Annotated in this window: 57 protein-coding genes and 1 pseudogene; 22 read left to right on the forward strand and 36 right to left on the reverse strand. The window is 30.5% G+C overall.

Translation table 11 applies throughout. The features are described 5' to 3' along the window. Positions 1 to 639 precede the first annotated feature (639 nt). Positions 640 to 1,083, reverse strand: a complete 444-nt coding sequence (locus RH82_RS11805; protein WP_034060986.1) for a retropepsin-like aspartic protease — start codon at positions 1,081 to 1,083, stop codon at positions 640 to 642. A gap of 221 nt (positions 1,084 to 1,304) precedes the next feature. On the opposite strand from RH82_RS11805, the gene RH82_RS11810 reads away from it, so the two are divergent. From RH82_RS11810 to RH82_RS11840, 7 genes are all read left to right on the forward strand, one after another. Further along, entirely contained in the window at positions 1,305 to 2,072 is a 768-nt protein-coding gene (locus tag RH82_RS11810) for a TatD family hydrolase (RefSeq protein ID WP_034060987.1), read from the forward strand. 31 nt (positions 2,073 to 2,103) lie between these two features. Then, a complete protein-coding gene (locus tag RH82_RS11815; RefSeq protein WP_034060988.1) occupies positions 2,104 to 3,132 on the forward strand; it encodes an asparaginase in 1,029 nt (342 codons plus the stop codon). 180 nt (positions 3,133 to 3,312) lie between these two features. Then, complete coding sequence (locus RH82_RS11820) at positions 3,313 to 4,080, forward strand: MotA/TolQ/ExbB proton channel family protein (protein WP_034060990.1); 768 nt, start codon at positions 3,313 to 3,315, stop codon at positions 4,078 to 4,080. Between the two features lie 30 nt (positions 4,081 to 4,110). Then, complete coding sequence (locus RH82_RS11825) at positions 4,111 to 4,554, forward strand: membrane protein (protein ID WP_034060991.1); 444 nt, start codon at positions 4,111 to 4,113, stop codon at positions 4,552 to 4,554. Positions 4,555 to 4,556: 2 nt separating this feature from the next. Beyond that, positions 4,557 to 5,195 carry an ExbD/TolR family protein gene (locus tag RH82_RS11830; RefSeq protein WP_034060993.1) on the forward strand — a complete coding sequence of 213 codons (639 nt, stop codon included), beginning with the start codon at positions 4,557 to 4,559 and terminating at the stop codon, positions 5,193 to 5,195. Positions 5,196 to 5,213: 18 nt separating this feature from the next. Continuing rightward, a complete protein-coding gene (locus tag RH82_RS11835) occupies positions 5,214 to 5,690 on the forward strand; it encodes an ExbD/TolR family protein (RefSeq protein ID WP_034060995.1) in 477 nt (158 codons plus the stop codon). A 182-nt stretch (positions 5,691 to 5,872) separates the two neighbouring features. After that, positions 5,873 to 6,577 carry a porin family protein gene (locus tag RH82_RS11840; RefSeq protein ID WP_034060996.1) on the forward strand — a complete coding sequence of 235 codons (705 nt, stop codon included), beginning with the start codon at positions 5,873 to 5,875 and terminating at the stop codon, positions 6,575 to 6,577. On the opposite strand, the gene RH82_RS11845 is transcribed toward RH82_RS11840, so the two are convergent. Further along, complete coding sequence (locus tag RH82_RS11845) at positions 6,572 to 7,177, reverse strand: membrane protein (RefSeq protein ID WP_034061196.1); 606 nt, start codon at positions 7,175 to 7,177, stop codon at positions 6,572 to 6,574. The genes RH82_RS11840 and RH82_RS11845 overlap by 6 nt on opposite strands. A gap of 242 nt (positions 7,178 to 7,419) precedes the next feature. Here RH82_RS11845 and RH82_RS11850 point away from each other — a divergent pair, with 242 nt between their 5' ends. Together RH82_RS11850 and RH82_RS11855 are read left to right on the forward strand one after the other, a co-directional pair. Then, the gene (locus tag RH82_RS11850) at positions 7,420 to 9,225 is read left to right on the forward strand and encodes a hypothetical protein (protein ID WP_034060997.1); all 1,806 of its coding nucleotides are present in this window, start codon (positions 7,420 to 7,422) and stop codon (positions 9,223 to 9,225) included. Then, the gene (locus RH82_RS11855; RefSeq protein WP_034060998.1) at positions 9,173 to 9,820 is read left to right on the forward strand and encodes a hypothetical protein; all 648 of its coding nucleotides are present in this window, start codon (positions 9,173 to 9,175) and stop codon (positions 9,818 to 9,820) included. Before RH82_RS11850 ends, RH82_RS11855 begins: the two co-directional genes overlap by 53 nt. Before the next feature lie 99 nt (positions 9,821 to 9,919). Here the strand turns inward: RH82_RS11855 and RH82_RS18210 are convergent. Beyond that, positions 9,920 to 10,006: pseudogene (locus tag RH82_RS18210) on the reverse strand (RNA polymerase factor sigma-54); the annotation flags it as partial. Positions 10,007 to 10,359: 353 nt separating this feature from the next. Here RH82_RS18210 and RH82_RS11860 point away from each other — a divergent pair. The 5 genes from RH82_RS11860 (at position 10,360) to RH82_RS18425 (ending at position 14,185) form a co-directional block, all read left to right on the forward strand. Beyond that, positions 10,360 to 12,246: a hypothetical protein gene (locus tag RH82_RS11860; RefSeq protein WP_034060999.1), complete on the forward strand. Its 1,887-nt coding sequence runs from the start codon at positions 10,360 to 10,362 to the stop codon at positions 12,244 to 12,246. A gap of 70 nt (positions 12,247 to 12,316) precedes the next feature. Next, complete coding sequence (locus RH82_RS11865; RefSeq protein ID WP_156112464.1) at positions 12,317 to 12,814, forward strand: hypothetical protein; 498 nt, start codon at positions 12,317 to 12,319, stop codon at positions 12,812 to 12,814. A gap of 138 nt (positions 12,815 to 12,952) precedes the next feature. Continuing rightward, a complete protein-coding gene (locus tag RH82_RS11870) occupies positions 12,953 to 13,447 on the forward strand; it encodes a hypothetical protein (RefSeq protein ID WP_034061002.1) in 495 nt (164 codons plus the stop codon). A 30-nt stretch (positions 13,448 to 13,477) separates the two neighbouring features. Next, on the forward strand, positions 13,478 to 13,672 hold the full coding sequence (locus RH82_RS11875; protein WP_034061003.1) for a hypothetical protein: 195 nt from the start codon (positions 13,478 to 13,480) through the stop codon (positions 13,670 to 13,672). A gap of 231 nt (positions 13,673 to 13,903) precedes the next feature. Next, positions 13,904 to 14,185 (forward strand): hypothetical protein, encoded by a 282-nt coding sequence (locus RH82_RS18425; RefSeq protein WP_156112465.1) that lies wholly within the window; start codon positions 13,904 to 13,906, stop codon positions 14,183 to 14,185. Positions 14,186 to 14,230: 45 nt separating this feature from the next. Here the strand turns inward: RH82_RS18425 and rpoN are convergent, their stop codons facing one another. The 17 genes from rpoN to rplM form a co-directional block, all read right to left on the reverse strand. Further along, the gene (gene rpoN / locus RH82_RS11885; RefSeq protein ID WP_034061005.1) at positions 14,231 to 15,688 is read right to left on the reverse strand and encodes an RNA polymerase factor sigma-54; all 1,458 of its coding nucleotides are present in this window, start codon (positions 15,686 to 15,688) and stop codon (positions 14,231 to 14,233) included. Between the two features lie 93 nt (positions 15,689 to 15,781). Further along, positions 15,782 to 17,212: an asparagine--tRNA ligase gene (gene asnS / locus RH82_RS11890; protein WP_034061006.1), complete on the reverse strand. Its 1,431-nt coding sequence runs from the start codon at positions 17,210 to 17,212 to the stop codon at positions 15,782 to 15,784. A 46-nt stretch (positions 17,213 to 17,258) separates the two neighbouring features. Then, entirely contained in the window at positions 17,259 to 19,670 is a 2,412-nt protein-coding gene (locus RH82_RS11895; RefSeq protein WP_034061007.1) for an efflux RND transporter permease subunit, read from the reverse strand. 77 nt (positions 19,671 to 19,747) lie between these two features. Beyond that, a complete protein-coding gene (locus RH82_RS11900) occupies positions 19,748 to 21,016 on the reverse strand; it encodes a DUF5686 family protein (protein ID WP_052158326.1) in 1,269 nt (422 codons plus the stop codon). Positions 21,017 to 21,024: 8 nt separating this feature from the next. After that, the gene (locus RH82_RS11905; protein WP_156112466.1) at positions 21,025 to 21,330 is read right to left on the reverse strand and encodes a hypothetical protein; all 306 of its coding nucleotides are present in this window, start codon (positions 21,328 to 21,330) and stop codon (positions 21,025 to 21,027) included. A 68-nt stretch (positions 21,331 to 21,398) separates the two neighbouring features. Beyond that, a complete protein-coding gene (frr, locus tag RH82_RS11910; protein WP_034061009.1) occupies positions 21,399 to 21,956 on the reverse strand; it encodes a ribosome recycling factor in 558 nt (185 codons plus the stop codon). 167 nt (positions 21,957 to 22,123) lie between these two features. Next, on the reverse strand, positions 22,124 to 22,831 hold the full coding sequence (pyrH, locus tag RH82_RS11915) for a UMP kinase (protein WP_034061010.1): 708 nt from the start codon (positions 22,829 to 22,831) through the stop codon (positions 22,124 to 22,126). Between the two features lie 179 nt (positions 22,832 to 23,010). Further along, the gene (locus RH82_RS11920) at positions 23,011 to 23,517 is read right to left on the reverse strand and encodes a hypothetical protein (protein ID WP_034061011.1); all 507 of its coding nucleotides are present in this window, start codon (positions 23,515 to 23,517) and stop codon (positions 23,011 to 23,013) included. A 12-nt stretch (positions 23,518 to 23,529) separates the two neighbouring features. Further along, on the reverse strand, positions 23,530 to 25,077 hold the full coding sequence (locus RH82_RS11925) for a hypothetical protein (RefSeq protein WP_034061012.1): 1,548 nt from the start codon (positions 25,075 to 25,077) through the stop codon (positions 23,530 to 23,532). Between the two features lie 678 nt (positions 25,078 to 25,755). Further along, on the reverse strand, positions 25,756 to 25,932 hold the full coding sequence (locus RH82_RS18430) for a hypothetical protein (RefSeq protein ID WP_156112467.1): 177 nt from the start codon (positions 25,930 to 25,932) through the stop codon (positions 25,756 to 25,758). Positions 25,933 to 25,943: 11 nt separating this feature from the next. Then, complete coding sequence (locus RH82_RS11930) at positions 25,944 to 26,345, reverse strand: hypothetical protein (protein ID WP_034061013.1); 402 nt, start codon at positions 26,343 to 26,345, stop codon at positions 25,944 to 25,946. Positions 26,346 to 26,583: 238 nt separating this feature from the next. Continuing rightward, on the reverse strand, positions 26,584 to 27,033 hold the full coding sequence (locus tag RH82_RS11935) for a hypothetical protein (RefSeq protein WP_034061014.1): 450 nt from the start codon (positions 27,031 to 27,033) through the stop codon (positions 26,584 to 26,586). After that, the gene (locus tag RH82_RS11940) at positions 27,026 to 28,441 is read right to left on the reverse strand and encodes a hypothetical protein (RefSeq protein ID WP_034061015.1); all 1,416 of its coding nucleotides are present in this window, start codon (positions 28,439 to 28,441) and stop codon (positions 27,026 to 27,028) included. Before RH82_RS11940 ends, RH82_RS11935 begins: the two co-directional genes overlap by 8 nt. A gap of 766 nt (positions 28,442 to 29,207) precedes the next feature. Then, positions 29,208 to 30,167, reverse strand: a complete 960-nt coding sequence (gene tsf, locus RH82_RS11945) for a translation elongation factor Ts (protein WP_034061016.1) — start codon at positions 30,165 to 30,167, stop codon at positions 29,208 to 29,210. A gap of 83 nt (positions 30,168 to 30,250) precedes the next feature. Further along, positions 30,251 to 31,084, reverse strand: a complete 834-nt coding sequence (rpsB, locus tag RH82_RS11950) for a 30S ribosomal protein S2 (RefSeq protein ID WP_034061017.1) — start codon at positions 31,082 to 31,084, stop codon at positions 30,251 to 30,253. A 174-nt stretch (positions 31,085 to 31,258) separates the two neighbouring features. Next, the gene (gene rpsI, locus RH82_RS11955; RefSeq protein ID WP_034061018.1) at positions 31,259 to 31,645 is read right to left on the reverse strand and encodes a 30S ribosomal protein S9; all 387 of its coding nucleotides are present in this window, start codon (positions 31,643 to 31,645) and stop codon (positions 31,259 to 31,261) included. Continuing rightward, positions 31,645 to 32,100 carry a 50S ribosomal protein L13 gene (gene rplM / locus RH82_RS11960; RefSeq protein ID WP_034061019.1) on the reverse strand — a complete coding sequence of 152 codons (456 nt, stop codon included), beginning with the start codon at positions 32,098 to 32,100 and terminating at the stop codon, positions 31,645 to 31,647. The genes rpsI and rplM overlap by 1 nt, the downstream gene beginning before the upstream one ends. A gap of 344 nt (positions 32,101 to 32,444) precedes the next feature. Between rplM and RH82_RS11965 the strand changes: the two genes are divergently transcribed. Further along, positions 32,445 to 34,394, forward strand: a complete 1,950-nt coding sequence (locus RH82_RS11965; protein WP_034061020.1) for a YgiQ family radical SAM protein — start codon at positions 32,445 to 32,447, stop codon at positions 34,392 to 34,394. On the opposite strand, the gene RH82_RS11970 is transcribed toward RH82_RS11965, so the two are convergent. Continuing rightward, on the reverse strand, positions 34,395 to 35,345 hold the full coding sequence (locus RH82_RS11970; protein ID WP_034061021.1) for a hypothetical protein: 951 nt from the start codon (positions 35,343 to 35,345) through the stop codon (positions 34,395 to 34,397). It lies immediately after the preceding gene. 136 nt (positions 35,346 to 35,481) lie between these two features. Here RH82_RS11970 and RH82_RS11975 point away from each other — a divergent pair, with 136 nt between their 5' ends. The 4 genes from RH82_RS11975 to RH82_RS11985 are packed head-to-tail and all read left to right on the forward strand — an operon-like array spanning position 35,482 to position 38,808. Further along, positions 35,482 to 37,230: a carbamoyltransferase family protein gene (locus RH82_RS11975; protein ID WP_034061023.1), complete on the forward strand. Its 1,749-nt coding sequence runs from the start codon at positions 35,482 to 35,484 to the stop codon at positions 37,228 to 37,230. Then, positions 37,217 to 37,627 carry an SxtJ family membrane protein gene (locus tag RH82_RS11980; protein WP_034061025.1) on the forward strand — a complete coding sequence of 137 codons (411 nt, stop codon included), beginning with the start codon at positions 37,217 to 37,219 and terminating at the stop codon, positions 37,625 to 37,627. The genes RH82_RS11975 and RH82_RS11980 overlap by 14 nt, the downstream gene beginning before the upstream one ends. 2 nt (positions 37,628 to 37,629) lie before the next feature. Then, entirely contained in the window at positions 37,630 to 37,788 is a 159-nt protein-coding gene (locus RH82_RS18620) for a DUF5989 family protein (RefSeq protein ID WP_164483833.1), read from the forward strand. A 12-nt stretch (positions 37,789 to 37,800) separates the two neighbouring features. Beyond that, positions 37,801 to 38,808, forward strand: a complete 1,008-nt coding sequence (locus tag RH82_RS11985) for an SGNH/GDSL hydrolase family protein (protein ID WP_156112468.1) — start codon at positions 37,801 to 37,803, stop codon at positions 38,806 to 38,808. Here the strand turns inward: RH82_RS11985 and RH82_RS11990 are convergent. From RH82_RS11990 to RH82_RS12020, 7 genes are all read right to left on the reverse strand, one after another. After that, positions 38,805 to 39,914, reverse strand: a complete 1,110-nt coding sequence (locus RH82_RS11990) for an SGNH/GDSL hydrolase family protein (protein WP_034061027.1) — start codon at positions 39,912 to 39,914, stop codon at positions 38,805 to 38,807. The two genes, RH82_RS11985 and RH82_RS11990, sit on opposite strands and share 4 nt — an antisense overlap. A 75-nt stretch (positions 39,915 to 39,989) precedes the next feature. Further along, positions 39,990 to 41,144, reverse strand: coding sequence for an SGNH/GDSL hydrolase family protein (locus tag RH82_RS11995; protein WP_034061029.1), 1,155 nt, complete (start codon positions 41,142 to 41,144; stop codon positions 39,990 to 39,992). Between the two features lie 12 nt (positions 41,145 to 41,156). Further along, positions 41,157 to 42,119, reverse strand: a complete 963-nt coding sequence (locus RH82_RS12000; RefSeq protein ID WP_034061031.1) for an acyltransferase family protein — start codon at positions 42,117 to 42,119, stop codon at positions 41,157 to 41,159. A gap of 5 nt (positions 42,120 to 42,124) precedes the next feature. Further along, positions 42,125 to 42,781, reverse strand: coding sequence for a methyltransferase (locus RH82_RS12005; protein WP_034061033.1), 657 nt, complete (start codon positions 42,779 to 42,781; stop codon positions 42,125 to 42,127). A gap of 11 nt (positions 42,782 to 42,792) precedes the next feature. Next, positions 42,793 to 44,313: a B12-binding domain-containing radical SAM protein gene (locus RH82_RS12010; RefSeq protein WP_034061035.1), complete on the reverse strand. Its 1,521-nt coding sequence runs from the start codon at positions 44,311 to 44,313 to the stop codon at positions 42,793 to 42,795. After that, the gene (locus tag RH82_RS12015) at positions 44,313 to 45,284 is read right to left on the reverse strand and encodes an SGNH/GDSL hydrolase family protein (RefSeq protein WP_034061036.1); all 972 of its coding nucleotides are present in this window, start codon (positions 45,282 to 45,284) and stop codon (positions 44,313 to 44,315) included. Before RH82_RS12015 ends, RH82_RS12010 begins: the two co-directional genes overlap by 1 nt. Positions 45,285 to 45,351: 67 nt before the next feature. Further along, a complete protein-coding gene (locus RH82_RS12020; RefSeq protein WP_034061037.1) occupies positions 45,352 to 46,371 on the reverse strand; it encodes a radical SAM protein in 1,020 nt (339 codons plus the stop codon). Positions 46,372 to 46,610: 239 nt separating this feature from the next. Here RH82_RS12020 and RH82_RS12025 point away from each other — a divergent pair, with 239 nt between their 5' ends. Beyond that, positions 46,611 to 47,693, forward strand: coding sequence for an SGNH/GDSL hydrolase family protein (locus RH82_RS12025; RefSeq protein ID WP_162182456.1), 1,083 nt, complete (start codon positions 46,611 to 46,613; stop codon positions 47,691 to 47,693). A gap of 2 nt (positions 47,694 to 47,695) precedes the next feature. Further along, complete coding sequence (locus RH82_RS12030; protein WP_034061040.1) at positions 47,696 to 49,306, forward strand: glycosyltransferase family 39 protein; 1,611 nt, start codon at positions 47,696 to 47,698, stop codon at positions 49,304 to 49,306. Here the strand turns inward: RH82_RS12030 and RH82_RS12035 are convergent. Further along, the gene (locus tag RH82_RS12035; RefSeq protein ID WP_156112470.1) at positions 49,303 to 50,358 is read right to left on the reverse strand and encodes an SGNH/GDSL hydrolase family protein; all 1,056 of its coding nucleotides are present in this window, start codon (positions 50,356 to 50,358) and stop codon (positions 49,303 to 49,305) included. The genes RH82_RS12030 and RH82_RS12035 overlap by 4 nt on opposite strands. A 32-nt stretch (positions 50,359 to 50,390) precedes the next feature. Here RH82_RS12035 and RH82_RS12040 point away from each other — a divergent pair, with 32 nt between their 5' ends. After that, positions 50,391 to 51,224: a 2OG-Fe(II) oxygenase gene (locus RH82_RS12040; protein WP_034061044.1), complete on the forward strand. Its 834-nt coding sequence runs from the start codon at positions 50,391 to 50,393 to the stop codon at positions 51,222 to 51,224. A 15-nt stretch (positions 51,225 to 51,239) separates the two neighbouring features. On the opposite strand, the gene RH82_RS12045 is transcribed toward RH82_RS12040, so the two are convergent. The 7 genes from RH82_RS12045 to RH82_RS12075 form a co-directional block, all read right to left on the reverse strand. Then, positions 51,240 to 51,734: a hypothetical protein gene (locus tag RH82_RS12045; protein WP_034061046.1), complete on the reverse strand. Its 495-nt coding sequence runs from the start codon at positions 51,732 to 51,734 to the stop codon at positions 51,240 to 51,242. Between the two features lie 338 nt (positions 51,735 to 52,072). Beyond that, positions 52,073 to 52,378, reverse strand: coding sequence for a hypothetical protein (locus tag RH82_RS12050; protein ID WP_034061048.1), 306 nt, complete (start codon positions 52,376 to 52,378; stop codon positions 52,073 to 52,075). After that, a complete protein-coding gene (locus RH82_RS12055) occupies positions 52,371 to 53,420 on the reverse strand; it encodes a glycosyltransferase (protein WP_034061050.1) in 1,050 nt (349 codons plus the stop codon). The genes RH82_RS12050 and RH82_RS12055 overlap by 8 nt, the downstream gene beginning before the upstream one ends. A gap of 33 nt (positions 53,421 to 53,453) precedes the next feature. Next, positions 53,454 to 54,296, reverse strand: a complete 843-nt coding sequence (locus RH82_RS17880; RefSeq protein WP_052158327.1) for an FkbM family methyltransferase — start codon at positions 54,294 to 54,296, stop codon at positions 53,454 to 53,456. 1 nt (position 54,297) lies between these two features. After that, positions 54,298 to 55,224 (reverse strand): GNAT family N-acetyltransferase, encoded by a 927-nt coding sequence (locus RH82_RS12065; protein ID WP_034061052.1) that lies wholly within the window; start codon positions 55,222 to 55,224, stop codon positions 54,298 to 54,300. A gap of 5 nt (positions 55,225 to 55,229) precedes the next feature. After that, entirely contained in the window at positions 55,230 to 56,219 is a 990-nt protein-coding gene (locus tag RH82_RS12070; protein WP_034061054.1) for a polysaccharide deacetylase family protein, read from the reverse strand. Between the two features lie 5 nt (positions 56,220 to 56,224). After that, positions 56,225 to 57,661 carry an ArnT family glycosyltransferase gene (locus tag RH82_RS12075; protein ID WP_034061056.1) on the reverse strand — a complete coding sequence of 479 codons (1,437 nt, stop codon included), beginning with the start codon at positions 57,659 to 57,661 and terminating at the stop codon, positions 56,225 to 56,227. Between the last annotated feature and the right edge of the window lie 10 nt (positions 57,662 to 57,671).

Raw genomic sequence — 57,671 nt, forward strand, 5'->3', positions numbered from 1 at the left:
TTTTGTTTTTGTGTAAATGTTACTGTTTTCTAATTTAAGATAATAGTAATTAGGTTAATTGATATAACTATTATTGATATAATAATTATTCCGATAATAAATTTTTTGTTTATCACATTATAGAGTTGATTCATTACTAAGTTTTTTTGTTTTAAATCAAAACCTCTTCACCTTGGGTAAATGAAGAGGTTTCTTATTAAAATGATTCTCCTTAAGAATTAATTAATTGCTTTATAAAGATAGTTTGTATAAATGATAAAAAAAACAGGTAGTTCTACCTGTTTTTTAAGTTTGCTCGTTTTTATCCAAAACACTTAAAGTATCAGTGTTTTATTAGGGTTAACTGTATTTAAGCTTCTTTTTTACAGAATATTATAATATTTCACTCAGGTTTAAAACGCTAATTTGTGCATGTTTGTGAATTTTCTATATCAATTTAAAGTACAATAATGAAAATGAGAAGAGTGCTATTAAGTAAATTAAAAAAGGAAATAAGATAGAAGTTATTAATTATGTTAAAGCTTTGAAAGTAATATGTCTCCAACCTCTTGAAGTTGGTGTAAATACGTGAAATATTAAGAAAGAAGTATTCGCCGCTTCGTTTTGTTGTAAAATTATTAGCATCTAAAACTAATGGAATTACGACTTTAAATACAGGTATTTCTTGTTGTAATCTATAATGGCTCTCCCTTTTTTTAGAATATCTGCACCAATTATTCCATTTACGGGCTTGGCATTATGTGTGATTAAGGCAGTATTGACGTGTGTTAAATCGAAAAGTACTAAGGTGATATTGGTATTTTTCCACCTGCCAATTTTAATACTATTGTTAGTTGCTGTTTGTGTAAACATATCTGTTGCTCCAGCTCCAGCAGCTTTAATATTTGATGCTTTTGCGTTAAGATTAAATAACTCTATATCCTCGAAACCAATACAGCTACTAGATGCTCCAGTATCTAAAATAAATAGCCCTTTTACACCATTAATGGTCGCTTTTACTTCTAAGTGATTTGTTTTTGTGAGTTTTAATTTTATCTTTTTGTACTCATTTTTAAGTAGAAAGTCCCAAAGTGCATTTTCCATTGTTTTGTTTAAGTTACTAAAGTAAAAGTAGTATAATTACTATTGAAACTCCAAGCATTGTATGCATATAATTGGTTTTGCTTACTTTTTTAAAGTGTTCGTTGTTTTTTTGTGAATTCGAATTGTTTAGGTAGTTATGTCTTTAAAGGTTTTAAAACCTTGTAGTATAAATATATTTGTAAAAGGCATCATTAAACCTATGACTTTTTTATTTTTACAACATGATTATTACAGACACACATACACATTTATATAGCGAGGCTTTCGATGCCGATAGATCAGAAATGATGCAGCGTACTTTAGAGGCCAATATTTCGCGTTTATTTATACCAGCAATAGACTCTACTTACACAGCGTCTATGTTACAATTAGAAAAAGACTATCCAAAAAACGTTTTTTTAATGATGGGTTTACATCCAACACACGTAAAAGATAATTATAAAGAGGAGCTAGCTCATGTGTTAGAAATGCTCGACACTCATACATTTTACGCCGTAGGAGAAATTGGTATCGATTTGTATTGGGATAAAAGCACATTAGCAATACAGCAGGAGGCTTTTAGATACCAAATAAAATTAGCCAAACAACATCAATTGCCAATTGTTATTCATTGTCGTGAAGCGTTCGATGAAATTTTTGAAATTTTAGAAGAAGAAAAAAGCGATGATCTTTTTGGGATTTTTCATTGTTTTACTGGTTCATTAGAACAAGCGCATCGAGCAATTTCTTATAATATGAAATTAGGAATTGGTGGTGTAGCAACTTTTAAAAATGGAAAAATTGATCAGTTTTTAAATCAAATCGATTTAAAACATATTGTTTTAGAAACTGATTCGCCTTATCTGGCGCCAAAGCCTTTTCGTGGAAAGCGAAACGAAAGTAGTTATATATTAAAAGTCTTGGAGAAGCTTTCGGAGATCTATAATACTTCCGAAGAAAAAATTGCCGATATTACAACAGAGAATTCTAAAGCCGTTTTTGGTGTTTAGTAACAACTCTACAGCAAACACTAAGCAATTGATGAAAATAATTCCAAACATACTGCTTATATATACTGGTGGAACCATTGGTATGATAAAAGATCCGGAAACAGGTACTTTACGCGCTTTCGATTTCGATAACTTGTTGGTTCGTATACCAGAGCTTAAACTTTTAGATTGTAATATTGAAACCTTCTCTTTTGAAAACCCAATAGATTCTAGTAATATGGAACCTAAGTATTGGGTGGACATTGCAGAAGCTATTGAGGATAATTATAATGCATTCGATGGTTTTGTAGTGTTGCATGGCAGTGATACAATGAGTTATACAGGATCTGCATTAAGTTTTATGTTGGAGCATTTGGCAAAACCAGTAATATTTACTGGGTCGCAATTACCAATTGGAGATTTGCGTACAGATGCTAAAGAGAATTTAATTACCTCAATTCAAGTGGCTTCTTTGCAGCATTATGGTAAGCCAATAATAAAAGAGGTGTGTTTGTATTTTGAATATAAATTGTACAGAGCCAATAGAACAACAAAAATAAATGCAGAGCATTTTGAAGCTTTTGCTAGTTTAAACTATCCAGATTTAGCAGAATCTGGTGTGCATTTAAAAGTGAATAACGATGCGTTGTTTAAGCCAAATGCTAGAAAAAAACTATTGGTTCATAAAAAACTAGATAAAAATATTGCTTTAATAAAATTGTTTCCAGGGATTTCGGAACAATTGTTGTCGTGTATTTTTAGTACACCTAACCTTAAAGGTGTTATTATAGAAACTTATGGTGCAGGAAATTGCACTACAGAAGATTGGTTTATTTCGATATTAAAAGAAACCATTAAAAAAGGAATACACATTATTAATATTACACAATGCTCTGGTGGAAGTGTCACGATGGGACAATATGAAACTAGTGAAAAACTAAAAAAAATTGGTATAGTTTCTGGAAAAGACATTACAACCGAGGCAGCAGTTAGTAAATTAATGTATTTGTTAGGACAGAATATTACACCTAATTTGTTTAAAACCATATACGAAACTGCTTTAAGAGGAGAAATGACTTAAAATTAACGGTCAAAATTTGAGCCTTAACATTTTTTTCGTTTTATTTGGAAATGGAAATTTTTAATAGAAAGTAGTGCTTACCTAAGAAATTTCAAAAAGCACTGTTAATATTTTATTTTTTACTTCCTTTTTTTTATATCTTTAACACTTTAACTAATTAATAAAATTAAGATCAAAAACATGAAAAGATTATTTTCTATCCTAGCCATAGTATTTTTAATGGCATTTGGCACAGCTAATGCAACTACAAACGCAGCAACAGTTGCGACAGCAGTTGTTACAACTCAAGACGCATCAACAGATGATGCTGAAGAAGACTTAACATTCCACCAAGAGCTTAAAAAGCGTTTTATTGAAGGTGGTCCAGGTTTTATGGGTATTGTTTTATTATGTTTAATTCTTGGATTGGCAATTGCTATCGAGAGAATTATCTTTTTAAACTTGTCTTCTACAAACACTAAAAAATTAACTCAAAACGTTGAAGATGCACTACAATCAGGTGGTCTTGAAGCAGCAAAAGAGGTGTGTAGAAACACAAAAGGTCCAGTGGCATCTATTTTCTATCAAGGTTTAGATAGAGCAGACGATAGCTTAGAATCTGCGGAAAAAGCTGTTGTAGCTTATGGAGGAGTTCAAATGGGACAATTAGAGAAAAACGTATCTTGGATTTCATTATTTATCTCATTAGCACCAATGCTTGGGTTTATGGGAACAGTAATTGGTATGATTCAAGCCTTCGATAAAATTCAGTCTGCAGGTGGAATGGATGCAACCTTAGTAGCAGGTGGTATTAAAGTAGCCTTATTAACAACTGTATTTGGTCTTGTTGTAGCAATTATTCTTCAAGTTTTTTACAACTACATCGTTGCAAAAATTGATGGTATTGTAAATGATATGGAAGATTCTTCTATAACATTAATGGATATGTTATCGAAATACAAAAAATAAGCTATTAACTAATTTTAAAAACATAAGATTATGCATAAGATTTTAAAAATAGTTGTAGCAGTGCTAAGTTTAATTGGTGTTATTGGACTTGTACGTATTATAATGACAGGTGAAGAGGAAGCGAAAGCTATTATTTCTTCAGGTAATGGCGTTTTATTTGAGACAATGTCTTCGATAGCATATATAATATTAGTATTAGCAATCATATTAGTAATATTCTTCGTGTTTAAAAACCTGTTTACAGGTGGCGGAGATATTAAAAATACTCTAATAGGTTTAGGTGCTTTTGTAGCTGTATTACTTATTGGATACTTAGTATCTGGTGGTGATTCTTTAAATTATGAATACGATGGAGTTGTTGCTACAGCAGGTAAATCTCAATTAGTTGGAGGTGGCTTAGTTTCCTTTTACATATTAAGTGTTGTTGCCATTTTAGCAATGGTATTCTCAGGAGTTAAAAAATTAATTAAATAATTATGGCAAAAAGATCAGCACCAGAAGTTAATGCAGGCTCTATGGCTGACATTGCCTTCTTATTACTTATTTTCTTTCTAGTAACAACAGATATCGCAACAGATTCTGGTTTAAGTCGAAAGTTACCGCCTTGGGAGCCGGATATTGATACTCCGCCAGTAATCATTAAAGAAAAGAATATTTTCGCGTTGACACTAAATAGTAAAAACGAGATTTTATTAACTTCTGGAGGAGACTCAGAACTTATCGCACTTACAGATTTAAGAGTACGAGCTGTAGAGTTTTTAGACAATGGAGGAGGACAAGGAGAAGATGCTTGTAGAAGATGTAAAGGCTCTGGAAGCGAACAATCATCAGATAATTTTATAAAAGCAGTTATCTCTTTAGCGAATGATAGATTGACAAATTATAATACTTATATTTCTGTTCAAAATGAAATACTGGGTGCTTATAACGTCATTAGGAATCGTGAGTTTAAAAAAGATTATCCAAATTTAAATATGAATTTTGTTGAAGCTACAGCAATGTATCAAGATAAATCTACTGAAAAAAAGGATAGAGAAAGCTTAAAAGAGAAGTTAGAGGCAATTAAATTAATTGTCCCTCAAAAATTTTCTGAGGCTGAAGCGAAAAGAAGTTAACAAGTTAACATAAACACTATGTCTAAATTTAAAAAGAAAAAAGATGGAGGTTTACCTCCAATTTCAACAGCATCTTTACCAGATATTGTATTTATGCTTCTGTTTTTCTTTATGGTGGCAACAGTAATTAAAGAGGATAATTTAAAAATCCAAAATAATTTACCAAAAGCAAATCAGATTGAAAAATTAGATAAAAATAAACCAATAAGTTATATATACATTGGCAAGCCAAGTGCAAACTATATAGATACTTATGGTACAGAAGATAGAATACAATTAAACGATAAGTTGCAAAGCGTAGAGCAAGTTCAAGCATTTATTGCTGCAGAACGAGCTAATTTAGCTGAAGAGTTAGTACCAACACTTACTATTTCTTTAAAAGTAGATAAAGAAGCTAAAATGGGTGTTTTAACTGATGTTAAGCAAGAATTGCGTAAAACGAATGCACTTAAAATTAATTACACTACTAAGAAAGGTGATGCTCTTACTAATTAGTAATCCTCATTCTTAATTTTATAAAGGGCGTTTTGAAAATTTCAAAACGCCCTTTTCTTTTTAAAGCGCTCTATATATTATTTATCTTGTGATTGTGAAACGCCATGTTAAAAATTTATTCGCATAAGGAAATGATTAATAGCGCACTTATATGTGTTGTAAAAATCAATAAACAGAAACATATGAAATTTATAATACTATTTTTTTGTCTTTGTTTTGCCAATACGTATTCTTATGCTCAAGAAGCGTTAAGTGAAACTATTCAAGAAGTAGATGCTTTGTATAAAGAAGATCAGTTTTATTTTGGTCTAACATATAATCTTATTAGCAAACCACCTAGTGGATTGGTACAGAGTGGCTTTTCTGGCGGCTTTCACTTTGGATATACTAAAGATATGCCTATTAATAAAAGAAGAAATAAGGCTATTGGTATAGGTTTAGGTTTGTCTTTTAATTCATTCAATCAAAATATTCAAATTAGTGAAGATGCTTCAGGTAATACGATATTTCAAATTATAAATGAAAATGAAATAACAGTTACTAAAAATAAGTTTTCTACTTATATGGTTGAAGTGCCATTGGAGTTTAGATGGCGAACGTCTACTGCAGAAGAATTTAAATTTTGGCGTATTTATACAGGCTTTAAGTTGGGATACGTATTTGCTAGTAATTCTATATTTGAAGGCACTCCACAAAATATTAAAATTAAAAACAGTAAGGCTATTAACAACTTACAATATGGCTTAACATTGGGAGCAGGTTATAATACTTGGAATTTTTATTTGTACTATGCACTAAATCCTATTTTTGATGATTCTGCGAAAATTGATGGTAAAATAATAGAGGCTAATGCCATTAAAATTGGTCTTATGTTTTATATTTTATAACCAATAACTTAGCAGTAATAACTGCGGAAGGAACCCAATACAAAAACCAAAAATCAACTCTATAGTTGTATGCGCTTTTAAGTGTAATCTTGAAGTTGCAATGGCACCTGCTATTAAGAAAAATAGGGCTAGAGAACCATTTATATTCTTACTAAAATGAAGCGAAATACCAATAGCAAACATTAGTATTCCTGCTATTGCAATCATATGTATGCTCGCTTTAAACTTGAAAATTGCGAGTACTAAACAAACAATAGTCGAGATTAAAATTCCTAGAAAGAAATAATACAATTCAATTATTTGATTATTAGGCAATACGCGTGCAATAATTAGAATGCATATAACAATATTTAACGCCAACGGAATAATGCGCTCTTTGGTCGTTTTTAAATATATAGATTCTGTTTTACCAATAGTCTTTAATAAAAAATAAAGCAACATGGGCAATGCCATGGTCAGTATGGTTAGCGAAATAACCTTAGCTTTCATAATATCCTGAGATATAAACCTAGGTGATTTTGAGAAATAGAAAATAACACCCAAAAGCGGCATTATTATAGGATGAAAGATGAAGGAAATACTTTTTAGTAGCCAATTCATTAGCCTTACAGTTTTTTTTATCAAAGATATAGTATTTGCAAACATATCTAGAAAACACGTAGTTATACGTGTTTTTTTTAAAGAATATTTAATTTAAGTTTGTGTTGCATAATGGTTGTTATTAGAAATCTAACTAAAGATGCTCTCTACGCTTTCAAAAGCACCGTTTACTCATTATCGTTTTTATAAGTACTAAACATACTATAATTTCGAATGACTAATCAATTAATATAATACGTAAAATGAAAAACTTCTTAAAAAATTATTTAAAATTAGGAATTTTACTTTTCTTAATTTCTTTAGTCTTTACGAATTGCGAAAAGGATGACGATTTTACAACAAAAGAACCAACAGTAAAACAGGCCCAAACAGCAAAGTACACTACAAGTATAGTGCAAAAAACGACTTTTAATATAAACGAAACTTTAAAACTTGCATTAAATAAATTTAAAGCCGTAGACAAGTCTAATGCGTTAAACAATGCATCTAAGTTAGTAATCAACGATTCTTTAAACATTGCTATAGAAGATGGTTCTGCAAAATATTTAGAAAGTTTAGATGGTAGTTACCACTCTTATACTTTTGTCGCTTTCGATTACGGTAAATCACAAGGCATGCAAAATATAGTATTAAGCTTACAACTGAATGGCACTTATAAAGAGTTTTTAATACATTACGATTTAACAGACAGCGAAATAGAATTGTATAGAAATAATGAGTATGTGAACTTACTAGGTAAAGTTACAATTGTGGTATTGGAAGGCAGTAGTTTAACAGGGAATTTGTTTTCTAAATTAACAGTAGATGAAAACTGTTTGGAATGGGATATTAATGAGGGATCAAATTGTACCGATGTTGAAGGTCATTCCTGGGAAGATGGAAATGCATGTCCTCATTATTTAACTACGACTCAGACCGCTACACCTGATGTTAATAATTTTTTAGGTATAAATTGGCCTTGTGTAGAGGCGTCTAATGGTGGAAGTTATATTCCAGGAACCAATTCTAATAATCCATCAAATGGCACACAAAGTGGAGCAGGACAACCTAGTACTAGTGCACAGCAAGATGTTTCTTCTGGTTATGCACCAACACCTAAACAACAAAGAGAGAAAGGGTTTCAAAAACAATTAAGTGATGAGGCAAACGATTGTTTTAATAGTGCAAACTTAACAGATGATCAACGAGAGGAAATTATGAGCTTTCTAGAAGCAGGAATTAGTGTAAGTATAGATGGAGAAATTTTAGTTGGTAATCAAAGTAGTTATAACCAAAGTGATATGGATTTTGCTGAGGAAGCAGCTTTGGCTTTTTGTGGTGGTGATTTAGTATTTGAAGACATTGAAAACCTTATAAACGGAATGGATAAAAATTGCCAAGCATTAGCAGTATTTAGGTCTATTTCCAGAATAAACTCTCCATTTACTAACAAAATTAAAAATTATTTTTTACTCTCTAACACAAATAATCTTAATCTTCAAGATTGGTCAACAGGAGAGACTTCTGATGAAATTCCTACAATGCCTGCTAATGTAGGAGCAAGAGTTTTGCATGCGGATTCTGATGATGGAACTATTATATTACAGTTTAATAATGACCATTTAGATACTGCCACTACATTAGGTTTTATTAATACTTTTTATCACGAACTAGTGCATGCTTATATGTTACGTTTGTACTATTCTGGTGAGTTGTTAAACGAATACCCAACATACACAAGCTTAAATACAGCTATTGCTAACTTTATTAATGATGACACTAATGATACTACTTTTGGAGATTTGTACTACAAAGAAATGCATGATATTTATGTAGATTTTATAGACCAGATAGCAGAAAGTATTGTGGCATATTGTGTTTATAATAATATAAGTGGAGTAAATTTACAGCATGCTGTAAAACTAGTTTGGGGAGGTCTAAATGGTTACGATGTGTTTTTTGATAACCAGAATTTAACAGATGACGAACGTATTGAAGCACAAACACAATTAGGTTATGAAAACTCAAATATTACAGCACATGCAAAAGGGACAAAAACATGTAATTAAACTAATACTATTGTTTTTATTTTTATCTGTAAATTGTTGTAAAGCAAAGATGGATAAAAATGAATATTATTTTTTAGATAAAATGATACAACTTACTAAACAGGCAAACGATAGTGTTTATCATTTAAGTAGAAGAAATGGAACAACAGGCTCATTAACTAATTACTATAAATTTAGATTTAACAATAGATCATTTTACACCACTTTTACTTATGACTCTATTACTGGTCAAGATGGAATAGATACGCTTGAATTAGAACAAAACCGTATTAAATGGAAAGCTAAATATAGGATTTTAGATAATGCGTTTTCAAGAGAAGATTTAGATAAAGTTATTGCTAGAAAAGGAGATGCTACAAAATGGGATAGCACAAATATTATTTTTAATAATAAAAAACTTCCATTAATTAAATGGAATAATGGTTATTATTCTAAAAATTTCATCTCTAAACCTTATTATAATGAAAAAAAAACCCATGCGTTTATAGTGTCTAGTCATAAAATAAAAACAGCTAGAACAGCAAGAATTTATGTATTTAAAAAAGAGAATGAAGAATGGGTTGTAATAGATACAATAGAAAATGTTGGTTGGTAAATTAACAAAGTGTAAGTCATTAACCAAAAGTAACAAATCTTGTTTTTACACACTTTTTAAGGTAGTTACTATTTGTAAAATTCAAAATAGCGCAGTTTATTACAACTCCTTCCTCAATCGTGCCACAGAAATATCCAGTTGCTCACGATATTTAGCAACTGTTCTTCTAGCAATAGGATAGCCTTTAAGCATATGTATAAATGGATTAATTTATGAGTTTACAACTAAAACAACACCCAAAAGCGGCATTATTATAGGATGAAAGATGAAGGAAATACTTTTTAGTAGCCAATTCATTAGCCTTACAGTTTTTTTTATCAAAGATATAGTATTTGCAAACATATCTAGAAAACACTTAGTTATACGTGTTTTTTTTAAAGAATATTTAATTTAAGTTTGTGTTGCATAAAGGTTGTTATTAGAAATCTAACTAAAGATGCTCTCTACGCATTCAAAAGCACCGTTTACTCATTATCGTTTTTATAAGTACTAAACATACTATAATTTCGAATGACTAATCAATTAATATAATACGTAAAATGAAAAAGTTCTTTAAAAATTATTTAAAATTAGGAATTTTACTTTTCTTAATTTCTTTAGTCTTTACGAATTGCGAAAAGGATGACGATTTTACAACAAAAGAACCAACAGTAAAACAAGCCCAAACAGTAAAGTACACTACAAGTATAGTGCAAAAAACGACTTTTAATATAAACGAAAATTTAAAACTTGCATTAAATAAATTTAAAGCCGTAGACAAGTCTAATGTGTTAAACAATGCATCTAAGTTAGTAATCAACGATTCTTTAAACATTGCTATAGAAGATGGTTCTGCAAAATATTTAGAAAGTTTAGATGGAAGTTATCACTCCTATACTTTTGTCGCTTTCGATTACGGTAAATCACAAGGCATGCAAAATATAGTATTAAGCTTACAACTAGATGGCACTTATAAAGAGTTTTTAATATATTACGATTTAACGGACAGCGAAATAGAAAGCTATAGAAATAATGAGTATGTGAACTTACTAGGTAAAGTTACAATTGTGGCGTTAGAAGGCAGTAGTTTATCTGGCAATTCGTTTTCTAAATTAACAGTAGACGATAATTGTTTGGAATGGGATATTACTGAGGGATCAAATTGTACCGATGTTGAAGGTCATTCCTGGGAAGATGGAAATGCATGTCCTCATTATTTAACTACGACTCAGACCGCTACACCTGATGTTAATAATTTTTTAGGTATAAATTGGCCTTGTGTAGAGGCGTCTAATGGTGGAAGTTATATTCCAGGAACCAATTCTAATAATCCATCAAATGGCACACAAAGTGGAGCAGGACAACCTGGTACTAGTGCACAGCAAGATGTTTCTTCTGGTTATGCACCAACACCTAAACAACAAAGAGAGAAAGGGTTTCAAAAACAATTAAGTGATGAGGCAAACGATTGTTTTAATAGTGCAAACTTAACAGATGATCAACGAGAGGAAATTATGAGCTTTCTAGAAGCAGGAATTAGTGTAAGTATAGATGGAGGAATTTTAGTTGGTAATCAAGGTAGCTATAACCAAAGCGATATAGATTTTGCAGAGCAAGCAACTTTGGCTATGTGTGCTGGTGGTGAGGTGGATTTTGATGACAATATTATTTATGATAATAGTCTAAATGATTATCCTTGTCATAAACTAATTATTGAAGAAGCTATAGGGACATGTTCTCCTTTAACACAATTAGTGTTAGATCTTTTTGAATCTAATGATGGTTCGAATCTAATAATTAGAACTGAAGATTTGGGTCCTGCTAATTCTAGCTCAAATGCAAATACAACATCAACTTCAACGTATAATCCAGTTACTAATACATGCGATATAACCATTACATTTAATGAAAATTACTTAGATGCTGCTTCTGATATTTCCCTAGCAAGAACTGCTATTCATGAGAGTTTACATGCGATTTTAATTTATATGTTTGAACAAGATTTGTTGTATTCATATGATGGTAGTCCAATGGGAGATTTTGAAGATTTCGTTAATAATTATATTAATTACCAATTAGGCTTACCGGCAAATATTGGTGTTGCTCATCATCAGTTATTGGTTGATTTTGTTGAGGATATTGCACTTTCACTTTCTACGTATTCATTGCAAAATGGATATGCAAATAATGGGTTTAATTACTACAAAAAAATGTCTTGGGCTGGTTTGACAACTATGGAATCTTTTCTATTAATTTATCCTAAATACTTAGATCCAGCTGATGAAGCTAATAATCAATTAAACTTCAATCCTGAATGGTTAGATATAAAGTTAACAATACAAGCAGAAAAATATAATGAAACTCAAATATTTCCTCACCCAAATGGATTCGATTATGAATTTATACCTAAAGGTACATCTCCAAATGAAACAGAACCTTGCAATTAACTACCTATTAATATTTGTAATATTAGGCTCTTGTTCTTCAGGTAAAAACAGTTTAAAAAATGAGGCTTATATGGTTATAGATAAAGAAATAAATAGAAATATCTATCAAAATGGAAATGAATTTCAAAAAAAGATACATTTAAATTTTATTTTAGATAGAATACTTATCGACTTAATTAAAAATCAAAATGATAAAAATTCGAATGTTTTATCCTTAAAAATGAAGATTGGTACTGATGTTTATGAAAGTATATTCAATACAAAAGAAGTTTATAATTTAATGGAACAACTAAGTTTGAAAACTATTAATAAAAAAAAAGTAGGCTTACCCAAAAACGTTTTTTTAAACATTAATGAAGATACAGGTAATAAAACTGTAGATAAACTTTTAGAGTCAACTAAATTTCGAGTTAATCTGTCTATTCCAGTGTTTACTTCAGATAGTAAGTTTTGTTTAATAGCTTATTCTAATGGTTTTGAAAATAGCATGAGCGGTGGAATAAATATTTATATTAAAGAAAAAAATAATTGGATATATAATACTACTTTTAATGAGTGGATAGAATAAATCGCAAAAAATCTACTTCTATTTTGAAGCAGGGTTTTTTAAACAATATTCAAAATGTTCCTTTAGAATTAACTAAGACCAATTTTGTCGAAAACTCAGCAAGAACACATTGCACACATAACTGCAATTAATATAACTATGAAAAAAATAACATTAATAATATTATTATTTTTTTGTTTTCAAAGAATTTCTGCTCAAACCGACACGCTCTATTTATTAATAGAAAATCCAATTTTCGGTCAATCAAGTGAAGGACAAATTGGAACTGGTTTTGCTATAAAAAGTAAAGACAAAAAGTTTCTTACTAATTATTATAGATTTAAAATTGAGAACTTAAAAGGAATTAAAAAATCTGGAGAACTTGATTATATTTCATTAAAAGATTTAAGAAAAGTAATTGACACTACAAACATAAACTATATTAATGTTTCAAAAATTGGTTTAAATAAACAATGGTGGGAATTACACGATGAATTAAGTTCTAAAAAAACTATTTATTTGGTTGAAAAAATAAATGATAGTTTTAATAGTCAAACAGGTGTTTATAGTTTTAAATATTACATTTTACCAATGCGATACACAGGAACAAGAAAAAATGTAATACCTACAGATTTGTCTTCAGATGGTAAATAGAATTTTTTTTAAATTGATTAATATCAAATCATGAAAAAATTATTAATAATATTCTTTAGCCTAAATATTTTATTTTCTTTTTGTCAAGAATTAAAATCACAAAAAAACTACTTCTATTTTGAAGCATTTTTTTTAAATAATATTCAAAATGTTTCTTTAGAGGTAACTAAGAAAAATTTTGTTGAAGTTTCTGCAAGAACACATTACACTAATAATTGTAAGTAAATTAGAACATCTATGAAATTTATTTATGTATTAACTATTTTTTTAATTACGACAAACTGTTTTTCTCAGAAAGAAGCATATTCAGAAAAAAAAACTTTTCTACAGAATGATAGTATTAACGATATATATATAGATTCGAGAAAATTTTTCGGCTCTAATGGCGAGTATAGAACTCATTTCAGCATAAAAAGTATAGATTCACGTTTTTCTCATGATAATTATAATTTTAGAATGACCGATCCCAAATTAGAAGAACGCAATATATATGAAATTGGCAAACGAATAAATATTGATTCTGTAAACTATATCAATCCGAATAAACATTATGAAGGTAAATCTGTTTTAGAAATTCATAATGAACTAAGCTTAATAAATAATCATAGACGTATTTTTATTATTACATATATTACTCATAGAAAAATGCATATGGCTTGGAATGCTAAATATGTTGGAACGATTAGAGATGTAACTTATACCCAATTAGGTAAAGGTCCTTTTCGAACTGAGCGATAATAAAATATTAAAAAGGCTTCACACTGTGAAGCCTTTTTATTTATATCATAATTCCTTCCTCAATCGTGCCACAGAAATATCCAGTTGCTCACGATATTTAGCAACTGTTCTTCTAGCAATAGGATAGCCTTTTTCTTTTAAAATTTTGGCTAAACCTTCGTCTGTTAAAGGCTTCTTTTTATTTTCTTCTTCTATTACTGTTTCTAATATTTTTTTAATTTCTCTAGTCGAAACTTCCTCACCTTGATCGTTAGTCATCGATTCAGAAAAGAATTCTTTAATTAATTTTGTGCCATAAGGCGTATCTACATACTTACTATTGGCAACACGCGAAACGGTTGAAACATCCATTTCAATTTCGTCTGCAATGTCTTTTAAAATCATAGGTCTTAGATTACGCTCATCACCAGTTAAAAAGTACGCTTTCTGGTAATGCATAATCGAACTCATGGTTACAAATAACGTTTGCTGACGCTGTTGTATGGCTTCAATAAACCATTTTGCTGCATCAAGCTTCTGCTTTATAAACATAACAGCATCCTTTTGTGCTTTAGACTTCTCCTTAGATTCTTTATAGCCTTTAAGCATATTATTATACTCGCGAGACACATGAAGTTCTGGAGCATTTCTACCATTTAAGGTTAATTCTAAGTCACCATCCACAATTTTAATAGCAAAATCTGGTATTACATGTTCTATCATTCTAGTATTTCCAGAATAACTACCGCCAGGTTTTGGGTTTAAGCGTTCAATTTCGTGAACAGCATCTTTAAGTTGCTCTTCACTAATATCAAACTTAGCCATTAATTTTTTGTAATGTTTTTTCGTGAATTTCTCGAAGGCATTATCGATTATATTTAAAGCCAATGCTACATCTGGAGTTTGTTCTTTTCTTTTAAGCTGAATACTTAAACACTCTTGTAAATTACGAGCACCAACACCTGAAGGATCTAATTGATGCACTATTTTAAGCATGTACTCAATTTTATCTTCGGTTGTGTATACGTTTTGTGTAAACGCTAGATCGTCCATTATATCGCTTATTTCTCGACGGATATAGCCGCTTTCGTCGACGCTTCCAATCAAAAATTCTGCAATATCACGTTCTTCATCGCTTAAGCGATAGGTGTTTAATTGGGTTTTTAGATGTTGTGTAAAAGAGGTTCCAGATGCAAATGGTATACTCTTTTCATCGTCGTCTGCACTGTAATTATTTACACTTGTTCGGTAATCTGGAATTTCGTCGTCACTTAAATAATCGTCAATATTAATATCATCAGTTTCAATAGTTTCATTGTCATCAAATTCATCTTGAGTATTATCCATATCTTCATACTCATCTTCTTTCTCTTCTTTTCCAGTATCTAGCGCAGGATTTTCTTCTAGTTCTTGCTTTAAACGTTGCTCAAAAGCTTGCGTAGGCAACTGTATCAATTTCATTAATTGAATTTGTTGCGGAGACAATTTCTGCGATAATTTGAACTGTAAATATTGTTTAAGCATAGTATCTATTATGAATAATTATAAAAATAAAAAAACAATCTACAATATGGATATTCGTAGATTGTTTTAATCAATATTTATAGGTATGTGCTTTTAAAACTCTGCATTTTGAGGTGTTCTAGGATAAGGTATTACATCGCGAATGTTGCCCATTCCAGTAGCAAACATTACTAAACGCTCGAAACCTAAACCAAAACCAGAATGTACAGCTGTTCCATATTTTCGAAGATCTAAGTACCACCATAACTCTTCTTCTGAAATATCTAAAACAGCCATTTTTTGTTTTAAAATGTCTAAACGCTCTTCACGTTGCGATCCTCCTGCCATTTCTCCAATACCTGGAAATAAAACATCCATTGCACGAACGGTTTTCCCGTCTTCGTTTAAACGCATGTAAAAGGCTTTAATATTTGCAGGATAATCGAATAAAATTACAGGACATTTAAAGTGTTTTTCTACTAAGAAACGTTCGTGTTCAGACTGTAAGTCGGCTCCCCATTCATTAATTATATATTTGAATTTTTTCTTTTTATTAGGCTTAGAATTTCTAAGAATATCTATGGCTTCAGTATAGCTTACGCGTTTAAAATTATTGTCGGTTACGAATTTTAATTTTTCAATTAAAGATAACTCGCTACGTTCGGCTTGAGGTTTTGTTTTTTCTTCATCTCGTAAACGTTGATCTAAAAACGCTAAGTCTTCAGCATTATGTTCTAAAACATAAGCGATAACAGATTTCATAAAGTCTTCTGCTAAATCCATGTTTCCTGCTAAATCCATGAAAGCTACTTCTGGTTCAATCATCCAGAATTCTGATAAATGACGCGATGTATTAGAGTTTTCTGCTCTAAATGTTGGTCCAAAAGTATACACTTTACCAAGAGACATCGCATAAGTTTCGGCTTCTAACTGACCAGAAACAGTAAGGTTTGTGTCTTTTCCAAAGAAATTTTTAGTATGGTCAATAGCTCCACCTTCTGTTAATGGCGGTTTTTTTTGATCTAAAGTACTCACGCGAAACATTTCACCTGCACCTTCTGCATCACTTCCTGTTATAATTGGTGTGTGCATATGGTAAAAACCGTTATCGTTAAAATACTTATGAACAGCAAAAGATAATGCAGATCGTAAACGCATTACAGCACTAAAAGTATTCGTTCTTGTTCGTAAATGAGCGTTTTCTCTTAAAAACTCGAAAGAGTGTTTTTTAGGTTGAATTGGATACGTTTCGGGATCACTATCTCCTAAAATCTCTATAGAAGATACTACAATTTCAACGCTTTGACCTTTACCTTGGCTTTCTACTAATTCACCTTTAATATGAACAGCAGCACCAGTTGTAATTCGCTTTAAGGTGTCTTCATCTGTATTTTCAAAATCAACAACACATTGTATATTATTTAATGTAGAACCATCGTTTAAGGCAATAAATCTTTTGGCTCTAAAGGTGCGAACCCAACCTTTAATTTCGACGCTTTCTTGCTTCGTTTCTTTTAATAATTGTGCAATTGTTAATGTTGTCATTTTTGTATTTAATTAGATGGCAAATATATATTTTTAAGTCGTTTATTTATTCTGATTCGTCTGAAATTTCATCTCCATCATTTTCAATTGGGATAATATTTATAGATGGTTTTTTTAGAATTTGTTTGTTAGCAATACTACGCTCTAAAGACAATAGTAGTGAAGGCAGTAATAGTAAGTTTGATAACATTGCAAATAGTAATGTTACAGAAACTAATGCGCCAAGTGCAACTGTACCTCCAAAACTTGAAATTGTAAATACCGAAAAACCAAAGAATAAAACAATAGAAGTATAAAACATACTTACTCCGGTTTCTCTTAAAGCAGCATAAACCGACTTTTTAATCCTCCAGTTATTGGCTTGTAATTCTTGACGGTATTTTGCTAAAAAGTGAATGGTATCATCTACCGAAATTCCAAAAGCAATACTGAAAACCAAGATAGTTGACGGCTTTATTGGTACGCCTAAATATCCCATTAAACCTGCTGTTACAACTAACGGTAATAAATTTGGTATTAGCGAAACAATAATCATTCTAAAGGAACGAAACATGTAAGCCATAAACAGAGAAATAAGAAAGATGGCTAAAGACAATGATAACGCTAAATTATTAACTAGATATTTTGTGCCTTTTTGAAACACCAAAGCTTTTCCTGTAATAGTAACATTGTATTTTTCTTTTGGGAATACCTTGTTTATTTTGTGAACTAGATTCTCTTCTATGCGTTCCATTTTGTCAGTCCCAATATCTTTCATGAACGTAGTTATTCGAGCATATTGACCAGTAGAATCTACAAAGTTATTTAAGAGATTAGTTTCTCCGGAAGTTGAGTTTTTCGCATAAGGCATAATAAAAGCTTCTTCCTGTTTTGTTGGAAGCTGATAGTATTTTGGATTACCATTATAGTAAGCTTGCTTAGAATATTTAACGAGGCTAACCACAGAAATAGGACGTGATAATTCTGGTATTTCAATTATTAAATCTTCAAGTGCGTTCATACGTTTTAAGGTAGCCGATTTCATGACTCCCTTTTTACGTTTGGTATCTATCAAAATCTCCATTGGCATAATACCATTAAACTCTGCTTCGAAAAAGCGAATGTCACTAAAAAATTCAGCATTTTTAGGCATGTCTTCTATTAAGCTTCCTGAGACTTTTATTTTATAAATTCCTATAATACAAACAATTATTAATCCTAAGGAAGTGACGTAAATGGCAATACGTTTTTCTTTTACCATACGTTCTGTCCAATCTACAAAACCACCAATCCAACGTTTGTTTAAATGTTCTAAATGCCGCTCTTTTGGGTAAGGTAAAAACGTGTATAAAATTGGAATAATAAGTAAACAAAGAATAAAGATAGCCAATATACTAAGTGAAGCAACAACACCAAATTCCTTTAAAAGTTTGCTTTCTGTAAAAATAAAAGTTGCGAATCCAGAGGCTGTTGTAACGTTCGTCATTAAAGTGGCATTACCAACTTTGGTAATAACACGTTGAAGCGATTTTACTTTATTACCATGTAATTTTACTTCGTGTTGGTATTTGTTAATTAGGAAAATACAATTTGGAATCCCAATAACAATAATAAGCGGTGGAATTAAGGCTGTTAAAACTGTGATTTCGTATTTTAAAAGACCAAGGATCCCTAAAGTCCACATGACACCAGTACAAACAACAATTAATGAAATAAAAGTAGCACGAAAAGATCTAAAAAATAAAAAGAAAATAAATGATGTAATGGCCAACGCAGCTAGAACAAACAAACCAATTTCGTCTACAATATTTTGTGCATTTAAGGTTCTAATGTATGGCATTCCAGAAATGCGAACGTCTAGATTGTAAGTGTCTTCGAAAACCTTAACTTTTTTCATTAAAGTTTCAATAACAAAATCTTTTCTTGCAGGTGTATTTACTAGCTCTTTTTTAAGGTAAATGGCCGTTCGTACCGTTTTGGTTTCTTTGTTAAATAGAAAGTTATCGTAAAACGGGTATTTGTTGAAAAGCTCTTCTTCAAGTAATTTTATTTCAGATGAAGACTTAACAGAGTCTTTTATAAAAGGTTCTAAATCGAACTTTTGTTCTTTAGTGTTTTTTACCAGTTTTTGTAAATCTTTAATAGAAACAACACTTTCAACTTCGTTTGCAGATCTAAAACTCTCTGATAGCGTGTTCCAAGCGTTTAGCTTTTTAACAGTAAAAAGTGTAGAATCTTTAACGCCTAAAACAATAAGGTTTCCTTCTTCTCCAAAGATGTCTAGAAAATTATTATACTCAATATTTACTTCATGATCATCCGGGAGTAAATTAGCTTCAGTATAAGTAAAACGCATGTATTTCCATTGCGTACTAAATAAAATGGTAATGATTGTTATGCCTAAGAGAATACCAATTTTATTACGTAAAATTAGCCTAGCCACAATATCCCAAAATTTTGATTTTTTTTGTTTCGTCATGTTGCATTAAAAGGAGATTCAAAGGTATGCAAAACCTATAGATTATGTGTCATTTCAAAACAGAAATGGTGAAGTAGCTATAATGTAATATTAAAAGTAAATTTAAGCGCAATATTATCCTCTTCTCTAGGTAAGTGGTAGGCGCCATAACGGTAAGTGAAACTCAAACCGAAACCAAATAAAAGTTTATTGATTTCGAAACCAGATTCTGTATACCCATTTTCTAAAGTGTCAAAGCTTACGTTTTGATGTCTAGAGATATTGTTCATATTACCAATTGCATAACGTGTTATCAGTACTAATTGCGGATTAAAATATTTGGAAATATGAAAAGGTTTTACGTAATGTTTAACCACTAAGGTTGCAAATCTATCCGAGAAAAACTCGTTAAAGTACATCGTTTCAAAACTATTAATTCCGGCAACAGAGAAACGCTGTAAAATGGTTTCTTTAGTAATATTATTTGGGTAGGCATGGTATAAATGGGTTAAAGGTGCATCTCCATGTGCTAAGCCCAAAGAAAAAGTGCCTATAGTATGAGACTCTTTATTGTGTGTGATTTTATGTATGGTTCTAAAATCTAGTTTCGAAAAATTAAAATCGGCATTTAAAACAGTCTTAAAACTCTTACTATATTGTAAGGTAAATTTTGGGTAGCCATCGACAATGGTTTCTGTTTTTCTATCTATTGTTTCATATTCTACAAACGGATTCCATTGGACAGAAACTTTAGCAATTGTGGTTTCAAAAGAACCATAATAAGTATTATCAAGAAAGTAACTATAATCATAAGTTGGACGAATATTACTAATAGCAACTTCGGTTTCTGTAATTAATTTAGGATTTATTTCGTATTCAAGAGAAATAGCAGACGTAATGTGTTTGTGAAATAAACTAATATTAAGTAAACGAGGTTCGAAGAATGAAAATGTTCTGCCATCTGTTAAAAAATTGGAACTCCCGGTTTCCATTAAATCATCTATATACGATATGTTAAGCCAGCTTTTGGTTTTCTTATTTAAAAGAAATCCACCACCAATTTTGTATTTAAAACGATGGTCTCTAAAACCATAAACACCATAAGAATCAATTCTAAAATTCTTTGAAAATTTATCATTTGTTACTCCACCTAATCCAGTTCTAAAGCCTTCGTATTGATTGAATTTTATAAGGTAACGCAAATCGAAATTCCATACTTTAGTAGGGAAGAAACCGTTACCAATTTGCTTTAAAAGGATGCTAGATTTTGTTGAATCTGTAGGTTTTTCTATCTCTTTTTCTGGTATTTGTCCAGTTGCTGTGAGTACAGAAAAAAGAAAAAACGTATATGACCAAAGGTTGCGCATAAATTAGTTTAATAACGATCTAATAGCTGTAGATAGGATGGTTTTATATTATTTCTAGAGGCTATTTCACCTTTTTTATCTCCATAAAATAGAGGTTTACAATCTGGATTTGCTATTAACTCCATGCTAGACATTGACGAAATTTTACCTTGCGCATTATAAAGCATAATGTAAGGAATTATAGTTATTTGCATCTTTTTTACTTGCTTATCACAGCTTAAATACGCACTTGTTGGTGTAAATTCATAACCTTGCGCCAAACTTATTGTAGAAAATAGGCTACACAAAAATGAAATGGATTTAATATAGCGCATAATTATATAAACGATAAAGTTAATAGTCCTCGTTTAAAAAAAAGCTACAATTAAGTCGCTTTTAACGTTTAAACCGTCATGATCTCTTTGTCTTTATTGGCTAAAATCTCTTCTATACGTTTTGAACACGTATCTGTAAGTGTTTGTATATCGGCTTCAGCATTTTTCTGTAAATCTTCCGAGATACCATCAACCTTTTTTATTTCGTTATTGGCATCTTTTCTTGCATTTCTAACACCAACTTTAGCATCTTCAGCTTCAGCTTTTGCTTGCTTTCCTAGATCTCGTCTGCGTTCTTCGGTTAAAGGCGGAACACTAATAATAAGAATCTCTCCATTATTCATTGGGTTGAAACCTAGATTAGCGACTTGAATCGCTTTCTCGATGGGTTGTATCATGTTTTTTTCCCAAGGTTGTACAGTAATTGTTCTACCGTCTGGAGTGTTTACGTTTGCTACTTGAGTTAATGGTGTTTGAGAACCATAATAGTCTACCATAACGCCGCCTAGCATAGAAGGACTAGCTTTACCAGCACGTATGTTAGAAAATTGTTTAATAAGGTGTTGAATCGCATTGTCCATCGACTCTTTGGTGCTATCTATTATAAATTGAATGTCTTCGTTCATTGTTGAAATATTTATTACTAATTAGCTTTATTCAAGAATTAAGCCAAAATTTATTTATGCTGTTCAACTGATTCTAGTCGAAGTGCATATTCTAATTCAATTACTAATGTAAACAATTTTAAAAAATGACACAAGTTTAACTAGATTCTAGTTTGCAAAGGAATAGATTATAAACTTACTTGAGTTCCAATTTTTTCTCCACAAACAACCTTCATTAGGTTTCCTCTTGTATTCATATCGAACACTATAATTGGTAAATCATTTTCTTGACTCAGCGTAAAAGCTGTTGTGTCCATAACTTTTAATCCTTTTTTAAGCACATCAGCAAAAGTAATATGGTCGAATTTAATTGCACTAGCATCTTTTTCTGGATCTGTATTGTAAATACCATCGACACGAGTGCCTTTTAAAATAACATCTGCTTCAATTTCAATTGCTCTTAAAACTGCTGCAGAATCTGTAGTAAAATATGGGTTTCCTGTTCCTCCACCAAATATAACTACACGTCCTTTTCGTAAGTGGCTCATTGCTTTTCTTCTAATAAAAGGTTCAGCAACTTCGTCAATTTTAATAGCAGTTTGTAAACGTGTTTTTACATCTGCATCTTCTAAAGCTTGTTGTAAAGCTAAACCGTTTATAACGGTTGCTAGCATTCCCATATGGTCGCCTTGCACACGATCCATACCATTCATGGCTCCAGCAACACCTCTAAAAATATTTCCACCACCAATAACAATGGCAACCTCAATACCTTTTTCTGTTACTGCTTTTATGTCTTGTGCATATTCTGCTAGACGTTCTGGATCAATACCATATTGACGATTTCCCATTAAGGCTTCACCAGATAGTTTTAGGAGGATTCTTTTGTATTTCATGTGTGTGTTGTTTACGCTGACGCGGAAATAAGAGTTATGCAAAATTACATAAAATTTTTATTTTTAAAATTATAATGATTGCTGAAATCAAAAAAATTTAAATTGATAGTTTTAGCTCAAGTGGAAGCATAAAAAAACCACTAGCTCTAAAAATAGAGTAGTGGTTTTGTATAATTTTTTTATTGCTCAGTCCGAAAAGGACCTTTACCTAATTGAGTATAGGTTACATCTCTAATTGTCCCATCATATTTAGCATTCCAAGCCATATGTTTTTTCCTGTCATTTATGTATGTAATAATAAAAATACGTTTCTGATTTTTTATTAAGCTTAACTCATTATGGGTTTCTATAAAGGATTTATCTTTAAAATACTCATTAGGTGTAATATAGTTTATAGAATCTATATTTATTTGCTCTCCAATTTGATATATATTACGCTCTTCTAATTTAGGATCTAATATTATGAAATTGTAATTATCATGTGAAAAACGAGAATCTTTACTTATTATACTAAAATGAGTTCTATACTCACCTTTAGAACCAAAAAAGTTTCTCGAGTCTATAAATATATATACATCTTCAATACTATTATTCTGAATAAAAAGTTTTTTTTCTGAATATATTTCTTGTTGAGAAAAACAGTTTGTTGTTATTAAAAAAATAATATAAGTATAAATATATTTCATAGTTATTCTATTTTAATTGCAATTATTAGTGTAATGTGTTCTTGCAGAAACTTCAACAAAATTTTTCTTTGTTAATTCTAAAGGAACATCCTGAATATTATTTATAAAGTCTTCTGTTTCTTCTAGACCAATCCATGATATATAATCCATTAATTGCTCAATTGTGAAATCTCCATAGAAATTTAAGCTATCACCATTAACATTTGTCAAAAAATCACTATCAGAGTCATTCAGCCAAGTATGAATATTAACCAAATTCTGTGCCATTTTAGTTCTATAACTTAGTGCGTTAAAAAACTCATGATTCCATTGACTACTATTTTCCGGAGGTAAAGCATTATACCTTACTAATAATTGATTAAAAATTACTGTTTCGATAGAAAAAACTTGAGGACTTCCGGTAAATGTAATACTTGTTCCTTGATTATTAATATAATTAATATCAACAATTAAACCTAACCTAACTAATCTTTCAATCAACTCAGCATGAATACTCTCGTGAATTAATGTTAATGCTAGCTCAAGAGTTGAAGCATTTTGAACAAAGTTTGTATCAAAAACAATATTATAAATAGTTTTCTGTGTTAAAGGGTTTAATACAGCTCTTGTTTCAGCATCTTCTCCAGTTGTTATATCTGCAACTCTAAATGTAACATTTGCATTTTTAGCACTATCAAAATGATCATTAATAATGTCATTAAAAACTGTACTTGATAGTCCTTTTAACTTTTCATAAACACAATTCAGTTTTTGATTACTTTTAAAAGTAGGATGTAAAATTACATTATTAGGAGAATCAAAATCACCACCACCACAAATAGCCAAAGCAGCTTCTTCTGCAAAACCCATATTACCTTGACTGTAACTATCTAAACTTCCTGTCGCAATGTTACCATTTGGGTCTATAGTAAGAGTAAATTCTAAGAAATTTAAAATTTCTTCTTGTTGATCTTCTGTTAATTCATTATTAAAACAACTATCGCTACTATTATCTTTTAATAGTTTTTTGAATTTTTTTTGTCTTAATTGTTCTGGTGTTGGTGCATAACCAGAAGACACACCTTGTTGAGAACTCTGTTGTCCTGCTCCACTTTGTTGCCCACTAGATGGGCTAGTATTTGTTCCTGGAATATAACTACCTCCTGTTGAACCATCTATACATCCCCAATCTATACCTATTAAACTATTATTTGATGGTGTTGCCATACCTACTTTTCCCCAACGTTTACATCCATTAGTATTTGTGGGACTATAAGCGCCATCAGAAAAACTATGGGTGCCACTTGCTTCAGGACCACTACAATTTGAACCTGTAACATCCCAAACTAAGCAATTACTATCTACTGTTAATTTAGAAAACAAATCTCCTGTAAAGCTATTAGGCTCTAATTCGCCATAAGTAACTTTACCTTCTAAATTCACATAGTCGTTATTTCTAAATGATTCTATTTCACTATCTGTTAAATCGTAACGTATTAAAAGCTCTCTATAACTTCCATTTGGCTCTAAACTTAATACAACATTTTGTATACCTTGTGGATGGTCGTAATCGAAAGCCAAAAAAGTATAAGAATGGTAACTGCCATCTGCAGATTCTAAATACTTTGCGGAACTATCTTCTATGGCAATATTTATAGAATCGTTAAGTATTAATTTTGATGCTTCGTTTGTTTTATTTATCTCTTTTGTGGTTTTTAGTTTATTTAATGCTTGTTTTAAATTTTCATTATTATTTATAGTATTAATATAAACAATACTTGTGTTATATTTTGCTTGATGTTTTACAGTTGGTTCTTGTTTTTGAAAATCATCGTCTTTTTCACAGGAAATAGTGAAAATAGAAACTCCAAATAAGAGAATGCCTAGCTTAACATAATGCCTTAGCTTGTTTGTTTGTTTGTTTGTTTTTCATTTACTAAAAGTTTTAAAATGTTATTGGTTTAATATTAAACCGTTTTGGTTGCTATTAAAACTAATTTTTAAGGAGATTGTACTTTATATTGAGACAACGTTACTTTTCAATACCCGTACATTTTCTTAAAAGTAAATAAAAAAGTAACTTGATTTATCGTCAATTGTTTAATTAATGTTAAAATCGTCCTTTTTTCAAGATTGTGTTACGGAAAATACCGTAATTGAGACAAATTGATAATAATGTTGGTTCAGTTTTAAGCATAAAAAAACCACTAGCTTTAAAAATAGAGTAGTGGTTTTGTATAATTTTATAAAGTTGTTTGTTTATATTTTATCCATAAAAGCAATATTTGAACCTATATCAATAATAACTTGTCTTAAAACTATTTTTTTATCAAAAAACTCATCTTTATCGATAATAAAAACAATTTTTTTAGAGCTTATTATTTCCCTAATAATATTTAAAAGATATCCAGTTTCATAATGATTATATTTTTTCAAAAAATTACTATCTAATATTCTGTATTTATTTTTTCGTAAAAACGTTTTCTTTTTTTAATAATAAAAGACGACGTTTTCGATTCTATTCTATCAAAATCAAAATATTTTTTATGAACAAAACCAAAAGAAGAATCTTTTAAATTATAGTTATAAAAAATTGTTGTGTCTATAAACTTATAATCGTTATAATTTTTATTTTCAATAGAAATACGTTTATTTTTCTTTTTGGAATCCTTAAAAAGGATGAAAAGTGTGTCGTTGCATTTATATTCCTTAAAAGCATCGTCATTTAAAAGTCTTTTTTTTAACGCTACAGCATTTTCATCTATAGCATTATCTTCAGTCACTTGAATTTGACTTATAGACAGGTTATAACTTAAAAGTGTAATTAATAAAATTAATAAATTATTCATTACAATAGTTTTTTGAAAACTGACGACTTGTTACATTATATCTTGTTGTAAGATAACTTTTGATTTCTTGAAAAAACAATTCGCATTTAATAATAAATGTTTTATATCTAAAAAATCAATATAAACCTACATTGGGAGTAATCTGCCTTAACATAATTTTCTTATCAAAAATTTCGTCTTTATCAATAATAAAAACAATTTTTTTGAAGCCATTATTTCATTAATAACTTTTAAAAAATTAATCCGTTTCATAATGCTCATATTTTCTTAAAAATTTTCTATCTAATATTCTTTTTTTATTTTTTCTTAAAAACCTTTTATTTTTTTTAATAACAATAGATGGAGTGTTTGATTCAACTTTATCGAAATCTAAATATTTTCTATAAACAAAGTGTATAGAATAAGAATCTTTTAAGGATAAGTAATAAAGAATTGTTGTATCTACAAACTTTCTGCCGTTATAATTTTTATTTTCAATAGAAATCCGTTTATTTTTCTTTTTGGAATTCTTAAAAAGGATGAAAAGCGTGTCGTTGCATTTATATTCCTTAAAAGCATCATCATTCAAAAGTCTTTTTTTAAACGCTACTTCATATTCATCGATAGCATTATCTTCAGTCACTTCAATTTGACTAATAGCCAAGTTATAACTTAAAAGTGTAATTAATAAAATTAATAAATTATTCATTACAATAGTCTTTTGAGAACTGTCTTGCAGTTCCTGTTGTTGGGCTTGCATATCTATAAAAAAGATAATTTTTGATGCTATCTGTAGCAATTTCTTGTTGAAACTCAGTTGTATTATGTAAGCCAGAAATACTTATATATTCATAAAACTCATCCCAATTAAAAAGATGACTCTCTGTAAAAGGATTATTAGGATAAATATCATTGTTATAATCTAAGTCGCTAACCTGATTTTGATTTGATAGAGGTATTAAATCATCTTTTACGTCTTCTAATATTTCTGCAATAGTTGGTATCATATAATCAAACATAAACTCATGTTGTTCTTGAAATTGTGAGCAAAAACTGTCGTAATATTCATTTATTAATTCACCAAGTAATTGATTGTTTAGAAAATCAATAGTTGTGCCATCATTACAATTACGTTTTTTTACATATAAATAGGCATGTAAACATTCATGAATCATATTTCTAGCAATTTCAATTGTTGAGCGAGCTAGTGTACTCGAGCTATTTAAATGGTTTTTGTTTATTTTAATAAGATAATTTGAATATGCAACTCCATCTATAATAGTCGATTGATTTAAAGGATCTGAACTTGTGGTTCCTCCAATTCCATCTGCTAATGTAGCATCTAATTCAAATCTCACGTTTAACCTTTCGCTCTCACCAAAAGTATCAATAAATAAATCTTTAAATTTAGGAGATGCTCTTAGTTTTTTATAAATACACATAAATTTTTCGTTTTCAGGCGTTGATATACTATCGCATACTTTTCTAACGTCACTCAAATCTACTTTAAAAGGCGAATTTAAGCTATAAGTAGCGTTAAAACTGTCATCAGACGTAAAGCAATCATCATCATCTAATTCCTCTAAATCTATAGCAGCATTGAATTCATCAACATCGTTGTCACTTCCTCCATTATTAGTCTGTGTCGTAGTTTCTCCGGTGGTTCCAGATGGGCCATTACTTCCAGGGTTACCAGTTCCTGTATTCATATATAGATCTATACAATCCCAATCTGTACTAATACCTATAACTGGTCCTTGTGTTGGTCCTATTCCTAAAGACACTCCGTTACAGCTTTCACCTCCAGTTGTTATATCTTGCCAACTATGTGAGTCACCTGCTGTACATAAATCTCCTTCACCATGAATAAATGATAAACAATCTGGACCGGCGCCACTAGTTGGTGCTATTACTTTAGAGTATACATTTATAGAAAAAGTGTTTTCATCAACATTAGCAATAGTTATTTTTGTATCAAAGTCTAATAAGCCATTAGATCGATAAGATTCTAAATCTTGCTGTGTCAAGTTGTAATTTAGTAAAACAACACGGTAGGTGCCATCATCTTTTAAACTTAAAACTAAGTTTTTCTTAGCAGTGATGTTATTTTCATCCATTGCTTTAAAAGTATAAGAATGGTATGAGCCGTCATCTTTCTCTAAATATTTTGCTTCACTATCTTCTACCAGGACATTTAAACTTTGGTAAACAACAATTTTATTAGAACTACTTATTTTAGATATAGGTACTTTCTTTTTTTTGAATTCTTTAAGAGTATTTGTAACTCTACTATTCTTACTAATTGTATTTATATCTATAGTCTCAATAGAATACTTAGGCTTTTTAGTAGCTGGATTGTTAACTATTGTGTGATTAATATCATCATCCTTTTGGCAAGAGATTATAAAGATGGATACTCCAAATAAGAGAATGCCTAACTTAACATAATGTCTTAGCTTGTTTGTTTGTTTGTTTGTTTGTTTTTCATTTACTGAAAGTTTTAAAATGTTATTGGTTTAATATTAAACCGTTTTGGTTGCTATTAAAACTAATTTTTAAGGAGATTGTACTTTATATTGAGACAACGTTACTTTTCAATACCCGTACATTTTCTTAAATGTAAATAAAAAAGTAACTTGATTTATCGTCAATTGTTTAATTAATGTTAAAATTGCCCTTTTTTCAAGATTGTGTTACGGAAAATACCGTAATAGAGACAAATTGATAATAATGTTGGTTCAGTTTTAAGCATAAAAAAAACCACTAGCTCTAAAATTAGAGTAGTGGTTTTGTATTTTGAATATTAGATGAGATTCTTCGCTACGCTCTGAATGACAACTACATTAGATTTCAACCTTCGCGGAAATGAAAAAAATAAATTATTTATCCTAAAGACACACGTTTAAAAGCAGTGACTTCAACGTTTTTAGACGCTACGTAATCTGCAACCGTTTGTTTTTCGTCTTTAATAAACTTTTGATCCAATAAACATTGTTCTTGATCTAAAGTTGTATTATCGCTAACAAAACGTTCCATTTTTCCAGGAAGAATGCGATCCCAAATTTGTTCTGGCTTACCTTCAGCTTTTAATTCTGCTTTCGCATCTGCTTCTGCTTTAGCCATAACTTCAGGAGTTAATTGTGCCATAGAAATGTATTGAGGTACGTTTTTAAGTGTTTTACCTAAACGGCCTAACTCAATATTATCTTTTTCGATAACTGCAATTCTTGCTTCAGTTTCGTTAGCGACAAAAGAAGCTTCAAAACCTTTATAAGATAAAGAAGTTGCTCCCATAGAAGCCACTTGCATTGCTACATCTTTACCAACTGTTTCATCTGCTTGAGATAAACCAACTAATGCACCAATTTTATTAATGTGAACATAAGTACCAACATAAGCTGCGCTTAATTTCTCGAAAGCGTTGATTTCTAATTTTTCACCAATAACACCAGTTTGCTCAATTAATTTTTCGGCAACTGTCATACCACCAAAATCTGCAGCTAAGAAATCGTCTTTGTTATCAAAGTTGATAGCGATATCTGCAAACTGTCCAGCTAATGCTAAAAACGATTCGTTTTTACCAACGAAATCTGTTTCACATCCTAATACAATGGCAACACCAACAGTATTATCAGCATTTATTCTTGTTACAGCTGCACCTTCAGAAGAATCTCTGTCCGCTCTTTTTGCTGCTACTTTTTGTCCTTTTTTACGTAATACATCGATTGCTGCATCAAAATCACCTTTAGCTTCCACTAAGGCTTTTTTACAATCCATCATACCTGCACCAGTTGCTTTTCTTAACTTGTTTACTTCTGCTGCTGAAATTTTTACTTCACTCATGATAAGTATATTTTAAAAAAGTCGCTTAATTAATTTCTGTTAGGAAAGAATCAAACGACTTTATTTGTAATAGTTTTATTGTTTTATTCTTCTTCGTTAGCTGCTGCTGCTTTTTTTGCTGGAGCTGCTTTAGCTTCAGTTTCTTCAACTTTAACCTCTGTCTTTTCCACTTTCGCTTCTGTCTTTTCCACTTTCGCTTCCGACTTCCCTTCAGCTTTAGCTTCTTTTTCAGCTTTACGCTCGTTTAATCCACCAGTAATAGCTTCAGTAACATGCGTTAATATTTTATCGATCGATTTAGAAGCATCATCATTTGATGGTATAACGTAATCTACTTGACGTGGATCAGAGTTAGTATCTACCATTGCAAATATTGGAATGTTTAATTTCTGTGCTTCTTTAATCGCGATATGCTCACGTTTAATATCTACAACAAACAAAGCTGCTGGAAGACGCGTCATGTCAACAATAGAACCTAAATTCTTTTCTAACTTAGCTCTTAAACGATCAACTTGTAAACGTTCTTTTTTAGATAAAGTTAAAAATGTTCCATCTTTCTTCATTCTATCAATAGTAGCCATCTTTTTGATTGCTTTTCTAATAGTTACGAAGTTAGTTAACATTCCACCAGGCCATCTTTCTGTGATAAAAGGCATATTAATACCTCCCGCTTTTTCAGCGACGATGTCTTTTGCTTGTTTTTTTGTAGCTACAAATAAGATTTTACGACCAGAAGCTGCGATTTTTGCTAACGCATCTCCAGCTTCGTCCATCTTAGCTGCTGTTTTGTATAAATTGATAATATGGATACCGTTACGCTCCATATATACGTAAGGAGCCATGTTTGGATCCCACTTACGTGTAAGGTGACCGAAGTGTACACCTGCTTCAAGTAATTCTTTTACTTCTACTGCCATTTTGTAATAGTTTACGTTCTGTTGAATTAGCAATAATTAAGTGGTCATTTATATAAAATCGCCTTAATTATTTAGATGCTAGACTAAATCCTGTGTCTTTTAATATTTGGGACACTAGGACAACAATAACTGTTTAATTTTTGTTTTGTGTTGAAAATAAATTCAACAAAGATATTAACGTTTAGAGAATTGGAATTTCTTACGCGCTTTCTTCTGTCCGAATTTCTTACGCTCCACCATTCTTGGATCTCTTGTTAATAAACCTTCTGGCTTAAGCACTAGTCTATGTTCAGGATTTAACTCGCACATTGCACGAGAAATTGCTAAACGGATAGCTTCTGCTTGACCAGTAATACCACCTCCAAATACATTTACATTAATATCGAAAGTCTCCACATTGTCAGTTAATACTAACGGTTGGTTTACTTTGTATTGTAATGTTGCTGTATCGAAGTAGTCTTTAATGTCTTTTTTGTTAATCGTGATTTTTCCTTTACCTTCTTTAAGGTAAACACGAGCAACAGCCGTTTTACGACGACCAATTTTGTGTAATACTTCCATTACTTAAATTCGTTTAAGTTAATTGTTTTAGGCTTTTGCGCTTCGTGAGCGTGCTTAGTTCCTGTAACAACAGTTAAATTTCTAAAAAGAGCTGCTCCTAATTTGTTCTTAGGTAACATTCCTTTTACAGATTTCTCTACTAATCTTGACGGATCTTTTCCGAACAATTCAGTAGCAGTTAAACTTCTTTGACCACCTGGGTAACCTGTGTGACGAATGTACGTTTTGTCATTCCACTTGTTTCCAGAAAGGTTGATTTTTTCTGCATTGATAACAATTACGTTATCTCCACAATCAACATGCGGTGTGAAGCTTGGCTTGTGCTTGCCTCTTAAAAGTCTTGCGACTTGAGAGCACATACGCCCTAAAGTTTGACCATCAGCGTCAATTAAAACCCACTGCTTATCGACAGTAGCTTTATTGGCTGAAATGGTTTTGTAGCTTAGTGTATCCACGTTATTAATTAAATTTTTGATCTGCGTTTATGCAAATCGATTAAACATTCCTCTCTCAAAAAGAGTTTGCAAATTTACGATAAACTTCTTTATTACCAAATAGTAACACTCTTTTATTTAATAACTTTGTTGATATGTTTTGTCACTTTGTTAATTAGCAGCTGAATTTCCAAAATTAGCTGTTCACAACATCACTATTTTGTTAACTTCTTCAGAAAAATTCAAAATTTTAATCCATATTTGGCGTGCTATACTTTATTTATATGAAATGAAAGCTCTTAAATTTATTCTAAAGCCTTTCATATTAATAGATAAGACTCATTTTTTGACTATTTTTGCAGCCTATGCAAGAATTACAACTTTCAGATTGGTTACCTACCACTAACAAAGAGGTTAAAATACGTGGTTGGGAAGCGCTAGACGTCATACTATTTAGTGGGGATGCTTATGTGGATCACCCATCGTTTGGACCAGCAGTTATTGGTCGTATTTTAGAAAGTTATGGTTTGCGTGTTGCCATAGTGCCACAACCTAATGTAAAGGATAATCTCCAGGATTTTGTAAAAATGGGTAAACCAAAATTATTTTTTGGTGTTACAGGTGGTTGTATGGATCCAATGCTTAGCAATTATAATGCTAATAAAAAGCGAAGAGATAAAGATGCGTACACTCCTAATGGAGACATTGGTTTTAGACCAGATTATGCAACAACAGTATATTCTAATATTTTAAAAGATAAATGGCCAGATACTCCAATATTAATAGGTGGTATTGAAGCCTCATTGCGTCGTGTTACTCATTATGATTTTTGGAGTGATAAATTGATGCCTTCTATTTTGGAAACGTCTAAGGCAGATATGTTGGTTTACGGTATGGGAGAACAACCATTGCGTGAAGTAGTGCGCTTATTACAAAAAGGTGTTCCTTTTTCTAGTATTACAACTATTAAGCAAACTGCGGTTTTACTAAATGCCGGTGCTAAAATTCCTAAAAACAGTAATTGGGAGGATGTTGAGATCGCTTCTCACGAAGTGTGTTTAAGTGATAAGAAAAAGTACGCCTCTAATTTTAAGGTTATAGAACAAGAGTCTAATAAGTTAGCTGCAAGACGTATTTTTCAAAAAGTTGGAGATAAGACATTGATGATTAACCCGCCTTGTCCTACTATGACGGAATCTGAAATTGATGCTTCTTTCGAGTTGCCTTACACAAGAATGCCACACCCAAAATATAATAAGCGTGGACCAATTCCTGCTTATGAAATGATTAAGTTCTCCATCAATATACATCGTGGTTGTTTTGGTGGTTGTAGTTTTTGTACAATATCTGCACATCAAGGTAAATTTATAGCTTCTAGAAGTCAAGAATCTGTTTTGCGTGAAGTAGATACAGTTGCGAATATGCCAGATTTTAAAGGTTATCTTTCAGATATTGGTGGGCCAAGTGCCAACATGTATAAAATGAAAGGTAAAGTACAGTCTATTTGCGATAAATGTGTAGCACCTAGTTGTATTTCACCAGTAATATGTAGCAATTTAGATACGTCGCACAAGCCGTTAACCGACTTGTATAAAGCGGTAGATAAGCATCCAAAAGTTAAGAAGTCATTTATAGGTTCTGGTATTCGTCATGATATGTTAGTGCCAGAGTTTAATAAAAATGCAGATCCTAAAGAGTTAGACGATTATACCGAGGAAGTGATGACTAAGCACGTTTCCGGACGACTTAAAGTAGCGCCGGAACATACTAGTGATCCTGTTCTAAAACTGATGCGTAAACCATCGTTTACATACTTCCATAAGTTTAAAGAACGTTTTGATAAGATTAATATCGCGAAGAATTTAAAGCTTCAATTAATACCGTACTTTATCTCTAATCATCCTGCTTGCGAAGTCGAAGACATGGCTAACTTAGCTGCCGAAACTAAAGATATGGGTTTCCAATTAGAGCAAGTACAAGGTTTTACGCCAACACCAATGACGGTGGCTACCGTTATTTATTATAGTGGATATCATCCGTATACGCTTAAAAAAGTAAGTACACCTATATCGCAAAAAGAAAAAGACGAACAACACCGTTTTTTCTTTTGGTATAAAGAGGAGAATAAAGCATGGATAAAAAAGACCTTAAATAAGTTAGGGCGTGAAGACTTATTGAAAGTTTTACTTCCGGAAAAAAGCGAAAAATGGCGTAAAAACAAGCCTAAAGGTGATGCTAAGAATACTTATAATGACGCCATTCCTTTTAATAAGAGAAAGGAAAAGGCGACTTTTAGGACTAAAAAGAAGAGGTAGTTATGTTTTTTCGTTTTTTAATACCAATGTTCCTCTTTGGTATTTTTGTAATTCTTTAATATAATCCTTGTTTTTGTATTGATTAATAATGTCTTTATGGATGTCTTTTTTCTTTAATGGCTTCTGGTTTTTGTAATTTTCTCCAATAAAATCAATACATTTTATATTGTTTTCTTTAGTTAGATCTAAATAAAATATATAGCTCAATCTATTGGTGTAAGCTATCGAGTTTCCTGCCCAAAACTGCCAAGTTTTGTTGCTATATTTTAAAAAATTAAATTCAGAAATATCTTTATCTTGAAAAGAACCAGGATTAGTGAAATGGTCTATAAAATTAATAGTGTGCACCGAATATGCATCTTGTTTTAGCCATATTGGGAATTTTGAAAACAATTCTTTTAACTTATTTGGTTGAATGTGTTCGAATACCACTTGGGAATAGAGATAATCAAATTTTATATTTAAGTTGTCAATGCTCTCAATGGAGTATCCTGGAATGTACTTAATATTACAATAATTCAAAATTTGATTTAAAGTATTAAACGATTGGATTTTGTCTATTCTGTGGTTTAGCTCTTCTTCGTTGTAAATACTATTCTCAATTAATTCACTTTTTACTTTATTAATATTATCTCTAGTAAATTGTTTTTTGAATGTTTTACAATTAACATCCTGTGTAATATCTACAGTGATAATTTGTTTAAAGCCTAAAAGATATAAAGTTAATGGAGCTGTTAAAGAATAGCCCGTACCTATTTCTAAAGCGGTAAGATTTTTAGAGTTATAATCAAGTTTTATTTCTTTATACTTTCTTATGCATTCTAAAAACTGATATTTAAAAACATTTTTATGATAGTTTTTATTTCTCGTGGCAGGAATGTGATTAAGCTTGTCTCCTAAAGGAAAGAGAGAGAGCATATTTTGTAGTAGTGCTTTAAATTTCCAATTCATTTTTAATGAAGAACCTTAAGATGTAACAATATTAATATATTGGACTAAATTATATAAATTTAGTTTATTAAGTTAAGACATTAATATTTTTTAAAATCTAATATTTTATATTCGCTAAATATTCTATTTTTTATTTATGTTTATACTCGGTATTTCTTGTTTTTATCATGATTCTGCAGCGGCTTTACTAAAAGATGGTGTTATTATTTCAGCAGCTCAAGAGGAGCGTTTTACAAGAATAAAACACGATAAAGCCTTTCCTGAAAAAGCTGTTGAATTTTGCTTAAAAAAGAATAATATTTCAATAGATGATGTCGAATTAATAGTTTTTTATGAAAAACCTTTTGTTAAGTTCGATCGTATTATTAATACGCTACAGTTTCAAGTTCCAACTACATTTTCATTGTTTCGAAAAACAATTTTGTCGTGGCTAAAGAATAAATTATGGGTTTCTAGCATTATTAAAAGCACATTAAATTATAATGGAGAGGTTATTTATAGTGCACATCACGAATCTCATGCTGCAGGAACCTTTTTTACTTCGCCTTTTAAAGAAAGTGCGATATTAACTATAGATGGTGTTGGTGAAAAAGCATGCACAACTATTGCTATTGGTAAGGCTAATAAAATCTCCATGTTAAAAGAACAGCAATATCCTCATTCTATTGGTTTGCTGTATTCTGCATTCACTCAATATTGTGGCTTTAAAGTAAATTCGGGAGAGTATAAATTAATGGGCTTAGCACCTTATGGAAAGCCTATTTATAAGCATTTAATTTTAGAGCATTTTGTAAGTTATAATGATCAAGGTGTTATTGAGTTAAATATGAAGTATTTTTCGTTTGAAAAAGGGAAATCAACAATAAATAAAGATTTTTGTAGCGTTTTTAATAGAAATGCGAGAGCCGCAGATGCAGAAATGGATGCCTTTTATTTTGATGTTGCCAGTTCTATTCAAGCACTAATAGAAGATATAATTATCTGCCTTGTTAGTTATGCAAAAGAAATCACACAGATGGATAATCTATGTTTATCTGGTGGCGTCGCATTAAATTGTAAAGCTAATGGAGCGCTTTTAGAAAAAAACAGCTTTAAAAATATTTGGGTTCAACCCGCTTCTGGTGACGCAGGTTGTGCTGTTGGTGCAGCTTATGTTGGGTGGAATCATTTTTTAAAGAAAGAAAGAGTTTATTTAAAAGACTCTTTAAAAAGTCAAGTTTATATAGGGTCGTCATATTCTAATACTCAAATTGAACCAATTTTAAAGGCGTATAATTTAAATTATAAAAATTTAAATGAAGATACGCTTTGTGATAGTGTTGCAGAAGCATTACACCAGAAAAAAATTATTGGTTGGTTTCAAGGCGCAATGGAATTTGGACCAAGAGCATTAGGACACCGAAGTATTTTGGCAAGTCCCTTGTTTAGTGACATGAAAAAACATGTTAATTTAAACATTAAATTTAGAGAAGGTTTTAGACCCTTTGCGCCAATTGTTTTAGAAGAAGATAGTAAGACTTGGTTTTCTAATTGTGAGGTTTCTAAATATATGTTATTCACCTATAAAACGGATAAAAAGGAAGCTATTCCTTCTTGTGTTCATGAAGATAATACTGCTAGAGTACAAACGCTAAATAAAGATGAAAATCCACGATTGCATAAATTAATTAGTGCGTTTAAAACAAAAACTAATTGTCCTGTTTTAATAAATACTTCGTTTAATGTAAGAGGAGAGCCTATTGTTGAGTCTCCTATTGATGCTTTAAAGTGTTTTTTTCAAACAGGAATGGATATATTGGTGATGGAAAATTTTATACTTTTAAAAGAAGATAATTTGGAAGTAGCCGAGGTTTTAACTAAAAAAGTGCTTTATGAGTTGGATTAACGAAACGATAGAAAAAACGTTAACAAATGCAAAACAACCGAAAAAGTTGTTTCAGTTTGGAGTACTTATTATTGCTGTTTTGCTAATAGGGTTAGTGCTTTCTTTTTATAAGCATGGTTTTATTTTTGATACAAATCAATTGGTAATTGCTAGTTTACTTGGATTAAGTTTGTGTATTACCTTTTTATTTAGAACTCTATGGACGCCATTCCTATTTATTTGGCTATGTTTTGGTGAAATTTTAGGTTTATTTACTAGTACATTAATATTGGGAATTGTATATTTTTTAATATTTTCTCCCATCGCTTTTATTATTAATTTAACGGGTAAAAAAGAGCGTTATAAATCAGGCTGGTTAAAAGGGTATGTAAATGAAGATTATAAAAATTTAGGATAATTATGAGTAAGTATAAAACATTAAAACAATTAGCACGTTTTTTAATACAACAGAAGAAGTTTTGGCTAGTCCCTATTATTATCGTCCTATTTCTATTAACGTTATTAGTTGTTTTTGCTGAGAATTCCGTTATCGCACCTTTTGTATATACTTTGTTTTAGAATAGAGTGCATATGAAACGACTAAGAAAGATTATCAGGTACTTTATCAATGTAGTGATAGTACTTTTTATTACACTTCTTGGTTTTGAATTGTGCTATAGGTTTAGTGTTATTGATTTTTATGCTTCGGAAAAAAACGGGTTAAATACTTCTGTAGATTTAAAAAACGATAGTATAGATGTACTGGTTTTTGGCGATTCGTTTTCTGCTACAGCACCAGAAATAAATTATCTAGATAAAATTAGAAATCAAAACAAGAAACGTAGCATTATTAATCTTAGTATTCCTGGAACTGGTATTAAACAGGCAAATACTTTCGCGAAAAAACAAATTAAAAAATATAATCCAAAAGTTGTCATCTATCAGGTTTATGTTGGGAACGATTTATTAGATGTTAACCATTTGTTTGATCTTGAAAATGTTTCAATTTTAAGAAATTTATATTGGGAACTTTCCGATCATTTTTTGAGCCTTTCTTACCTTAATCATAAGGCAACTGTTTTTAAACCAAGAATAAACAGCAGAGCTGTAACCATGCCAATGAAGGATTTTTCTAAACAATTTTATAACGATAAGACTAAGCTTTTATTTAATATAGATGCTTCCTATGTTGAAAAAGCTGTTTCTTTAACCGAAAATTTTTCTAAACGTTACACTGCTTGGGTTTCAGAAATGGAAGACTTTTTAAATGTAATTCCAGAGGAAACAAAAGTATATATCGTATGGATTCCAAATTGTGCACAGGTCAACGATTACTATTTGCAAAACATGGAAACATTAGGTGCTAATTTTAATAGTAAAGAAAGCTTTAAGCAAGAAAACTATTCGTTTTATTTTCAAGCAACTCAAGATTTGAGCCTTTTTAAAAACGTAAAGCATTTAAATGTTTTACCGCAATTAAGGATGAAGGATCATATTGATTATAGAACGTACTTCGCAAACGATCCACATATTAATAATAATGGTAATGTTGTTTTAAGTAATTATTTACTTAGTAGCATTCCTGAATTACTAAACTAATTTATAGAATCCTTTTTTATCAATGCGGTTTCTATACTTTCAAAAATTGTTTTTGCAACTAACTTATTTCCTAGTTCTCCAGTATGGCAAAAATCTGTAAAAATGGTTTGTTTAGCATTATCAAATACATCGCTAATATCAATAAAAGTACTGTCATTTTGCATTAAAGAGTCGTTACGGACATTTGCGTAAGACAGATTATATAAATTTTTATAATACTGCTGATCTTTAAAATACCCTTGTTCAGCAGTTGTTAAATTCTTTTTTGAATAAATATTAGGTTGCATAAAATTATAAGCTTTAAAACCATATTCATTTTCTAAACTTTTTGAAATTTTAACATAACCAATATACGTTTGTGCAATGTCCGTTGCCAAAGCACTTGGTCGTTCTTTTAATTGTATATATTCAATATCTGTAAAGAGTTTTCGTTGCATTGTTGTAATGAATCTGTATAAATGACTTGACGTAATCATTAGCTTAATACGCCTTTTATAACTGTGTGCGATTTTAAATTCTTTCTTCCTATTATAAGCGTTTGTAGGTGTTCCAGCCTCATTATTTTGATGCGCAGAAATGATTTCGTTTACGCCATCATAAAAAATCACAATATCAGGAATATTGTTTTTAATTAATTCTCTTTGAAGTTGAATGTTTTCTGTAGCACGTGTATAGCCATGACATCCAAAATTTGTAATAGCTACATTTTTTTCTGGAAAAGTAGTGTTAATTAATTTTGATAATTCTGATGGGATTGTGTAATCGTCACGCGAGCCAGCACTATACATTGTAGAACCTCCAAAGCAAAATATTTTTAATGCAGTTACCGAATCTTTTAAACTTGGATTAGCCGTTTTTCTAATACCATTTAAATCAATGGTATTGTGTTTGCCATTCATAGGTTTAAAACGATAATGTAAATAGGGTTCCCATTCCATGTCCTGTTGGCGAAGTTCTCTAAATATTTCTTTCACAGTTTCCGCATCTAAAGCATCATACGCTCCAGAAGCAATTATACGTTCTGTGTTTTTATCAACACCGCTTTCGTCTCGATAGCTATAAAAAATGCCTAATCCAATTTCTAATAATAGAAAAATAACCAGCATATTTCTGAATAAAGTATAAGCAAATTTGAGTTTGTTTTTCAAGGTCCTAATGATATGTGTTATTAGTTGTTTCTGTTAATTTTGTAGATCCCGTTTTGGATCCAATTCAGGTTTTAAGTATGAAAATATTTTTTTTGCTACCAACAGATTTCCAAGTTCTCCAGTATGGCAAAAATCTATATAAATCGTTTTCTCTTCGGTGTCAAAGATATTGCTTATGTCAACAAATGTAATGTCTTTGCTCATTAGAGAATTTTTTCGAATTGTTTCATACGACAAGTCATATAGGTTTTTAAAATACTGTTGCTCCTTGAAATATTCCTTTTCTACTTTAGTTAAGTTTTTTTTTGAATAAATATGCGGCTGCATAAAATTAAATACTTTAAAACCGTGCGCATGCTCTAAGCTTTTAGAAAGCTTTACATAGCCTATGTAGGTTTCTGCAATGTCTTTGGCTAAGGATTCTTTTAAACGCTTGTCAGGTACGTATGCTGAATGTGAAGAAACTTGTTGTACTATCTTATTTTTAAACCTATTTAAATTACTTGATGTAATCATCATTTTAATCCGTTTTTTGTAGCTATGGGCAACTTTAAATTCATGCCTACGATTAGAAGAATTGGCAGGTATTCCAGCTTCTTTTCCATGATATGCAGAAATGATTTCGTTGACGCCATCATAAAAAATAACAATATCAGGAATGTTGTTTTTAATTAATTCTTTTTGAAGTTGAATGTTTTCTGTAGCACGTGTATAGCCGTGACAACCAAAATTTGTAATCGCTATATTTTGGTTTGGAAATGAAGTGTATATTAATTGGGATAATTCTGAAGGAATTGTATGTGCGTCTCGTGCACCCGAACTATACATTGTAGAACCGCCAAAACAAAATATTTTTAAGGCAGTTGTCGAATCTTTTATACTAGGATTTACTGTTTTTCGAATGCCATTAACATCAATCGTATTGTGTTTACCATTCATTGGTTTTAGGCGGTAATGCAAATAAGATTCCCATTGCATGTCTTGAGAACGCACCTCTCTAAACATTTCTTTTATAGATTCATCATCCAAATTATCATACACATTAGAAGCAATAATTTTTTCAGCATAGAGCTCAATATTATGGTTATCGTAGTAAATATAAAAGATACCTAAACCAATTTCTAATACGAAGAAAAGGATAAGTACATTTCTAAATATGATATAAGTGAATTTGAGTTTACTTTTCACAGATTGAATAGTTTATAATATATATTTTAATTTCTTGTTCATTTGAATAAGTAAATAACTCGCAATTACTGATAGTATAATTGTTGCTATTGTTAAGGGAGTCGCTTCTAATTTGAAAAAACTGGTGATTAAAACAATAATTAATGGATGTATTAAATAGAGTGCTATTGAATACGATGATAGTAATTTGCTATCTAAACTTGAAGTTATCTTATGCGAAAATGATACCAATAATAACATTGGACCAAATACTAAAAAGGAAATGCTCATATTTAATGAAGCTTTCGAATTCACATAATAGTTTATTAAACTTTCTGCTAAAAGAAATACAAAGCTTAAAACTAAAAACATAATTGTTTGTCTTTTCTTAAGTTTTAAATGAAAATTAGAGCGACGAATGACATAGCCAATACTTAAAAATGGCAATGCAAAGAATAAAAAATTACGATGTAATGGCGGGAAATTAATCAACTTGGCAAGCATCGCTTGTTTAGCAAAAACTTCAAAATTACTAAGTGTTTGAATGGTGTAACCAATTAAATAGAGCAATAGTGCGATTATCAACAATTGTTTATTTGATAATTTCTGGAAGGTATACAGCAACAAACCACCTAAAATAAGTGCTGCCAAATACCATAAATGGTTAAATCCAAATAGTAATGTAGGAATTATTTTCACAAAACGCTCTTGTACAGGTGTAATCCAAAAATAGACAAAAATCAACATCCAAATAAGGTATAAGATACCAACGCGTTTGCTCCATGTTTTAATGCGGTCATTCTGAAAAACGGAATATAAAAAGAAACCATTAATACAGAAAAAGAACGGGATTGGAATTCGAAATAAACCATTACAAGTCAAATGATATGCGATTTTATTTAGGTCAAATAAAAATCCGCAATGCACAGCAATAATAGCAACGGCAGCGATAACTTTTAAAATGTCTAACAGTATGTTTCGCGAAGTGGTTTGCAAAGCTTCTATGGTTTTTGAATACTAAAGATATAGTTTTTCTCCTTCAACACACTTTTTTCTAAAACAGACTCAAAGTTAAGTCCGTTTTTGGCAGCGAGTTGTTTTATGTGCTCTATTTCGCAATCTTCAGATAGAATCATCCATGTATTTGGCGCAATATGTTGCGAAAGTTGTGCGAACAATTTTATGAAATACTCAAAATATTCTCCGCAAAACCAAGCGCGTTCTTTATCGTTTTGTGGCGCTTTAGGATAATATGGTGGATTTATAATAATGTAATCAAAAGATTGATCCGTTAAATTAGCAAACAAATCAGAATAGACAACATTCACGTCTATTTCATTCTTTACAGCAGCTATTTTTAAAGCGTCAATTGCAACTTGATTAATATCGGAAGCGGTCACGTTTGCACCTTTAGAAGCTGCAAATAAAGAAATAATTCCAGAGCCACAACCGAGTTCTAAAAATGTTTTATCTGTGAGATCAAGCGGTTGTATATAATCGAGAAGAATCTTAGTGCTTATTGTAAAATGTGGAGGAAAGACTTCTGTGCTTAATTTAACTTCAATACCTTCATAAGTATACTTGCGTTGCTTCAAATGATAGGTGTCAAAGGCCAATTTCGCAATTGGAAATATAACTTTTTTAAGTCTCTTAATCATATTTCTGTAGGTTATTCTGAATAGAAGCCTTCAATTTCTGGTTGACGGTATTTCCAAATCTTATGTAATATTTTTATCTCGTATGGGAATTTATACCAACCATATTTAAAACGATATCCAGAAACTAATTTCAATATCCATTTTTTATAACCTTTAATTCTAAAATCGGAAGCTGTTGGGTAATAGCCATTTAATACGGTTTCAAAATTTTGAATGGTATCAATCATATACGGTTTTAACCAAGGAGTTAATGGATTTCTTCGTAAATCAAATTTTTCCCAACTTGGTTCAATCCATTCCTCTAATTTCTCTGGAAATGAAAAACCTGCATCTACAATTTGTTGATATAACTCTGAACCTTCTGTAGGAACGGGACTGTATAAATAAATAATAATCTCAGAATCTGGATTGATGGCTTTGATTTCGCGAATAAAATTTATATCCCACAAAATCTGTTCGTATACCTTTTTTTCATTCGGTCCAGGTAAGCCAAGTACAAATGATAGTTCAGGAATAATATCGACATCTTTCATGCGCCTCACAAAATCCTTGATCATTTGACCCGATTGCGTTCCACCTTTATTCATTTGCTTCAACACTTCGTCATTTCCAGTTTCTGCGCCCAAAAACATCATGCGACAACCTGCTTTTCGCATATAATGTAGCTCGTCGTCAGAGTATTTATTAATGGTGTCAATTCTGCCTTCTCCCCACCATTCAATATTATCATCTATCACGAGTTTGGAAAATTCCATGACACGTTTTTTGGACGTAAAGAAGTTGTTATCGTGAAACTCTACGGCATCAATATTATAGTTGCGTTTAAAATAGTCTAAATCCTTATAAACCGTTGGTGCAGCTTTTGCTTTCCACTTCGCATTATAAATAGGCACAACTGCGCAAAAAGAACAACTAAATGGGCAGCCCATACTTGAGTGATACGCAAACGTTCTGCGGCCCATAAAAGTTTTTGCTAAATAGTTTTCTAGCGGATAGAATGTGTTAAAATATTCGTATGGATATGGTGGCAACGAATCTTGATTTAGTAAGGCCTCTTTTACCGTTTGGATAATTTTTCCTTCCTCATCTTTAAAAATCAAGTTGCGTACCAATATCAGTTTTTCATCACTTTTCCCTTCTAGTATATCTAATAATTGCGGGAATGTATTGTCTCCAGGACCATTGATTATGTAATCGACATAACCAGAATTCATACATGGTTTATACTGGTTTGAAGCAAAATAGCCACCCCAAATATTGATGGCATCAGGATACAATTCCTTAATCTTTCTTGCGTAAGGAATTGCTTGTTTTAATTGCGGTCCAGGCATTACTGTTAAACAGAAATACTTGTATTCGCCTGTAGCGAAATATCCTGAAATTTTTTCCCAAGGATCTGTTTCCATGTTTCCATCAACAAACACATAGTCATATTTTCCATGAATTGCAGCGCCAACCTGAATAATAGTGTTTGGCAAACGGTGTTTTGAATTTGCGCTTCTTGGATTAAATATGATGATTTTATTTCCCATTAGTTGAATATCTCATTTCGATTAGCTAAAATAAAGTTTGAAAGCTTATTAGCAAAGATTTGATTCGCTTTTCCGTTAGGATGCGGGTCTAATTCGTTTAGAATGCACTGAAATAGGTTTTTATCCTGAAAAAACTCTGAAATGTCTAAAAAGAGTAAGTTGTTTTTCTCGGCTAATAATTTTATTTGTGCGACACGGATTGGATCATAGACCAAATCCATATAAAAGACGAGGCCTTTGCTGTTGTTTTTTGTAAAAACATCTTGAAATGTTTTAAACTGATTGTCAATATATCTTGTATGTTTATCATCATAGGAAACTGGTTTAGCTTCTTTTGAATTTAACTTGATTATTAAGAGTTTCTTTAAATATGAATCCCAAAAAACGTTTTTCTTCGGCTTGATTTTAAAATCGGCCATGGAAAAATCGTTACCAATTTGGTAATGATCATTGGAAGCACAAAACCCAATGACCACCAAATCTGGATTATACTTTAATGCATTCTGTTCTAAAATCGTTTTATAATTCGTTAACGCGTAGCCAGAAACACCAAAGTTTAATGCTTCGTATTGGAATTCGGGATCTAATTGATTTAATTTGTTTTCTATTTGCGGAACGTACATTTCTTCTTCATGCACTCCGGTGCCCATAGTAAACGAATCGCCCAAAACGGCTATTTTATGTGTATTTGAACTTAAAGAATGATGATGGTCACGAAAGCCCTCAGTATTTGTGTGAAAGTCTACCAATTTATATTTTGTGTCTAAATTTGGAAGTAATTCGTACACTAATTCTTCAGAATCTGAGTATTTTAATAATCCAGAATTGTCTAAATTACCAAAGGAATTCGTTCTTGAAAATGAAAAAGCAGCCTCGCCAAAAAAGTAGACTCTGGCAACAATTTCGCCCAGAAAAGCACTGAATAAAAGCCCAATGCTAATCGAAATAATTTTAAACTTTAAATTTTTCATAATTAAAAAGCGCTACAGCATCTGCTGCATGCAGGAAATAATTCGCCTGCACTATTTAAGTCTGTCCTTAATTTTTTAATATCTGTCCATTCCAAACCTGTTTTAGATTATCCTTATAAAGACTCTCTAACTCTAAATTATAGCACCTTCCGTGAGCAGGAATAACACTTCCATCAGATTTAACCATAATACTTCTATGAACAGAATTACATTGTTTACCAATTATTTTTTCTGGCTCTTTATAATAAACATCTAATTCATTTATTGAACTAATATTTGTTGAGAAAAAGATGTTAAACGGATAATCTTTTTCTTTTGTAGAAGCTATTTCATTACAGAGCTTAGTCGTATCAATGTTTTCTAAATGGATTAAATCCATATTAGAATTTGAAGCAGCAGGATATGCAATTCCCCATGGTGTTAGGTCATGTAGTTGAGTGCTTTTTGTGGTAATAAACTGTGTATGCATAAAGCCAACCTCTTTAATACTAACCTTTTTTAATGCGGTTAGAAGTTCTTGTAAATGCCCAATATTCCATTCAGTAATAGCAGTAATAATTGTTATTTTGATTTTAGGATTCTTTTCGTTGATTAATTGAATGCCTTCTATTGCTTTTTGAAATGACTTTTTGTGCCCTCTAATTTCGTTATGAATATCTTGTGGGCCATCTAAAGAAACATGTAAATCGTGAATGTTAAGAGCCGCCAAATCCGATGATTTTTGTTTCAATGTAAGTGCATTTGTGGTAATAGCGACTTTTAGCTCTTTTTGTTTTGCATATTTTACAGATTCAATCAAGTATGGGTATACTAATGGTTCTGCAAAGGCGAAGCCTAATTTAGCTTTTGGGTAATATAAAGTTGTTTGATCTATAAATTTTTTTATCAATACTAAAGGCGTATTTATTGAGTGGGTGCCAACAAGGTTTTGAGCAAAATTACTGTCTAAATTTTTTGTAGCAACATCACACATTTTACAATACAAATTGCATATATTATTTACACCTAAAACAATCCATTCAGGAGTAAACATATAATTTTTTGGCAGCAGTTTTTTATTAATTTTCTTTAATGTTGGGACACTCATATTACTTTTTAAATTGTTTTATAACTGTATAAAGTAAGAAATATATATATGTTATCTCTCAAATTTACATTTTTAAATTGAAAATATAGTAGTAAATTAATAATGTATATCCGGATGTTTTTTAATTTTAGTCTTTAATGAAGAATGTTTATATAGACACTGTATATTTGTTTTCATCATATAAAATTTATAAAAGAATTATTTTGCTAAAAAAGCACGTTTTTAAACCACTAAAAAACTTGATTATCATTTTCGGGATTTCGTTTGTATTACTCGAAATTGTAATGGCAATATACATTCGTGTGGCAGAAATTAGAATAGAACTGCCAACGTACACGTTTCAAAATACGCAGAATTTTTGGTTTGATTTGGACGAAAATTTTGGAACACTTCATTTACCAAATGATGAGTATCGACAAAAAAAGTATTGTTTTGATGTTGTTTATAAAACAAACTCTAAAGGTTTACGCGATGCTGAACGAGAATTAAATACCGAAACTAAAAGGATTGTTGCTTTAGGAGATTCTTTCACAGAAGGCATTGGTGTAAATGTTGAAGATCGTTTAACCAATTTATTAGAAAAAGATAAAAATACTCCACATTTAAATTTTGGTTTGGCTGGGAATTTTGGCCCAACCCAATACTTGATGATGTACAAGACATTAGCCAAAACATATTCACATGAGGCTGTTTTGATTGGAATTTTACCATCAAATGATTTTATAGATGATGATTATGAAACTGCATTAAAATTTGGTGGCGATCGTTATCAACCATTTTTAAAAGGTGCGTATCCAGATTATGACCTTGTGTATTATACAGATAGTATTAGTAAATCTAAGGCCAGACCACGAAAACAAAATTGGAAGTCAAAAATATTAAAAAACTTCACCTATTCTTATAATATGTATCGCTATGTTCGTGCTGTAAGAAGAGTACAAGCAATCCCGAGCGAAAAATTGCTATCTGCCTCTAAAGTGCCAAGTTATTTTAATTATTCTGAAAAACAATTTAATCGCATGCGTTATGCTTTAGAACAAATTAAAAAACTAGCTGGAGATAGACCCGTTATGGTGTATAGTATTCCAATATTTAAAGAAATAAAGGCTTATCGCGAACATGGAAAAAATACTTTAGGAAAAAGATTAAAAGAGGTTTGTGATCGTATTGATGTTGAGTATTTAGATTTATTACCACTAACAGAATCCTTAACACTAGAAGCTTGTGAAGCACAGTTTTTGCCTTGTGATGGACACTGGAGTGAAAAAGGAAATGTATTTGCAAAACAAGAAATTCAATCTTATTTTAGTTATTATAAATAAATATGAAGGGATTTCTTAAAAAATATCAAGACCCATTTGCAGTAATACTTTTATGGCTATTAATTATTATTATAATTAACCCTATCGGTGATTTTCCGCTAAATGATGATTGGTGTTATGGTAAAACTGTTAAAACTTTATATGAAGATGGTTATTTGAAATTGTACAATTGGGGAGAAATGACTTTAGTTGGGCACGTGTATTATGGTTATTTATTTACAAAAATTTTTGGCTTTTCTTTTACAGTTTTAAGATACTCTACATTGTTATTGGCTGTATTATCTTCAATAGGTTTACTTAAAATTTTCAGAGTAATAGAATTGCCAAAAACACTAGGTTTATTTGGTGTTCTACTTTGTGTTTTTAATCCTGTCTTTTTAGAATTATCTTTTACTTACATGACAGATATTCCGTTTTATACATTAAGTGTTTTTGTCTATTATTTTTTTATTAAGCACATAAAAACCAAAGTAAGCAAGTATTTGTTTTTTGCTTTTATGTTCTGCGTATTGGCATACACTATTCGTCAATTGGCTATTGTTTATCCGTTATCATTCATGCTATACTCTATAGCAGTTGGTCCTTTTAAATTGAGACCTATATTAAAGTCAATACTACCATTTCTTTTGTTTTTTATATTTGCTTTACTCTTCGATTTTACATTGAGTTATTTTGAAATTTCCCAAGAACGCTATAATTCTAAATTTTATTTGCTTCTAAACAAATTATTTCATTTTAATAAATCTCAACTTATATACTCAACTTGCTTGACTTTAACAAGTTTAGCCTATTTAGGATTTTTTTTAAGCCCAGTTTTATTTTTTAGATTAAAAACATTACCTAAAAATTACATTAGAATTTTTGTACCCATCTATACTATAACTTCATTCTATATTCTCTACAGTTATAATTATATTTTACCAAGTCTAGATAATATATGGATTGATTTTGGAGTAGGTCCTTTTACTTTGTATTATGAAGACGCTCATTTTACACAAACACCAAAACCTTTAGTTTCTGCATACCTATATTACATATTAACTCTTGTTGGTGTCATAGCAAGTAGTGTAATACTTCACGATATTTATAAAACTATACGTAATTTAAAACAAAAAGTAGAATCAAATAGTATTCAAACATTTACACTTGTATTTGCAATAGTTTACGTGTTCCCATTTTTATTAGTTGGTGTTTATGATAGGTATTTATTGATACTCTACCCATTAACTATAGTATTTGTGCTAAATAATTTTAAGCAGAACATAAATACTAAGAATAAAATTTACGCAGTTCCTTTTTTAGGATTATTAATGTGGTTTTCAGTTTCTGCAACACACGATTATTTATCATGGAATAGAGCGCGATGGGAAGTTTTAAATACGTTGATAGACAAAGGTGTGCCAACTCATAAAATCTATGGAGGTGTAGAATTTATTACTTGGTATCATTACTCCGATGAAAACAAAAGATTTTGGGAAGAGGTAAAGCCAGTTTATGCTTTGGTTGCCAACAAAACAATAAACTACAATATTGTACAAACAATAAAATATAGTAGATGGTTGCCAGGAAAAGGTGAATTATATCTTATTTACAACAAACATTTAGACCATTAGTTAAAGTCTAAATTACTATATAAATAACGCCCAATTATTTCGTGAGCATGAGTATTTATATGATGATCATGATCCCAAAATACTTTTTTGTTAGATTGCTTTAGTGGCTCCAATAAATCCAAATAAAATATATTTTCCTCGATAAGCCATTTTTTTAAATTTGTAGTTAATTCACTATTCGTATTTATTTCATTTTCAGAAAGTTTAAAGGCAGATTTTAAACTGTTTTTGTAATCTGTTCTAACTTCCATTTTAGAGGGCAATAAGGTGATTATTAATTTAATATCGTTGGCTTTGCAAATACTTTTAATAGCTTTAAGATACTTTTTACTTAATAACAATGAAGTGTTTTTATCAGTGTTAAAATAGCTGTAATACAGTGTTTGTTCTGTGCCTTGATTGTTAATTAAGTCCTTTTGTTTCTTATTGTAAAACTTACGTCTTGTTTTATTATAACTATATTTATAGACATTATTTAAGCTAGTTCTATCATCTTCAAATAAAATAGTTTCTCTAAAATCATTTCCAGTAAAAACATTAATTATGTATACATCTGGTTTTAGATATAAATATTTTTTTAAAAAACCATAATAATTTCTAAAGGTATAATATGCTGTGCCACCATTAATACAATTATAATATAAACTAGTATTCTTAGCATTTAGATTGTATTCTAACACATTAACAAACGTACTGTCATTGTCTTTAACAGAACCATCTGTGTGAGAGTCTCCAGTTACTAATATTCTATATTCGTTTTCTATTTTGGTGGTAATATCTTTATCCTCTCTAAATCCTAAATTATTAGTACGGCGCTTTTTGGTTAGTTTTTGGTTTTTTGTGCCCCAATTTTCATAAATTTTAATATTGGGTAAATGCACAAACATTGCAACAGAATCTTTTTTAATATATACTTGATGATTTGGGTTTTTAATTTCAAAAAAACTATTAATTTGGTGTTTTGAATAGAAAAAAAACAAAATCATGGATAAGCTTAATAGGAGTATTAAAACAAATACGTTTATAGCAATTAATCTTACTTTTTTTTTCATTTATTAAGAATTAGACGTAATATAGGTATTGGATGATTATAAATTTTAACAAATTTAATAATAAGGTTGATTCTTTTAAAGAAAGGTATAAAAATGCAGAACCTTTTCCGCATATAATTTTTGATGATTTTCTCGAACTAGATGCAGCTGAACAAGCATTAAAGGTTTTTCCTAAAATTAAGAATAAAGGATGGATTCATTATGTACATGTAAACGAGAAAAAACACGGCTTAAATAAGCTAGAGTTAATACCCGAATTTATTCGGGAGCATGTTATTAAGGAATTAAATTCTCTTGCTTTTATTAACTCTTTAGAGCATTTAACTGGGATTCAAAATTTACTACCAGATACTACTATTGAAGGTGGTGGAATCCACCAGAGCGAAAATGGTGGCTATTTAAATATTCATGCAGATTTTACTACACATCCTCATAAAAAAACGTGGAGACGTCGCGTTAATGTTTTAGTTTATTTAAATAAAAACTGGGAAGCATCTTATGGAGGCGATTTGGAGCTTTGGAAAAAAGACATGTCTAAATGCGAAGTAAAAATTTCACCTCTTTTTAATAGAATAGTAGTTTTTAATACAGATGAAGATTCTTATCATGGTTTCCCAGATCCTATACAATGCCCAGAAGATGTCACTAGAAAATCTATAGCGTTATATTATTTTACAGAAGAAAAAGTGGGCTCTTTTAAACGTAGAGCCACAAATTATCGTGCAAGACCAAATGATGGTTTCAAGTCTGTTCTTATTTGGATAGATAAAAAGATGATTGCTGTTTACACCAGGTTAAAAGGTGTTTTAGGGATTAATGACGATTTTATTAGTGGTGTTTTAAATAGTTTTAGACGCAAGAAATAAACAGTATTATTATTATTAAGAAAACTTAGAATAACATTTAAAACAAATTAGTACAATCCATTGGGTAATACAAACACTTAGTAAAACGCCTAAAACTTGGTAAGGTTGAATTAAAAAGAGAATTAGAATTACATTTATAAAAAAACCAAAAAAACTAATAGAAATAACAATTCGTTCTTTATGGTTTTTTATAAGTTCCATAACATTTATGGTATAGAAATAACATGGTAAAGCTATAAATCCTCCAAGTATATAGTAGTTATAGCTAAATCCAAGTGCTACAAAATATTCCATAATAAACCATATAGCAAGAACACCTATACTTGTTAAAGGTACTGCAACTGTGTATAATTTATATTTCATTTTTTGCACTACCTGTTTTGGCAAACGATAGACATGCTTTGTGAAAGGAATAATAATATACGCCGCTAATACCTGAAGCATTAAAAAAGAAGTAATTAATAATTGGTATTCTGCTAATTGCGATTTTTCTAAATAGAAATCTACCATATAAATGTCAATCTTAGAAACCAACCAACCGCTTAATCCTAGAATAAAAAAAGGAAAACCAGCTTTAAATTCCTGAATCGAAACCTTTGATTTAAACTCCTTTTTCCAGAGTTGTAGACTCCAACTTAAATAAATTAATTTAATTGCAATCGCAAAGGAGTATATTTTTATAAAAAGGACTAAATCAAATGTTTTATAGTAAAAGATACTTCCAAATATAATTAGGAAAGCTAATGTTTCGGCTATTAATTGTGCTCCAAATTTTTGGTCATAAACAACTAGTGTATTTAGAGATGAATAGCAGAAAATAAGTACAGTTAATACTATTGACCATGCAGCTATTGTAAATGGAAAAAAGAAAATAGAACCAATGAAAGCGGTAACAATAGACTTCTGGAAAAAAAATTACTAAAAAATGAATGATAAATATCTGCTGGTTTTTCGCTGTATTTTCTCAATAGGTAATCATAGTTCCCTACGCTAAAAATAAATGTTACGAAAAATACCCATAACATAATATCTATTAAATTAGCCCATTCCGTTTTGCCAAAGGTTTTTACTCCAAAAACAACAATTAAAAAGTTAAATGCAGGGCCCGCAAAGCCGCGTAAAGTGTTTTTTACTATAATTATTAATCTATTCATTGTATAAATGAATATAGGAATTTATGGTTTCTTTTTCCGAACTTAATTCAACACGAGTTTTAATAGTATTAGGCAACTTAAGTAATGCTTCGCAAGCAGCTATAAGTTCAGGCTTACCATTACATACTTTCCAGTTTTGTGATGGTTTTGCAAGGCCAACATTATAAGAGCCAATATGCATTCCAGAATACAAGGCTTCTAGAAATACAAAACCAAACGATTCATATTTGCTTGTATGTAATAAAATTTTTGTTTTGGACATATAATTAAGCACCTCTTTTCGATTTAATTTGCCTAATAATTTTATGTTGTTTTGTAAACCAAGATTTTTAATTTTTGTTTCTAGTGTATTTCGTAATCTACCATCTCCAATAATTTTAATATTGAGGTTCGGTCGTGATTTTGTTAATACTGAAATGATTTCGATAAAGTCTATATAATTTTTAATGGTGTTCAACGATCCGACCCCTAAAATATCAATTGTGTTTTCTTGTAGTACGGGAAATTCGGCAACATCTAAATGCCAAGGAATAATAGTAGATTTTAAATTATAAGTATTCACTAAATCTGCTTGATGGTTTTCGGAAAGCGTAGCGATTTCCGTATTGGAATTGATCAAACTCTTTGCGTACGAATTTTTAATCGAAGCATCTTGTCCCATTACTGTCACGACATGATTGATACTGTGTTTTTTAGAAAAACGTTCTCCAATCTTGGAACATTCGCCAATCCAAAAACTGTGAATTATATCAATTTTTTGCGTTTTATGTAATTTGTTTAATATTCTCAATGCTTTATTCCAGGTCCAAAGTTTCCTCAAACGTTTGTTTTTTCCGTTTAGTGGAATCACTTCAATTCCGCACCAATCATATTTTTTTTCCGTAAATGGAAACTGAAATGTAAGCATTGTAAGTCTAGCATCTGGCAATGCTTTTCTTAAGCTTTTCATATATACTTGCAATGCAGGAATTACGGTAGAATCGTCTTCAAACTTGGCAAAACCTGGTGTTAAAAATACGATATGTTGATGTGTTATCTTCATGTTTTTCTCATTCCTGCACAGTTGGAAACCTATTTATTTTGCAGTATTCCACTCTACATTTGTAAATACCAAATCTGTTTCCTTAATTAACTCAGGTTTGCGCTTTAGATCATGAAACGAAATCTGTGTGCCGTCCGTTTTATAAATGTATGTATAAGCTTTTAAATCGTCATACAAATGTGCAATTTCCTTTTGAATCTTATTTTTAAATAGCGAAAAGCTAAAGATGTTTTCGAGTCGTATCAGCACTTTATTTAGAAAGCTTGAAGGTACATGTTTATGATATAAATGTTCGTTTAAAAAACTATAATGAAACGAAACATATAAGGTTGGATATTCCAACTTTTCTATCGCTTTTCCAATAGTTGGCAATATTTTAAATTCGGCGCCTTCCACGTCCATTTTTATAAAATCTACTTGTTCAATTCTTTCGTGTTCTAAAAAAGTCAATAGTGAAATGGTTGTTATTTCTAAAGAATTTTCTAAATCTCTTTTACGAGTTAATATACTACTTGACGATTGGCCATAGGCTTCTCTTGCAGATAATTTAATGTTTTGCTTTTTATTTGAAATGGCGGTCTTATACGTTTTTATTTTTTTTGCTATGTCTGGGTTTAGCGAAACATTGGTCTCTAATTCTTTGAAACAGATAGGATCGGGATCAAGTGCATGTACTTTTTGTGCCGTTTTAGCTGCATATAAAGTTAATACACCACTCCAAGAACCGATATCTAAAACTACAGATTTGTCATTTACAAAATAATCAAAAATGGCGAACGTTTGTGGTTCCCAATCTATAGAGTTTATATGTGTCCAATAGTGTTTGTTCTCTCCAGGATCAATTTTAAACGAATGGTTTTTGAGTTGTATTTGCATGCTAAAAGGTGTCTAAATCTGAGTAGTTAAAAATAAAGTCTTTTAAATTAATTTCTGAATCAAAATCTAAATAACCAACGAGCCAAGATTCTTTAGAAGCAACAATTGTTTGTAATTGTGAAGCAATTATAGAAGCTGGATCTACTTGAAATAAAAACTCTGTAATACCCAACAAGAATGCTTTTCGTTTTAATTTTTTAATCGCTTTTTGTAATGCCAATTCCGAAACGGCATAAGATAATCCAACATGCATAATGGCCTGAATTTTAACCCAAAATACACAACCTTCTATTTCAATACAATAATGACTTTTAAAACTATTTTTATAATTAATAAGTTGAGGAGTAAATACTTGCCTAAACTTATCTTTGTGATCTATTGATAATTTTTCAAGTGCATTTTGAGAGATTTTTTTATTGAAAAATAATGAGTAAATACCATTCCAATGGAGTTTATTAATCACTTTAGCAATTGGAAGTGTGCTTACTTTTATATGAAACCGTTTCAAAGGGATATGTTCTTTCCAACCTAATTTTTTGGTGCTGAAATAGGTGTTTTCACTATGAAAAGCATATACATATTTCATGTTGTTTTCTTCCATAATTTCATACGCAAGTTTTGCTAATTGATAATGTAATCCTTTGCGTTGATGTGCTGCCAATGTATAAGAATCACAAGCATGCGCAACGTAAACTTCACGTTCATTATTTGCGAATTTTTGTGGAAGCGCTCCATAAAAAGCGACGGGAATTTTATCATAATATGCAATGCTACAAATGTATTCGATACCTAAATAGGAGGTGTCGTATTTGTTTTCCAAATAGTGTAGCGTAACCTTTTTTTTGAAGACTTTCCAGAACAATTCTTTTACTGCAGGAAAATCACTTTTTTCAAGGCGTTTTAGTTGGTATTTGTCTTTGTAAAGCATCAGTTTTAATAGTAAGTACCTTTTAGTAAATATGCTAATTGTTGCTCCATAGATATGTAAGGGTTCATTACAAATCTATTTTTTAAAGCTTCGTTGTTTTCGTCTTGCTTAGAATTATAATCGCATAATAATATTTTTTTAAAGCCTATATCTTCACAATATTTTACAATATCATCATTATAATAACCAAAAGGAAATGCAAACTCTAAAATTGGTTGTTCGCAAATAGTTTCTAGATGTTCTTTACTGTATAAAATTTCTTGTTTTGCATTATCAAGCGAAATATTTATTAAACTCATGTGAGTTTCACCATGAGCTCCAATTGTAAATAATGAATGATTGGAAATTTCTTTTATTTTTTCATTACTTATTAGTTTCCAATAATCTTCTAAACCACTCTTGTTTTTAAGTTTTTGCCAATCGTCTTTAAAAATTTCAAATAGATTTTTTATTTCTTTGTATGTAATTGTTTTAGATATTGATTTTAAAGAAACACCGTTAAAAACGAATTCATTTTTTTTGTTTTTAGAATATAGATTGTCTTGAAAAATCACATTATTTTTTTTGGTGTGAAAAGAAACTAAATCTAGAAAGTCTGGCCATAAATATTTTGCCTTAGCTTGTATTGTTGTAATATAAAAACTGGCAGGAGTAGTGTGTTTCTTTAGAATAGGTAAAGCATATTTGTAATTGTTGAAATAACCATCATCGAAAGTTATGGCAATGTTTAAAGTGTCTCTTTTAAACTTTTTAGCATAATAATCATCCAGTGAAATTACATTATAATTCTTGTTTATATATTCAATAAATTTTTCAAAATATACTTTTGAAAAAAAGCGACTATTATAACCAGTTTCTCCCGTACTATCTATTCCATGAAATACTAAAATGCGTTCACCATAGCGATTTTTTAATAATTTTTTTTTAAATCCAATATTAAACAACACCGTGTTTAAAAGTAACCTTAATCGATATTTAATGCGTAACCATAACATAAATACTATTTTTTTGATTCAATTTTATATAACTTCCAACCTTTTGGGTGTGTATCTAATATTTTTAAATTATAGTTGTCTTCAATAAATTCCCAGTTTAACATTGGGTTTTTATCTTTCCATTGAAACCTATATCGTAAGGGATCAAACAGAATTAAATCACCAGTGTTGTAGTTTTTATAAAGGTCTACAAACATGTTTTTATATTCAAAATTGAGTCCACGACCTTTAATTGCTAAATCGAGGTCAAAACTATAGAGTGTATGTTCTTGATAGGGCTCCAATAGGTCCACAATTTCTTTTTCAATAAGAGTACGAGAATAGACTTGATGAAATGTAGCAATCCAAAAGCAAAGTTGTGCAATGATACTTATAATGGTGAATGGAATAATAAATTTTTGAACGTATTTTTTTTTAGTCACACTTAAAAAAGCAGGAAATAAGAATATTAAAACTAATGGAAAAACCAATCCAAGAATACGCGAATTTTGAAAAGGTATTCCAGCAAGAAAAAACACATAAAGTCCAATAGAAGCGCATAATATTTTTTGAGGAAACGAAAAAAGATATTTGCGTTCTTTTAAGCTTATTAAGCTTAAAAGAACGCCTATAAAAATAAACCCGGGATGAAAAAACACATAAAAGGTATAGACTAAATTAGGGAGAAGATAGCTTTGTGTTCCATCTGCGGTTGTATAGCTTGCTTTAAAATAATTTAAAAAAGACCAGACCTTTAAAAAGTAATTAGATGTGACTTCAAATAGGGCATTCCATTGAAAAATAATAAAAGGAACTACTACTAAAAAACTTAAACAAATAGCTGTAATAAATTGATAAACAGATTTTCTTTTTATTACTAAATAAAGGGAATATAATATGATTGGAAGTGTAATAAATAACGAAGCATATCTTGTCATTAATGCACAAGTAGCAAAAACAAATAGCGGTACAATACTTGTTTTTTTATAGTAAGATTTAAAAAAGAAATAAAAGGTTAATACTACAAATGCCATAGCTGTTGCATCAGACATAACAATGAGACCCATTTTTAAAAGAAATGGACAAAAAACAGCAAAAACAAAAACGTACAAAAAGCTAAATGGTGCTTTAGGATATAGCAGACGAATACTTTTTAAAATGTAAATACAAGCTGTAGAAAAACTTAAACAACTTATTAATTGTAACCCTAATGGAGTGCTTCCAAAAATAAAACCAATTAAACTGCCAAACACAGGATATAGTACCGGCCAATAATAATTTCCGGGATGTGTGCCTTCTACAATGTAGTTTTGAATGGCATTTGTATAGCGTAAATACTCATAAGAATCTTGTCCGTAAAGGCCATCAAAACCTAATAATCTTAAGATTAATAAAAATAATAAAGGAACAGCTATTAATGTTAGATAGTTGTATTTAGAAGTGAAGAATTTATATAATTCCAATTGTTTTTTT

The organism is Lacinutrix jangbogonensis, from assembly GCF_000797445.1.
GTDB lineage: Bacteria > Bacteroidota > Bacteroidia > Flavobacteriales > Flavobacteriaceae > Lacinutrix > Lacinutrix jangbogonensis.

Bases quoted from the DNA above. Each gene is read 5' to 3' on its own strand.
- RH82_RS11980 (WP_034061025.1), top strand. From the start codon at position 37,217: ATGAGTTGGATTAACGAAACGATAGAAAAAACGTTAACAAATGCAAAA.
- RH82_RS11920 (WP_034061011.1), bottom strand. From the start codon at position 23,517: ATGAAATATATTTATACTTATATTATTTTTTTAATAACAACAAACTGT.
- RH82_RS12040 (WP_034061044.1), top strand. From the start codon at position 50,391: ATGATTATAAATTTTAACAAATTTAATAATAAGGTTGATTCTTTTAAA.
- frr (WP_034061009.1), bottom strand. From the start codon at position 21,956: ATGAACGAAGACATTCAATTTATAATAGATAGCACCAAAGAGTCGATG.
- RH82_RS11830 (WP_034060993.1), top strand. From the start codon at position 4,557: ATGGCAAAAAGATCAGCACCAGAAGTTAATGCAGGCTCTATGGCTGAC.
- RH82_RS11840 (WP_034060996.1), top strand. From the start codon at position 5,873: ATGAAATTTATAATACTATTTTTTTGTCTTTGTTTTGCCAATACGTAT.
- RH82_RS11825 (WP_034060991.1), top strand. From the start codon at position 4,111: ATGCATAAGATTTTAAAAATAGTTGTAGCAGTGCTAAGTTTAATTGGT.
- RH82_RS11865 (WP_156112464.1), top strand. From the start codon at position 12,317: ATGGTTATAGATAAAGAAATAAATAGAAATATCTATCAAAATGGAAAT.
- pyrH (WP_034061010.1), bottom strand. From the start codon at position 22,831: ATGAAATACAAAAGAATCCTCCTAAAACTATCTGGTGAAGCCTTAATG.
- RH82_RS11875 (WP_034061003.1), top strand. From the start codon at position 13,478: ATGAAAAAATTATTAATAATATTCTTTAGCCTAAATATTTTATTTTCT.
- RH82_RS11820 (WP_034060990.1), top strand. From the start codon at position 3,313: ATGAAAAGATTATTTTCTATCCTAGCCATAGTATTTTTAATGGCATTT.
- RH82_RS11940 (WP_034061015.1), bottom strand. From the start codon at position 28,441: ATGGATGAAAATAACATCACTGCTAAGAAAAACTTAGTTTTAAGTTTA.
- RH82_RS18620 (WP_164483833.1), top strand. From the start codon at position 37,630: ATGAGTAAGTATAAAACATTAAAACAATTAGCACGTTTTTTAATACAA.
- tsf (WP_034061016.1), bottom strand. From the start codon at position 30,167: ATGAGTGAAGTAAAAATTTCAGCAGCAGAAGTAAACAAGTTAAGAAAA.
- RH82_RS11985 (WP_156112468.1), top strand. From the start codon at position 37,801: ATGAAACGACTAAGAAAGATTATCAGGTACTTTATCAATGTAGTGATA.
- RH82_RS12005 (WP_034061033.1), bottom strand. From the start codon at position 42,781: ATGATTAAGAGACTTAAAAAAGTTATATTTCCAATTGCGAAATTGGCC.
- rpsB (WP_034061017.1), bottom strand. From the start codon at position 31,084: ATGGCAGTAGAAGTAAAAGAATTACTTGAAGCAGGTGTACACTTCGGT.
- RH82_RS11870 (WP_034061002.1), top strand. From the start codon at position 12,953: ATGAAAAAAATAACATTAATAATATTATTATTTTTTTGTTTTCAAAGA.
- RH82_RS11845 (WP_034061196.1), bottom strand. From the start codon at position 7,177: ATGAATTGGCTACTAAAAAGTATTTCCTTCATCTTTCATCCTATAATA.
- RH82_RS11860 (WP_034060999.1), top strand. From the start codon at position 10,360: ATGAAAAAGTTCTTTAAAAATTATTTAAAATTAGGAATTTTACTTTTC.
- RH82_RS11935 (WP_034061014.1), bottom strand. From the start codon at position 27,033: ATGAATAATTTATTAATTTTATTAATTACACTTTTAAGTTATAACTTG.
- RH82_RS12050 (WP_034061048.1), bottom strand. From the start codon at position 52,378: ATGAATAGATTAATAATTATAGTAAAAAACACTTTACGCGGCTTTGCG.
- RH82_RS11930 (WP_034061013.1), bottom strand. From the start codon at position 26,345: ATGAATAATTTATTAATTTTATTAATTACACTTTTAAGTTATAACCTG.
- RH82_RS12015 (WP_034061036.1), bottom strand. From the start codon at position 45,284: ATGAAAAATTTAAAGTTTAAAATTATTTCGATTAGCATTGGGCTTTTA.
- RH82_RS11815 (WP_034060988.1), top strand. From the start codon at position 2,104: ATGAAAATAATTCCAAACATACTGCTTATATATACTGGTGGAACCATT.
- RH82_RS11970 (WP_034061021.1), bottom strand. From the start codon at position 35,345: ATGAATTGGAAATTTAAAGCACTACTACAAAATATGCTCTCTCTCTTT.
- RH82_RS11895 (WP_034061007.1), bottom strand. From the start codon at position 19,670: ATGACGAAACAAAAAAAATCAAAATTTTGGGATATTGTGGCTAGGCTA.
- RH82_RS17880 (WP_052158327.1), bottom strand. From the start codon at position 54,296: ATGCAAATACAACTCAAAAACCATTCGTTTAAAATTGATCCTGGAGAG.
- RH82_RS12065 (WP_034061052.1), bottom strand. From the start codon at position 55,224: ATGCTTTACAAAGACAAATACCAACTAAAACGCCTTGAAAAAAGTGAT.
- asnS (WP_034061006.1), bottom strand. From the start codon at position 17,212: ATGACAACATTAACAATTGCACAATTATTAAAAGAAACGAAGCAAGAA.
- RH82_RS11905 (WP_156112466.1), bottom strand. From the start codon at position 21,330: ATGCGCTATATTAAATCCATTTCATTTTTGTGTAGCCTATTTTCTACA.
- RH82_RS12045 (WP_034061046.1), bottom strand. From the start codon at position 51,734: ATGGTAGATTTCTATTTAGAAAAATCGCAATTAGCAGAATACCAATTA.
- RH82_RS11855 (WP_034060998.1), top strand. From the start codon at position 9,173: ATGAAAACTCAAATATTACAGCACATGCAAAAGGGACAAAAACATGTA.
- RH82_RS11810 (WP_034060987.1), top strand. From the start codon at position 1,305: ATGATTATTACAGACACACATACACATTTATATAGCGAGGCTTTCGAT.
- RH82_RS12055 (WP_034061050.1), bottom strand. From the start codon at position 53,420: ATGAAGATAACACATCAACATATCGTATTTTTAACACCAGGTTTTGCC.
- rpsI (WP_034061018.1), bottom strand. From the start codon at position 31,645: ATGGAAGTATTACACAAAATTGGTCGTCGTAAAACGGCTGTTGCTCGT.
- RH82_RS12035 (WP_156112470.1), bottom strand. From the start codon at position 50,358: ATGAAAAAAAAAGTAAGATTAATTGCTATAAACGTATTTGTTTTAATA.
- RH82_RS11835 (WP_034060995.1), top strand. From the start codon at position 5,214: ATGTCTAAATTTAAAAAGAAAAAAGATGGAGGTTTACCTCCAATTTCA.
- RH82_RS11805 (WP_034060986.1), bottom strand. From the start codon at position 1,083: ATGGAAAATGCACTTTGGGACTTTCTACTTAAAAATGAGTACAAAAAG.
- RH82_RS11850 (WP_034060997.1), top strand. From the start codon at position 7,420: ATGAAAAACTTCTTAAAAAATTATTTAAAATTAGGAATTTTACTTTTC.
- RH82_RS12020 (WP_034061037.1), bottom strand. From the start codon at position 46,371: ATGAGTGTCCCAACATTAAAGAAAATTAATAAAAAACTGCTGCCAAAA.
- RH82_RS11990 (WP_034061027.1), bottom strand. From the start codon at position 39,914: ATGCTGGTTATTTTTCTATTATTAGAAATTGGATTAGGCATTTTTTAT.
- RH82_RS11900 (WP_052158326.1), bottom strand. From the start codon at position 21,016: ATGCGCAACCTTTGGTCATATACGTTTTTTCTTTTTTCTGTACTCACA.
- RH82_RS18425 (WP_156112465.1), top strand. From the start codon at position 13,904: ATGACCGATCCCAAATTAGAAGAACGCAATATATATGAAATTGGCAAA.
- RH82_RS11975 (WP_034061023.1), top strand. From the start codon at position 35,482: ATGTTTATACTCGGTATTTCTTGTTTTTATCATGATTCTGCAGCGGCT.
- RH82_RS12030 (WP_034061040.1), top strand. From the start codon at position 47,696: ATGAAGGGATTTCTTAAAAAATATCAAGACCCATTTGCAGTAATACTT.
- rpoN (WP_034061005.1), bottom strand. From the start codon at position 15,688: ATGCTTAAACAATATTTACAGTTCAAATTATCGCAGAAATTGTCTCCG.
- RH82_RS12010 (WP_034061035.1), bottom strand. From the start codon at position 44,313: ATGGGAAATAAAATCATCATATTTAATCCAAGAAGCGCAAATTCAAAA.
- RH82_RS12070 (WP_034061054.1), bottom strand. From the start codon at position 56,219: ATGTTATGGTTACGCATTAAATATCGATTAAGGTTACTTTTAAACACG.
- RH82_RS11965 (WP_034061020.1), top strand. From the start codon at position 32,445: ATGCAAGAATTACAACTTTCAGATTGGTTACCTACCACTAACAAAGAG.